This is a genomic window from Rouxiella chamberiensis (assembly GCF_026967475.1).
Lineage (GTDB): Bacteria > Pseudomonadota > Gammaproteobacteria > Enterobacterales > Enterobacteriaceae > Rouxiella > Rouxiella chamberiensis.
The window spans coordinates 1,381,734-1,439,404 of sequence record NZ_CP114058.1 but is presented as its reverse complement, the minus strand read 5'-3'; the positions used below and the strand labels follow the sequence as shown (position 1 = coordinate 1,439,404).

General features: G+C 55.3%; 37 protein-coding genes and 10 pseudogenes (2 of these 47 cut by a window edge). 23 read left to right on the top strand and 24 right to left on the bottom strand.

The genetic code is table 11. The annotated features are described in order from the left end of the window. The 4 genes and pseudogenes from O1V66_RS06785 to O1V66_RS06770 all read right to left on the bottom strand — a co-directional run. A pseudogene (locus tag O1V66_RS06785) lies at positions 1 to 1,215 on the bottom strand (MDR family MFS transporter); it reaches 196 nt to the left of the window's first position. A 139-nt stretch (positions 1,216 to 1,354) separates the two neighbouring features. Next, the gene (gene bioD / locus O1V66_RS06780) at positions 1,355 to 2,032 is read right to left on the bottom strand and encodes a dethiobiotin synthase (protein WP_045047899.1); all 678 of its coding nucleotides are present in this window, start codon (positions 2,030 to 2,032) and stop codon (positions 1,355 to 1,357) included. 171 nt (positions 2,033 to 2,203) lie between these two features. After that, positions 2,204 to 3,421: a sugar metabolism global transcriptional regulator Mlc gene (gene mlc, locus O1V66_RS06775; protein ID WP_045047900.1), complete on the bottom strand. Its 1,218-nt coding sequence runs from the start codon at positions 3,419 to 3,421 to the stop codon at positions 2,204 to 2,206. A gap of 149 nt (positions 3,422 to 3,570) precedes the next feature. Continuing rightward, a pseudogene (locus O1V66_RS06770) lies at positions 3,571 to 4,471 on the bottom strand (LysR family transcriptional regulator). Between the two features lie 142 nt (positions 4,472 to 4,613). On the opposite strand from O1V66_RS06770, the gene O1V66_RS06765 reads away from it, so the two are divergent. Next, positions 4,614 to 5,915 (top strand): MFS transporter, encoded by a 1,302-nt coding sequence (locus O1V66_RS06765; RefSeq protein WP_082051009.1) that lies wholly within the window; start codon positions 4,614 to 4,616, stop codon positions 5,913 to 5,915. A 193-nt stretch (positions 5,916 to 6,108) separates the two neighbouring features. After that, positions 6,109 to 7,045, top strand: a pseudogene (tus, locus tag O1V66_RS06760) (DNA replication terminus site-binding protein). A 57-nt stretch (positions 7,046 to 7,102) separates the two neighbouring features. Here tus and fumC read toward each other — a convergent pair. After that, positions 7,103 to 8,500 carry a class II fumarate hydratase gene (gene fumC / locus O1V66_RS06755; RefSeq protein ID WP_045047903.1) on the bottom strand — a complete coding sequence of 466 codons (1,398 nt, stop codon included), beginning with the start codon at positions 8,498 to 8,500 and terminating at the stop codon, positions 7,103 to 7,105. Positions 8,501 to 8,742: 242 nt separating this feature from the next. Here fumC and manA point away from each other — a divergent pair, with 242 nt between their 5' ends. From manA to add, 4 genes are all read left to right on the top strand, one after another. Then, on the top strand, positions 8,743 to 9,921 hold the full coding sequence (gene manA, locus O1V66_RS06750; RefSeq protein WP_045047904.1) for a mannose-6-phosphate isomerase: 1,179 nt from the start codon (positions 8,743 to 8,745) through the stop codon (positions 9,919 to 9,921). Positions 9,922 to 10,097: 176 nt separating this feature from the next. Beyond that, positions 10,098 to 11,669, top strand: coding sequence for a YdgA family protein (locus O1V66_RS06745; RefSeq protein ID WP_045047905.1), 1,572 nt, complete (start codon positions 10,098 to 10,100; stop codon positions 11,667 to 11,669). A 168-nt stretch (positions 11,670 to 11,837) separates the two neighbouring features. Next, positions 11,838 to 12,116, top strand: a complete 279-nt coding sequence (locus O1V66_RS06740) for a hypothetical protein (protein WP_045047906.1) — start codon at positions 11,838 to 11,840, stop codon at positions 12,114 to 12,116. Positions 12,117 to 12,249: 133 nt separating this feature from the next. Beyond that, entirely contained in the window at positions 12,250 to 13,248 is a 999-nt protein-coding gene (gene add, locus O1V66_RS06735; protein WP_045047907.1) for an adenosine deaminase, read from the top strand. Positions 13,249 to 13,370: 122 nt separating this feature from the next. On the opposite strand, the gene O1V66_RS06730 is transcribed toward add, so the two are convergent. The 5 genes and pseudogenes from O1V66_RS06730 to O1V66_RS06710 all read right to left on the bottom strand — a co-directional run bounded on the left by O1V66_RS06730 (position 13,371) and on the right by O1V66_RS06710 (position 19,303). Then, positions 13,371 to 14,414: an oxidoreductase gene (locus O1V66_RS06730; RefSeq protein ID WP_045047908.1), complete on the bottom strand. Its 1,044-nt coding sequence runs from the start codon at positions 14,412 to 14,414 to the stop codon at positions 13,371 to 13,373. Between the two features lie 109 nt (positions 14,415 to 14,523). After that, positions 14,524 to 15,445: pseudogene (gene araC, locus O1V66_RS06725) on the bottom strand (arabinose operon transcriptional regulator AraC). Positions 15,446 to 15,587: 142 nt separating this feature from the next. After that, the gene (araH, locus tag O1V66_RS06720; RefSeq protein WP_045047910.1) at positions 15,588 to 16,592 is read right to left on the bottom strand and encodes an L-arabinose ABC transporter permease AraH; all 1,005 of its coding nucleotides are present in this window, start codon (positions 16,590 to 16,592) and stop codon (positions 15,588 to 15,590) included. A 93-nt stretch (positions 16,593 to 16,685) separates the two neighbouring features. Next, the gene (araG, locus tag O1V66_RS06715; RefSeq protein WP_045047911.1) at positions 16,686 to 18,251 is read right to left on the bottom strand and encodes an L-arabinose ABC transporter ATP-binding protein AraG; all 1,566 of its coding nucleotides are present in this window, start codon (positions 18,249 to 18,251) and stop codon (positions 16,686 to 16,688) included. A 59-nt stretch (positions 18,252 to 18,310) separates the two neighbouring features. Continuing rightward, entirely contained in the window at positions 18,311 to 19,303 is a 993-nt protein-coding gene (locus O1V66_RS06710) for an arabinose ABC transporter substrate-binding protein (protein WP_045047912.1), read from the bottom strand. 403 nt (positions 19,304 to 19,706) lie between these two features. Here O1V66_RS06710 and O1V66_RS06705 point away from each other — a divergent pair. The 10 genes and pseudogenes from O1V66_RS06705 (at position 19,707) to nth (ending at position 30,311) form a co-directional block, all read left to right on the top strand. Beyond that, positions 19,707 to 21,384: pseudogene (locus O1V66_RS06705) on the top strand (ribulokinase). Between the two features lie 62 nt (positions 21,385 to 21,446). Next, positions 21,447 to 22,953: pseudogene (gene araA, locus O1V66_RS06700) on the top strand (L-arabinose isomerase). A 290-nt stretch (positions 22,954 to 23,243) separates the two neighbouring features. After that, positions 23,244 to 23,684 (top strand): DUF2569 domain-containing protein, encoded by a 441-nt coding sequence (locus O1V66_RS06695; protein WP_045047915.1) that lies wholly within the window; start codon positions 23,244 to 23,246, stop codon positions 23,682 to 23,684. A 59-nt stretch (positions 23,685 to 23,743) separates the two neighbouring features. Next, positions 23,744 to 24,326, top strand: a pseudogene (rsxA, locus tag O1V66_RS06690) (electron transport complex subunit RsxA). Beyond that, a complete protein-coding gene (gene rsxB / locus O1V66_RS06685) occupies positions 24,326 to 24,892 on the top strand; it encodes an electron transport complex subunit RsxB (RefSeq protein ID WP_045047917.1) in 567 nt (188 codons plus the stop codon). Before rsxA ends, rsxB begins: the two are co-directional and overlap by 1 nt. Before the next feature lies 1 nt (position 24,893). Next, on the top strand, positions 24,894 to 27,296 hold the full coding sequence (gene rsxC, locus O1V66_RS06680) for an electron transport complex subunit RsxC (RefSeq protein ID WP_045047918.1): 2,403 nt from the start codon (positions 24,894 to 24,896) through the stop codon (positions 27,294 to 27,296). After that, entirely contained in the window at positions 27,297 to 28,349 is a 1,053-nt protein-coding gene (gene rsxD / locus O1V66_RS06675) for an electron transport complex subunit RsxD (protein WP_045047919.1), read from the top strand. A gap of 9 nt (positions 28,350 to 28,358) precedes the next feature. Beyond that, positions 28,359 to 28,991, top strand: coding sequence for an electron transport complex subunit RsxG (gene rsxG / locus O1V66_RS06670; protein WP_045047920.1), 633 nt, complete (start codon positions 28,359 to 28,361; stop codon positions 28,989 to 28,991). Beyond that, the gene (locus O1V66_RS06665) at positions 28,984 to 29,676 is read left to right on the top strand and encodes an electron transport complex subunit E (protein ID WP_045047921.1); all 693 of its coding nucleotides are present in this window, start codon (positions 28,984 to 28,986) and stop codon (positions 29,674 to 29,676) included. Before rsxG ends, O1V66_RS06665 begins: the two co-directional genes overlap by 8 nt. After that, complete coding sequence (gene nth, locus O1V66_RS06660; RefSeq protein ID WP_045047922.1) at positions 29,676 to 30,311, top strand: endonuclease III; 636 nt, start codon at positions 29,676 to 29,678, stop codon at positions 30,309 to 30,311. Before O1V66_RS06665 ends, nth begins: the two co-directional genes overlap by 1 nt. Before the next feature lie 996 nt (positions 30,312 to 31,307). Here the strand turns inward: nth and O1V66_RS06655 are convergent. Continuing rightward, the gene (locus O1V66_RS06655; protein WP_045047923.1) at positions 31,308 to 31,829 is read right to left on the bottom strand and encodes a YjjA family protein; all 522 of its coding nucleotides are present in this window, start codon (positions 31,827 to 31,829) and stop codon (positions 31,308 to 31,310) included. Positions 31,830 to 31,942: 113 nt separating this feature from the next. Beyond that, positions 31,943 to 32,860, bottom strand: coding sequence for a LysR family transcriptional regulator (locus O1V66_RS06650; protein WP_045047924.1), 918 nt, complete (start codon positions 32,858 to 32,860; stop codon positions 31,943 to 31,945). A 149-nt stretch (positions 32,861 to 33,009) separates the two neighbouring features. On the opposite strand from O1V66_RS06650, the gene O1V66_RS06645 reads away from it, so the two are divergent. After that, a complete protein-coding gene (locus O1V66_RS06645) occupies positions 33,010 to 33,435 on the top strand; it encodes a zinc-binding metallopeptidase family protein (protein WP_072045084.1) in 426 nt (141 codons plus the stop codon). An 82-nt stretch (positions 33,436 to 33,517) separates the two neighbouring features. Here the strand turns inward: O1V66_RS06645 and dacD are convergent, their stop codons facing one another. Further along, complete coding sequence (gene dacD, locus O1V66_RS06640; protein WP_045047925.1) at positions 33,518 to 34,687, bottom strand: serine-type D-Ala-D-Ala carboxypeptidase DacD; 1,170 nt, start codon at positions 34,685 to 34,687, stop codon at positions 33,518 to 33,520. A gap of 342 nt (positions 34,688 to 35,029) precedes the next feature. Here dacD and O1V66_RS06635 point away from each other — a divergent pair. Then, positions 35,030 to 37,335 (top strand): annotated as a pseudogene (locus O1V66_RS06635) (FdhF/YdeP family oxidoreductase). Positions 37,336 to 37,421: 86 nt separating this feature from the next. Here the strand turns inward: O1V66_RS06635 and O1V66_RS06630 are convergent. Together O1V66_RS06630 and O1V66_RS06625 are read right to left on the bottom strand one after the other, a co-directional pair. Further along, positions 37,422 to 38,246: a hypothetical protein gene (locus tag O1V66_RS06630; protein ID WP_269128222.1), complete on the bottom strand. Its 825-nt coding sequence runs from the start codon at positions 38,244 to 38,246 to the stop codon at positions 37,422 to 37,424. Positions 38,247 to 38,308: 62 nt separating this feature from the next. Further along, complete coding sequence (locus tag O1V66_RS06625; protein ID WP_269128221.1) at positions 38,309 to 42,547, bottom strand: hypothetical protein; 4,239 nt, start codon at positions 42,545 to 42,547, stop codon at positions 38,309 to 38,311. 236 nt (positions 42,548 to 42,783) lie between these two features. On the opposite strand from O1V66_RS06625, the gene O1V66_RS06620 reads away from it, so the two are divergent. The 4 genes and pseudogenes from O1V66_RS06620 to fetB all read left to right on the top strand — a co-directional run bounded on the left by O1V66_RS06620 (position 42,784) and on the right by fetB (position 47,615). Then, a complete protein-coding gene (locus tag O1V66_RS06620) occupies positions 42,784 to 44,721 on the top strand; it encodes an exoribonuclease II (RefSeq protein ID WP_045047928.1) in 1,938 nt (645 codons plus the stop codon). 212 nt (positions 44,722 to 44,933) lie between these two features. Further along, a pseudogene (locus tag O1V66_RS06615) lies at positions 44,934 to 46,146 on the top strand (FAD-dependent oxidoreductase). Between the two features lie 53 nt (positions 46,147 to 46,199). Then, entirely contained in the window at positions 46,200 to 46,871 is a 672-nt protein-coding gene (gene fetA, locus O1V66_RS06610) for an iron efflux ABC transporter ATP-binding subunit FetA (RefSeq protein ID WP_045047930.1), read from the top strand. Beyond that, positions 46,858 to 47,615: pseudogene (gene fetB, locus O1V66_RS06605) on the top strand (iron efflux ABC transporter permease subunit FetB). The gene fetA and the pseudogene fetB overlap by 14 nt, the downstream one beginning before the upstream one ends. An 18-nt stretch (positions 47,616 to 47,633) precedes the next feature. Here fetB and O1V66_RS06600 read toward each other — a convergent pair. The 4 genes from O1V66_RS06600 to O1V66_RS06585 are packed head-to-tail and all read right to left on the bottom strand — an operon-like array spanning position 47,634 to position 51,001. Then, complete coding sequence (locus tag O1V66_RS06600) at positions 47,634 to 48,455, bottom strand: ABC transporter permease (RefSeq protein WP_045047932.1); 822 nt, start codon at positions 48,453 to 48,455, stop codon at positions 47,634 to 47,636. Continuing rightward, on the bottom strand, positions 48,445 to 49,227 hold the full coding sequence (locus O1V66_RS06595) for an ABC transporter ATP-binding protein (protein WP_045047933.1): 783 nt from the start codon (positions 49,225 to 49,227) through the stop codon (positions 48,445 to 48,447). The genes O1V66_RS06600 and O1V66_RS06595 overlap by 11 nt, the downstream gene beginning before the upstream one ends. A 53-nt stretch (positions 49,228 to 49,280) precedes the next feature. Further along, positions 49,281 to 49,985, bottom strand: coding sequence for a M24 family metallopeptidase (locus tag O1V66_RS06590; RefSeq protein WP_045047934.1), 705 nt, complete (start codon positions 49,983 to 49,985; stop codon positions 49,281 to 49,283). A gap of 11 nt (positions 49,986 to 49,996) precedes the next feature. Then, on the bottom strand, positions 49,997 to 51,001 hold the full coding sequence (locus tag O1V66_RS06585) for an ABC transporter substrate-binding protein (protein WP_045048216.1): 1,005 nt from the start codon (positions 50,999 to 51,001) through the stop codon (positions 49,997 to 49,999). 188 nt (positions 51,002 to 51,189) lie between these two features. Between O1V66_RS06585 and O1V66_RS06580 the strand changes: the two genes are divergently transcribed. Beyond that, on the top strand, positions 51,190 to 52,038 hold the full coding sequence (locus tag O1V66_RS06580; RefSeq protein ID WP_045047935.1) for a nitrilase family protein: 849 nt from the start codon (positions 51,190 to 51,192) through the stop codon (positions 52,036 to 52,038). Positions 52,039 to 52,122: 84 nt separating this feature from the next. Here O1V66_RS06580 and hutU read toward each other — a convergent pair whose 3' ends face one another. From hutU to O1V66_RS06555, 5 genes are all read right to left on the bottom strand, one after another. After that, the gene (gene hutU, locus O1V66_RS06575) at positions 52,123 to 53,805 is read right to left on the bottom strand and encodes a urocanate hydratase (RefSeq protein ID WP_045047936.1); all 1,683 of its coding nucleotides are present in this window, start codon (positions 53,803 to 53,805) and stop codon (positions 52,123 to 52,125) included. A 23-nt stretch (positions 53,806 to 53,828) separates the two neighbouring features. Beyond that, positions 53,829 to 55,376, bottom strand: coding sequence for a histidine ammonia-lyase (hutH, locus tag O1V66_RS06570; protein WP_045047937.1), 1,548 nt, complete (start codon positions 55,374 to 55,376; stop codon positions 53,829 to 53,831). A gap of 102 nt (positions 55,377 to 55,478) precedes the next feature. Beyond that, entirely contained in the window at positions 55,479 to 56,264 is a 786-nt protein-coding gene (locus O1V66_RS06565; RefSeq protein ID WP_045047938.1) for an ABC transporter ATP-binding protein, read from the bottom strand. Continuing rightward, positions 56,261 to 57,037, bottom strand: a complete 777-nt coding sequence (locus O1V66_RS06560; RefSeq protein WP_241481418.1) for an ABC transporter permease — start codon at positions 57,035 to 57,037, stop codon at positions 56,261 to 56,263. Before O1V66_RS06560 ends, O1V66_RS06565 begins: the two co-directional genes overlap by 4 nt. A gap of 127 nt (positions 57,038 to 57,164) precedes the next feature. Next, on the bottom strand, positions 57,165 to 57,671 hold the 3' portion of the coding sequence (locus O1V66_RS06555; protein WP_045047940.1) for an ABC transporter substrate-binding protein. Its footprint extends 492 nt past the window's final position; the window shows 507 of its 999 coding nt (coding positions 493–999); the start codon falls outside the window, past its right edge — the gene reads right to left on this strand; the stop codon is at positions 57,165 to 57,167.

The window sequence follows — 57,671 nt, the reverse complement described above, 5'->3', positions numbered from 1 at the left end:
TCACTGAGCGCAGGCAATCGGTGCTGCAAGTTCAGATTGAGCGTCGCGCCAAGAATGGCGGTGCCGATAGCCGACCCCAGCATCCGGGTAAACAATGTCGAAGCGGTTGCAATGCCGCGCACAGAGGCATCGACCGCGTTTCTGAACCGACACAATGAACGTGGTATTACAGAGCCCCATGCCGCAGCCAATCGTAAAGGCGGCGACCCTCGCCCAGCCGAGTCCGGAATCGGGTTTAAGCAGCAGCAACACCAGACTGCCCCCCGCCAACGCCAGTGCGCCGGTGAACACGGTAAAACGATAGGATGTGGCATGCATCAGTCTGCCGCTCAGCATGCTGGCGAGCGGCCAGCCTATCGACATCAACGCCAGCGTGCTTCCGGCCTGAAGCGGTGTTCCGCCGAAAACGCCCTGCACATAGGTCGGTAGGAAAGCGCTGATGCCCATCATGGTGGCGCCCAGGATCAAACCGCCGACATTGGCCGCGACGACAATACGGCTTTGCCATAACGACAGCGGAAACAGCGGTTCGGCCGCGCGGCGTTCCTGTCTAATCAACAGCAGCATGGCGGCGATGGCCACCACAATCAGCAGCGCGGCGTAGTAACCCAGTGTTTCGGCCTGTAGCAAGGCCAGCAACAGCGCAGCAACACTCAATGACAGCAGCGCCGTGCCGCCAAGATCCAGCGAATGCGTCTTTTTGACGTCATCGGCCGGCAGATACCGTGCCAGAATCATCATCGCGATAATCCCTATCGGCACATTAATCCAGAACACGATGGACCAGTGAAAATGCTGCACAATGAAGGCACCCAGCAAGGGTCCGACGATGGCCGACACGCCCCATACGCTCCCAAGATACCCCTGCGCCCTGGCACGCTCGTGCGGACCATAGATATTGGCGACGAGCGTGGTCGCCACGGGCGTTATCGCCCCAGCGCCGAGGCCCTGCAAGGCGCGAAAGGCAATCATCCACACCAGTGAAGGCGCAAACCCGCAGAGCACGGAGCCAAGCAGGAACAGTAAGGTGCCGATAAAGAACATACGGCGACAGCCATAGAGATCGGCGAGTCGACCATAAATCGGCACGGTGATGGCCTGCGTCAGCAGGTAAATCGCGAAAACCCATCCCAACAGGGTAAAGCCGCCCAAATCGGCGATGATGGTTGGCATGGCGGTCGCCACAATGGTCACTTCGACGGCGGCCATAAACATCGACAACATACAGGCAATCAGGACGAGCGGCCGATGTCGGCTGTCGACCTTGATATCAGGTAAAGTATTGGTAGCGATAGCCGTTCTCCTCTGCAATCTGCTGTTCAGTATATCAGGGGGTTGCAGGAAGACATTTCGCCTAACGTGTTTCGAGAAGAGAAAGATCCAGATAGTGCGCCAACTCACGGGATTCGGCGCGTGGAAGATACGGGATCTCGCCAAGCAGAGGGGCGGCGATATTTTGTGTTATCACGTCGATGGTTTCCGCGTAATGCGCAAGACAGGGATTGATTCTGTTGGCTACCCAGCCGAGCAGCACGACGCCATCGGCGAGTAGAGAGTACGCGGTCATCAGGGCCTGATTGACACAGCCTTCCTGAATGCCGACCACCAGAATGACCGGCAATCTGTTCTCGATAACCCAGGTGGAATACGCTTGATGCGACGAGATTAGCGTTTTCCAGCCGTCACACCCCTCAACGACCACCATGTCCGCACCCTCTTTCAGAAAATAAAGCCCTTGCGTCATTCGGGTGAATAAATCGGCGGGAAGCGCACAGGTAAAAATATCTTCCTCCGCGAGCGCAAAAGGCGTGATTTTGCCAAGCGGATAGGCAACGGAAGAAGCTCGCTGCAATGTCAGGGCATCCTGATTCTGCACGCCGTCCGCCAGCGCCTGATTTCCGGTGGCAATGGGCTTGTACCCCAGCACGGTTTTACCCTGTGCGGCAAACGCCTGCAACAGTGCGCGCGATACAATGGTTTTGCCCACCCGGGAATCGGTACCCGTCACAAATACCTGCGTTAACCTCTTCATAGTACTCCCGAATAATTCCATATCGCCTCCCTGATAAACCTTATTCAGGAAAGTTTGGAGGCGAAATCGACCAGATATCGTTCGAGTCTAGGGGCTGGGCGGAAATAACAATTTGCGTTAGCGCAATGTTTTATCAGGTGACGATGGGGTTAAGGATTTATTCGCGACTCGTTAACCCTGCAGCAGTTTTACCAGTAGCGAACCGTTGTATAGCGCGTCCTTGATGAGCGCAGCACCGGGCATGGTACCGTGATTGTCAAAATAGGTGGATTCGAGCTCGATATGTTCACTGTAGGCAGGCAAAGCCTGCTGCTGTATGCAGGACATAATGGCCGGATGCAGCGTAGATTTGGCGAGATTCAAGGGAGAGCCAATCAAAATCTTTTCAGGGTTGAACAGATTTACCATGATGGCCAAAATTCTGCCGACGTTTTGCCCGACGCCGACAATAATATCGCGTGCCAGTGCATCACCGCGATTGGCGGCATCACACAGCGTTTCAACGGTAATGGGTTGGTCGTGAAGCAGTGAATGTTCGGCGAGATTGAGCCGCGCTTTCGTCAATTCCAGAATGTTGTCGATGCTGGCCAGCGTTTCCAGACAGCCGTGGTTGCCGCAGTAGCAACGTTTACCGTAGGGATCGACCTGAGTGTGCCCGATTTCCACCACGCTGCTGGTGCGGCCGTGCAAAACCTGACCGCCGGTAATGACGCCAGCACCTACGTTGTCGTCGATAACCACTTGAATAACATTGCGAAATCCTCGGGAGGCGCCATACAGCGATTCGGCTTTCGTCCAGGCGGCGATATCGTGCTGTACAAACACAGGCAGGCCGCTGCGTTTGGCAAGCTCGGGGCCAATCGCCACGTCGTCGGCCTGATAGAAAGGCATTTTCTGAATAATCCCGTGCGAGGAATCAATCATGCCGGGCAGCGTGATAGCCATGGCGGTGAGTCGTTCAAGGCGGGACTGGTGGCGTATAAAAAACTGATCGATGAGCGCGACCAGACGTGTCAGAAACGGCGCTGACCCTTCTGCGGGCAGTGAAAGCTGTTCTTCGACGACCAGTTTGCTGCTTAAATCGCGAAGGCTCAACGTGACTGTACCCAGGCCGATGCGGGCCGAAAGATAGTGCCAGGCTTGAGTGTCCAGCACCAGTCCAATGGCCGGACGCCCACGGCTTCCGGGTTCCTGATATTCGGTTTCCTGAACCAGATGCGCCTGCACCAGTTCACGCACGATTTTGGTAATACTGGCGGGCGCAAGCTGCGCTCTCTTGGACAGCTCGATACGGGAAATTGGACCAAACTGGTCTATAAGCCGGTAAACGGTACCCGCATTGATTTGTTTGATCTGATCGATATGACCCGGCTGCCCTTCCACTATCACTCAACTTGCCTCGTTATTTTTCGCGCTTCGAAATAAATATTAAAGGTTATAGGCAGCTTTTTGTCAGATATCCTCAACTATTTGATTCGATATGTGATTTGGAGCACATATTACGGCGGTTTGGTGGCCTTGTGACGGTCAAACCACGCTCATTCTTCCTCTTCCATCAGCATTTTTGCCAGGGCAAGCGCGGGTGCAGACAGAGGTCGATGTCGATGACTGACCAGCCAGACCTGCGTATTGACCTGTTCATCTTTGAAAGACAGGTATTTAACCCCGTCGACCTGAATTCGCTTGTAGGAGGCAGGCAGAATAGACACGCCCAACCCTGCCGAAATAAGCCCGATGATGGTCAGCGCTTCGCCGACTTCCTGAGTGATAAACGGCGTGATCCCGGCATGGGCCAGTCTTTGCAGAATATCGTCGTAAAGAGAAGTACCGACGTCTTTGGAAAAAATACAAACGGCTGATCGGCGAGATGGCTCAAAGTCAGCTCGCCCGCCGGTAGTTGAGTGAGAGGATGGGTCGCCGGAACCACGGCGACCAGCGGGCCGGTATGCAACACATGATGTTGCAGGACATCCGGCAGCACGCCGTTTCGCATGACCCCCAAGTCAAACTTCCCTTTGATCAACGGCTCTATCTGTTGCTGACTGTTCATCTCTTCTATGCGGATATTGACGTGCGGATGCGCCAGCCGAAAGCGCTGAAAGGTGCGGGAGATTTTTTTGACGAACGGCGCAGACGAGGTTAAGCCAATTGTCAACGTCCCCTCTTCACCTCGATGCACGCGCGCCGCCTGCTCGGAAATGTCCTGCACCCGATCGACAATTTTTTCGCCTCTTTGAGAAACAATTCGCCCGCCTGTGTGAGGCGTACGGTGCGATTATTTCTATAAAGCAGCACCGCGCCAATCTGGGTTTCCAAAGACTGGATTTGCTGACTCAGTGGCGGCTGGGAGATGTTCAGCTTTTCTGCCGCCCGCCCAAAATGCAACTCTTCGGCCACCGCAATAAAATAGCGCAGATGCCTTAACTCGATGTTGTTCACGGAACCCTCATTGATATCTTATATGTATCAAACTCGTGTAATTAATATATTAGAAAACGGAATTAAACCTGAGTAAAATTTTTGACATCAAGACACACGCCTTGAAATTACCCTCTTTCCCTATTTTAATTAAGGACCTCTCGTGAACTCCACGCGTCGGCAGCCCGCAAATTCTGCGGCAGGCCATTCGGTAAACGATGACGAACTGCATACCCTCCCTCAGCAGAACGCACCGCAGGTAAAAGGCATTTTCATCAAAAGAGGCACGCCACAGTTTATCCGTGTCACGTTGGCATTGTTCTCGGCCGGGCTGGCGACCTTTGCCCTGCTGTATTGTGTGCAGCCGATTATGCCCGTGCTGTCGCAAGCCTTTGGTGTTTCACCGGCCGCCAGCAGCCTTTCGCTTTCTGCCGCTACCGGGTTGATGGCCATTGGTCTTCTGTTTACCGGCCCCATCTCCGACGCGGTGGGACGTAAAAATGTCATGGTGGTCGGGCTGATGCTCGCCGCGCTTTGCACGCTCATCTGTTCCGTGATGACCAGCTGGCACTCCATTCTCGTGATGCGGGCTCTGGTCGGGCTGTCGTTAAGTGGCGTGGCCGCCGTTGCCATGACCTATCTCAGCGAAGAGATCCACCCCAGCGTGGTCGCGTTTTCGATGGGGCTTTACATCAGTGGCAACTCGATAGGCGGCATGAGCGGACGACTCCTCACGGGCGTTTTGACCGATTTCGTTTCCTGGCGTGTCGCGATTGCCATCATCGGCGTTTTTGCGCTGATTTCTGCCAGCATGTTCTGGAAAATTCTACCCCCGTCACGGCATTTCCGCGCCAGCTCGTTACGTCCGCGTAAACTCTTTATCAACTTCAAGCTGCACTGGCGCGACAGCGGGCTGCCGCTTCTGTTTGCCGAAGGGTTCCTGCTGATGGGCAGCTTTGTCACCATGTTCAATTACATTGGATATCGACTGCTGGCCTCGCCTTATCATATGAGCCAGGCTATCGTCGGTATTCTGTCCATCGCCTATCTGATGGGCACGTACAGTTCGCCGAAAGCCGGGGCGTTGACGGCGGTTTATGGCCGCGGCCCCGTACTGATTGGCGCGCTGATTCTCATGCTCGCGGGTATTCTACTTAGCGCCCTGTCGCCGGTGTGGGTTATTTTCATCGGTATGGCGATGGTGACCGGCGGCTTCTTTGCGGCGCATTCCGTCGCCAGCGGCTGGATTGGCAAACGCGCACGCCGTGCCAAAGGTCAGGCGTCTTCTCTTTATCTGTTCTGCTATTATGCAGGCTCCAGCGTCGCCGGGACATTGGGCGGCGTCTTCTGGCACAACTTCGGCTGGGCCGGTATCACGGGCTATATCTGCACCATGCTGGTTATCGCGATTGCGATTGGCTACCGTCTTATGCATCTGCCGGAATCAAAAATCCGCCCTGCCTAAACCTTACCTCTATCAAGCAAGGCGAGCCCATGTGCTCGCCTTTTTTGTGCTTTACGCACCAATTTTCGGCCTCTCACAGACGTGATTCAGAAAGTTTTTGCCTGCTAGACGCGTTTTATTGTGAAGGTGATGTGTGCGCGGTTTCATTTTATGAGGTAAAATGTATGTTGTAACTAATAAGTGGGGTGAATGGATGACTGGCTACGACCTTAAATTACGAATGAATGAATGCTTCAGGGATTTGGAACTTTCGACCGCCGACTTGACGCGATTTCTCAACCAATTGGAGTTGGTGCAAGGCCGTGTTTTCTCGTTGCCCGAGATCAAGAAAGGTGCTGAACAGGACCCCGCTTCTCTTATTGAAGTGACGCCGCATCTTGGGGAAGAAGCCCACCAGCTGGCCATGCAGCATTTCCAGAAACTGTTTATCCATCACAATCGTGAAAACATCAGCAGTAAATCGGCGGTGCGGCTGCCGGGCGCGCTGTGTTATGCCGTAGATAAATCGGAATTGCAGGCCGCACAGTTGTTGGTGCAAGAAGTGAATACCCTGAAGGCGGAGCTGGAAAATATTGTGACCGTCGAATCGGGACTGGCTCCCGAGCAGCGTTTCGAGTTTGTGCACAGCCAGTTGCGTGGATTGATAACCTTGAACGCCTACCGTTCTCATCAATACCCTGCTGGAGCCGGACTCGGTAAGATTTGGCTGGGCAAACAAGCACATCATCAAAAATCTCAGTCGCGACGAATTGCTGCAAAAGCTGGAGAAAAGTTTGAATGCCGGTCGCGCCGTGCCGCCATACACACGGGAGCAGTGGCAACAGAATGTGACCCGGGAGATCATGGATGTGAAAAGACTGCCTGAGCACGCCATCCTGAAAATAAAACGTCCCGTGAAGGTTCAGCCCATTGCCCGCGTCTGGTATCAAAACAGTCAGAAACAGGTGCAACATCCCTGCCCTTCGCCGTTTATCGTGCTGTGCCCGCGTGAACCCGCCCTGCAAATTCCGAAAATGGGTGAACTACTGAATTACGATGCCGCCGCGGTCAAACACAAATACAAGCCCGACTCGCAACCCTTGAATTTACTCATTAAACGTTTGCATCTCTACACAGACCAGCCCGTGTAAGCCAATAAAAAAGCTCTGCCCAAAAGGACAGAGCTCGAAGACGTCTTCAGCAACGTTTTACTTTTTCATGCTGCCAACCATGTCTTCCGGACGTACCCACTCATTGAACTGTTCTTCGGTCAGATAGCCGAGTTTCAGCGCAGAAGCTTTCAAAGTCAGCCCCTCTTTATGCGCTTTCTTGGCGATTTCTGCGGCTTTGTCGTAGCCAATGTGCGTGTTCAGTGCGGTGACCAGCATCAAGGATTCGTTCAGCAGCTGCGTGATACGATCGCGGTTCGGCTCGATGCCGATAGCGCAATGCTCGTTGAATCCACGCATGCCGTCGGCCAGCAGGCGAATAGATTGCAGATAGTTATGGATAACCATCGGGCGGAACACGTTCAGCTCGAAGTTACCGGAAGCGCCGCCAATATTCACTGCGACGTCGTTACCCAGCACCTGCGCGCACAGCATGGTCATGGCTTCGCACTGCGTCGGGTTAACCTTGCCAGGCATAATGGAGCTGCCCGGTTCGTTTTCAGGAATGGAAATCTCGCCGATGCCGCTACGTGGGCCGGAAGACAACCAGCGCACATCGTTGGCGATTTTCATCAACGACGCCGCCAGACCTTTCAGAGAACCGTGACCATGTACCAGCGCGTCACAGGTTGCCAGCGCTTCAAACTTGTTGGGGGACGTCACGAAAGGCAAACCGGTCAGGCTTGCAATCTCTTTGGCTACGCGCTCGGCATATTCTGGATGGGTGTTCAAACCGGTTCCGACGGCGGTGCCGCCCAGCGCCAGTTCGGCAATGTGTGGCAGGCTGGCTTCAATATGAACCAGGTTGTGTGCCAGCATCGCGGCCCAGCCGGAGATTTCCTGACCCAGCGTCAGCGGCGTGGCGTCCTGTAAATGTGTACGGCCGATTTTAACGATGTCCTTGAACGCTTCGGCTTTGTCGGACAAGGTCTTGTGCAGGGCTTTCAGTTCCGGGATCAGTTGCTCGCGAACGGAGACAACGGCGGCCACATGCATGGCGGTCGGGAAAACGTCGTTCGAACTCTGGCTCTTGTTAACGTCATCATTTGGGTGAATCAAACGGCTTTCGCCACGTTCACCGCCGAGGATTTCACTGCCGCGGTTGGCCAGAACCTCGTTCATGTTCATGTTGGTCTGGGTACCGGAACCGGTCTGCCAGATAGAGAGCGGGAATTCGGATGTGTGCTTGTCGGCGAGAACTTCGTCGGCGGCGGCGATAATTGCATTACCGCGATCGGCCGGAAGCAGGCCAAGATCCATGTTTACGCTTGCAGCGGCGCGTTTGGTCTGGGCAAGAGCATGAATAAGCGCGGTGGGCATCTTTTCCGAAGAGATACGGAAATGCTCTAGTGAACGCTGTGTCTGTGCTCCCCATAGTTTATCGGCCGGGACTTCGATCGGTCCCATTGAGTCTTTTTCAATGCGATGAGCTGCCATTACTGTCTCCTTACGCGGTTTCATCAATAAAATTATAAATTGCAGGGTACCGACGACGCTCCCAAGGCTTAGCCGACGGATAGGCAATTATATACATAAGGTTAATGACATGCTTTGGGAATTATGTGATTTGCCGATGACCGCACTTTTTATACATTATCAGTTGCTATGGAGCGTTCAGTCATTGTTTACTTATCACCGCTAACTTGTCAGCAATTTCACTGCCACAACGGATAGAATTAATGCAAAAGATGCATAACAGTGTTCAAAATTACGCGTGGGGAAGCATCGATGCGCTTTCCCGCCTTTACGGTATCAGCAATCCGCAGGGAATTCCGGTCGCTGAACTGTGGATGGGCGCCCATCCCAAAAGTAGTTCGACCGTTGAAGACGCCAACGGCCAGACCCGTTCGCTGCGCGAAGTGATTGATCAGGATCTTGTCGCGAATCTGGGTGAAAAGGTGGCTACACGCTTTGGCGAACTGCCGTTTCTGTTCAAGGTGCTCTGCGCCGACCAGCCTTTGTCGATTCAGGTACATCCCAGCAAAAGCAATGCCGTCATCGGTTTCGAGAAAGAGAATCAGGCCAATATTCCCCTGGATGCCGCCGAACGCAACTATAAAGATGCCAACCATAAACCTGAACTGGTGTTCGCACTGACACCTTTTTCGGCCATCAACGGTTTCCGTGAACCGGGTGAAATTGCCTCGTTATTGCAGCCTGTTTCCGGCGCGCATCCCGATATTGCCCGTTTCCTGCTCAACCCGGACATGGCGCATCTGAAAACACTGTTTACCGCGCTTCTGGTCATGAGCGGTGAAGAGAAATCGCTGGCACTCGATATTCTGAAAAATGCACTGCATTCCCGCAGCGGCGAGCCGTGGGACACCATTCGCAGCATTGCCCAATTCTATCCTGAGGATAGCGGCCTCTTCTCTCCACTGTTGCTGAACGTGGTCAAACTGCAGCCCGGCGAAGCCATGTTCCTCTATGCCGAAACGCCGCATGCTTACCTCAAAGGGGTTGCGCTTGAAGTGATGGCGAATTCCGATAACGTGCTGCGCGCTGGACTGACGCCGAAATACATCGATATTCCGGAGCTTGTCGCCAATCTCAAGTTCGAATCCAAGCCTGCCGAGACGCTGCTTACCTCGCCTGAAAAACAGGATAATGCCCTGGTGTTTCCGATTCCCGTGGAAGATTTTGCCTTTGCGCTGCACGACCTTTCCGCCCTGCCGCAAACGCTGACACAAGACAGCGCCGCCATCGTATTTTGCATGGAAGGCCAGACGATTCTGGACAACAACCAGCAGCAAATTGTGCTGCATCCGGGTGAATCCTGCTTTATTCCTGCGTCGGACAAGTCGGTGAAGGCGAGCGGTAACGGGCGTATTGCCCGCGTCTTTAACCAGCTTTCTTAAAACTTACTGCAAAGTTTTTTACGCCAATCGGTTAATATTCCTAATTATTAGCCAATTGGCGGCTTTTTTGCCTCATTGAAAGCAGCACGTCACGAAGTTTGTTACGCTTGATACCACTGTCTTCAGATTGTTTTAATGAAGGTTTTCAGAACGTATTTAAAAGGATGAACAGAACTATGAAAAAATCGTTAGTCGCTGTAAGCGTCATAGTTGTACTTGGCGCAGCCTGGACCGGCGCTTCCTGGTATACAGGAAAAATGCTCGAGCAACATATGGGTGATATCGTTGCCGATGCCAATACGCAGCTGAAAACACATTATCCGCAGTCTGGGGTCACGCTGGTTTATCAGGATTATCATCGCGGTATTTTCAGCAGCCGCGCGCGCTTTGTGGTACAGCCTGACGGCACCACGCCCAACGGTGCGCTGCAATCGGGTGATGAAGTGGCGTTTATCGAAACCATCGATCATGGCCCTTTCCCCGCTGCACAGCTTAAAAAATTCAACCTGATCCCGAGCATGGCGTCGGTTCATTCAGAACTGCAAAACACGGCTACGGTGAAAGGTCTGTTTGATCTGACACAAGGTAAATCTCCGGTCAATGCCGATACGCGCATTGGTTACGGCGGCGATACGGCGTCGGTTATCGACCTGTTGCCGGTCAACTATCAGAAAAACACCAGCAAGCTCGAGTTTGCGGGCGGCACCATCAATCTTGATGTCGCCAAAGATATGCAGAAAGTCGAGATGGATGCCAAGACCGGTAGCCTCGCCTTTACGTCGCCTAACCAGTGGGGCCAGCTTGAAAAAGTGACCCTGAGCGGCGTTTCGCTCGATACCGATACCCACAAAGGCAAATTCGATATTTCGCTGGGCAAAGGTAATCTGAACGTCGACAACATCGGCGTGAACATCGATGGCAAAGATGCAGCGCAGTTGGCCGGTCTCAAGATGAACACCAATTTCGACGAAGACCAGCAGAATCTCAAAGGTCAGATTGATTACTCCCTCGACTCGCTGAAGATTCAGGGAGCTGATTTTGGTTCGGGCAAGTTGAGCATCAAACTCGATAAACTGGACGAGCAGTCGGTCAAGACCTTCTCCGACAGCTACAACCAGCAAGGAATGGCGTTGATGCAGCAGGCGCAGGCCCTGGGACCCGACGTTTATCGCCAGCAGGCGACCGCCCTGCTATTGTCCAAATTGCCTATCCTGCTGAAAGGTAATCCAAGCATCACCATCGATCCGCTTAGCTGGAAAAACAGCAAGGGGGAAAGCACCTTTACCCTCAAACTGGACATGAAAGACCCCGCCGCGGCCGGTTCGGCTGCCCAGAGTCAGGATCAGCTGATTTCACAACTGGTGAACAACGTTGACGCCAAGTTGACCATTCCTCTGGATATGGCGACCCAGATGACCACGCAAATTGCGCAGGTTGAAGGCTACACCGGTGACGATGCCGAGAAACTGGCGAAACAGCAGGTGCAGGGTCTAGCCGCGATGGGTCAGATGTTCAAGATAACCACGCTGAAAGACAACGCAATCACCAGCACTTTCCACTTCTCGGGCAATCAAATTGATTTGAATGGCCAGAAAATGAGTCTGCAGGAGTTTGCCGGTCTGTTCGGTATGCTGGGCGGACCACAAATCCCGGCGCAGAATGAACCTTCTGCCCCTGCGCAGCCTGCAATCCCGGGCGCGCCGGTTGTCCCTGCGGTTCCCGCAGTACCGGCACAGCCAGCACAGTAACGGTAATCTTTACGGGCGCAATGTTTCGGCTTTGCGCCCCTTACTCCCTTCAAACTCCCGCGTACATTTTCTGCAAAAGATTGATTATTGATATTGGTTTTCCCCGCCGTCCTTTACCCTGCGCCAGAGGTTTATCATCAACCCGTCTGAATTTACAGGGAAACGCCTATGCTCACTGTCCCGCCTGCCGTGATTCACCAACCACGCAGCCAGAACCCCTATTGCACGACTGTCGACACTCTCCCGACCGCGACTTATGCCTGGGTTTATGGCCTGTCCGCGCTGTCCCCTGTCGAAAACAGCGCTAACATGCTGAATTCGTCTCTTCATCGGGAAGTTAACGAAACCTTGCTTCCAATCCCGCAGGATGACCTCAATGCGCCGGAACGTTGTCAGTCACTCTTTTCTGCGCTGAAAACGGTGCGAAATTGTTTCGGCAACGGGTAAAAGCGAATGATAAAACTGCGAGTCTGGCCGAATGGTCTATTTAAACAGCGCTTAATTCGGAACGGCGTGTTACCTAACGTTAAAAACGCTATAATACTTTGCACTTTATTGACGATAAAAATGGGTGCTGCCAATGATTGATTCTCGACTTCCGCTTACTGATATTCACCGCCACCTTGATGGTAACATTCGTGCCCAAACCATCCTCGATCTGGGTCGTCAATTCAATCTTGCCTTGCCTGCCAACGATTTGGAAACGCTGCGTCCGCATGTTCAGGTCACCAAGACCGAGCCGGATCTGGTCAGTTTCCTGCAAAAACTGGATTGGGGCGTTGCCGTTCTGGGTTCGCTCGATGCCTGTCATCGCGTCGCGCAGGAAAACGTCGCCGATGCGGCGCGAGCCGGTCTGCATTACGCCGAGCTGCGTTTTTCCCCTTATTATATGGCGATGAACCATAAGCTGCCGATCGACGGCGTGGTCGAGGCCGTCATTGACGGCGTGCGTCGCGGTTGTCGCGATCACGACATCGACGTCAATCTGATTGGCATTCTCAGCCGCACCTTTGGTGAAGATGCCTGCGTTCAGGAACTCGAAGGATTACTGGCGCACAAAGACGGCATCACTGCGCTGGATTTGGCCGGTGATGAACTGGGTTTCCCGGGCAGTCTGTTCCTGGATCACTTTAATCGTGGCCGCGATGCCGGCTGGCAGATAACGGTGCATGCGGGTGAAGCCGCTGGCCCTGAAAGCATCTGGCAGGCCATTCGCGAGCTGGGCGCTGTGCGTATCGGGCACGGCGTCAAGGCCGCAGAAGATCCGGAGCTGATGGATTTCCTCGCCAAGCATCAGATTGGTATCGAGTCTTGCCTGACGTCGAATATTCAAACCAGCACCGTTTCTTCCCTGGAAAAACACCCGCTGGCGACGTTCCTGCGCCACGGCATTCTGGCTTCCATCAATACCGACGACCCTGCCGTGCAAGGTATCGAGATTGGTCATGAATATCAGGTTGCCGCGCCGGCAGCAGGACTCACACCCGCCGAAATTCGTCAGGCGCAGGAGAACGGTCTTAATATGGCCTTCCTCAGCGAAGCCGACAAACAACGTATCCGCGTTAAGGTACAGGGTTAATTGCACCACTGAAAAACAAAAAGGCCGCCTGATAGCGGCCTTTCTTTTAAGGTTCAACGCATTGATTATCTAGCGATTGCTGCACAATAAAGGTGTGCAATTCTGGATGAGGAACAGTGCCGTTAATTGGGCACCGCCAGCGCTTTTTGTTGCTGTGCAGACTCGATGCCCAGCTCAATCAACTCCATCACTTTAATCGCCTGTGACGCTGTCACGGGGTTTTTACCTTGCCCATTAATGGCATCGCGTACGCCCGCATAGTAAGCCGGATAATTCCCCGGAATAGTAAGCAGCGTTTTTTCGGCCATCACATCTTCATGATGCAGCGTAACCACGCCGTCGCGCATATCATAACCCCAATCGGGCTGCGGCAGACGTTCTCCTGCTTTCAGCCTGTCTTCCTGAGGATCCAGACCAAACTTCACAAAGCTGCCTTTTTCACCTTGAACAGTGAATCGCGGCGTTTCACCCGCGGCATAAACGGTGGAATGCAGCACCACGCGACGTCGTGGGTAGGTCAGCACGGTATGGAAATAATCCACTGCCTGCGCACCGGGGCGCAATTTTGCCTGATCGGAGTAAATGCTGTCCGGCACGCCAAAGAGTTCCAGCGCCTGATCCAGCAGGTGCGAACCCAGGTCGTACCAGATTCCACTGCCGAGATCGGCCGTTTCACGCCAGCGCGTTTTGACTTCTGGACGAAAACGGTCGTAATGAGATTCGAAATAGAGAATCTCGCCGAGCGTTCCCTCTTTGATAAGCGCTTTTAGCGTCAGGAAATCTGCATCCCAGCGGCGATTATGGAATACCGACAGCAGCTTTCCCTGCTCTTCGGCCAATATGTCAAGAGATCGGGCCTCGCCCAGCGTGACGGTAAAAGGCTTGTCGACAATGACATGCTTACCCGCTTCAAGCGCCTGTTGCGCCAGCGAAAAGTGTGTGGTGTTGGGGGTAGGAATCACCACCAAATCAATCGAGGGATCGTTGAACACTTCCTCGGGAGAGGCGACGACGTTGACCGATGGCCAATCGACGTTCACTTTCGAGGCATCGCTGCTCGAAACAACGGCCAATTCGAGTCCCGGCGTTCCCGCAATCAGGGGTGAATGAAACGTTTTACTCGCAAAACCGTAGCCAATCAGTCCAACACGAAGCGCAGCTGTCATCTTTTTATCCCTAAATTCGTGGTAAGCGTGCTGCCTAGTGTAGCGTAAATGGCCCGGTCGAGATCAATCAGACTTTGGCGCAAGTTATTCTTATGCGTAATTACGGGCATTAAAAGCTGTAAGTGGCAGCGTTTTCATTTTCGCGATAAGGCTTGGCCGGATAGTTGATTTCGATACTGCGGCGGCGAAAATCGCTCGGGCTGACGCCAACGCGTTTGCGGAACACCCGCGAGAAATACAATTGATCGTCATAACCGACTACGCGGCCAATGGTTGCTATCGATTCCTGAGTGGTTTGCAGCAGCAGTTTGGCGCGTATAACCCGTTGATCTTCCCGCCAACGCAGAATATTGATACCCACCTGTTCACGGAAAAGGTGGGCAAGACGCGACGGAGAAAGACAGACATGGCGCGCCACTTCGTCAATGCGCAACTCGCCCGCCAGATTACCGGTAATGAACTGACAGGCCTCGATGACGCGCGGATCCATGATTTTTTGCGGGCTTTGCGGGTCTTCTTCCATCGCTCTCAACAGCAGGCGCTCCAGCAGATTCATCCCTAACTCTTCACCAAATCGCCGCCCCGATTTTTGTGTCTGCTCGATGTTGGCGAACAGGCGATCAAACTCCAGCAGCAGCGTGTTGGTTCGGTAACGAGAGTCGGCCCACTTCCCGCGTTTTGCTGTGCCACTCCAGCCAGTCGGCCCAGTAGGCGCGAGGGCGGAAATAGACCCAGCGATGATACCAGCAATCGCTGTTGGCCGAACGGCTGTAAAGATGGCGCGCCTTGGGCGGAAACAGCAGAAGATCGCCCGGATTGCAGTAGAAAGTGTCTTCGCCATCAAACACTTTGCCCTGCCCCTTGACGGTCAGATTCAGGATGTAGCCTTTCATTCCGCCAGGGCGGTCGATTGAAAAATCAAGCGGACCGTCGGCCAGAATCGGCGTCATACCGGCTACCAGATAGGCATTGAAACTGTAGCCCGGAAGCAGCGGGTTGGACTGTTGGTCCTGAATCATGCGGTGATACATCGAGCCTCCTAAAATCATCACGTCGGGTCCTACCATTCTATCGGGCAATAAAATTACTGCCCGTTTGTGTTAAAAAATGTGAAGGAAAGTCACTTTTATGGACTTTTTTCCTTCCCGTGAGTCATTCAGACGCTGAAATCGTTTACACCGCGCGTTTGGCCTTCTGTTTGTAGCGGTCGAAAATCACCGCCGCCAGCAGGATCAACCCACGCACCACGTACTGCGAGAACGGCGAAATGTTTAGCAGGTTCATCGCATTCTCGACCGTTCCCAGAATCAGCACCCCTGCCACTACATAGGAGATTTTGCCGATGCCGCCCTTGAGCGATACGCCACCAAGCACGCAGGCCGAAATCACGATCAACTCATAGCCCAGCGAGGTCATCGGCTGGCCGCTGGTCATACGCGAAGCGAGAATGATCCCCGCTGCCGCAGATACAAGCCCCGAGAGCACGAAGATGATGATTTTGGTGCGCACCACCGGCACACCGGCGAGTCGCGCGGCCTCTTCATTGCCACCAATCGCCAGCGTATTGCGGCCAAAGGTGGTTTTGTTGAGCAGCAGACCAAAGGCGATGAGGCAGCCTACGGTAATCCAGATGGGCGCAGGCAGGCCGAACCAGTTGGCGTAACCCAGCGCGAAGAAGCGCTCGTCTTCAATGCCGACCGCCTTGCCGTCGGAAATGATGTAGGCGAGGCCGCGCACAATCTGCATGGTCGCAAGCGTGGTTATCAGCGCATTGATTTTCAGTTTCGCGATGACGAAACCGTTGACCAGCCCTGAAAGCATGCCAAGCAGCAGACCGGCACCTACGCCAATCCACAGGCTCTCGGTCATATTGATGACCACCGCGGCGGTCACCCCCGCACAGGCAATCACCGAGGCGACGGAGAGGTCAAAATCGCCCGAGGCCAGACAGAACAACATGCCGCAGGCGACCATGCCGGACATTGAGATAGCCAGCCCCAGCCCTTTCATATTGATGAACGAGCTGAAGTTGGGCACAAACAGCGTACAGGCAAGGAACAGCGCCGCGAATACCACCAGCATGCCGTAGCTGTCCCAGATACGCATCAGGCTCTGGCCCCCGCGCGCGGCCGCATTCGGCTGCTCGGGTTTGGTTGAATTGGTTGTCATACTGGACATCATTTAACTCCTGCTCGGAGGCGCCGGGGCAGCCTCCGCAATGGTGTGGGATTAGTTAACAGGTCAACATGCAATAAAAGCTGGCGTTGGCAATCAAGTCAGTTCCGGGGTTCGCAGCATCGCCATCCCCAAGGCTTTTTCTTCTGTGGCGTCGTCATGCGTCAGTTCGCCGGTTATCTCGCCTTCGCGCATGACCAGGATCCGGTCGGCGAGTCCCAGCACTTCAGGCAGATCGCTTGAGGCAAACAGCACCGCAATCCCCTGTTTTGCCAGCGCATAAATGACGTTGTAAATCTCGTGCTTCGCGCCGACGTCGATACCCCGCGTCGGTTCATCGAGCAAAATGACCTTCATCTCTTCCGACAGCCAGCGGCCGAGAATCGCCTTCTGCTGGTTGCCGCCCGACAGATTCATAATTAACTGTTCAGGACCGGGCGTTTTGATGTTGAGCGCCGTAATTTGTTTGCTGGCATTGATTGCCTCCCAGTGATTGTTGATAAGGCAACCGGCCTTGAGGCTTTTGCGGCGCGCGCTGATGTTGATATTGTCGCGTACCGAGTGCACGGGAATGATGCCGTCAGCCTTGCGGTCTTCAGGGCAAAGCATGATGCCCTGGCGAATCGCGTCGATGGGCGTGGTGATGTTCAGCGTTTTACCGTCCAGCAGAACGCGCCCCGAGGTGATTTTAGTGCCGCCAAACAGCCCTTTCATCAGTTCGCTGCGCCCGGCGCCGACCAGTCCGAACAACCCGACGATTTCACCCTGCCGCACCGTCAGGCTGATAGGCGTTTTCACCCCCGGTGCCTTGACCGCATCAAGTTCGAGGCGTACCTCTCCGTGTGGACGCGGCTGATAGCCGTACACATCGCCGAGATTGCGCCCGACCATCGCCTGCACCAGAATGTCGTGGTTAACCTGCTGCATGTCTTTGAATGTCCTGACATAGCGACCATCCTTGAACACGGTAATGGCATCGCTCAGCGCAAAAATCTCTTCCATGCGGTGTGAAACATACAAGATGACGCGCCCCTCGGAGCGCAGTTCGCGAATCACTCGAAACAGCTGCTCGATTTCACGGGCCGAGAGTGAGCTTGTAGGTTCGTCAAAGGCAATCACCTTGGCATTGCGCGCCAGCGCCTTGGCAATCTCCACCATCTGCCATTGCCCAATCGAGAGATACTTGAGCGGCGTGTCGGGGTCGATATCCAGCCCCAGATGCTCAAGCTGCAACTTGGCCTCATAGCGCAGCAGTTTGCGATTAACCCAACCGCGACGGCTCGGCAACTGCCCCAGATAGATGTTTTCCGCCACCGTCATTTCCGGCACCAGATGCAGTTCCTGATAGATAATGGCGACGCCTGCATCCAGCGCATCGGTGGTATGGACAAAATTCACCGGCTGACCCTTGATGAGAATCTGCCCCTGGGTCGGACTGTAGAAACCGCTCAGGATTTTCAGCAACGTGGATTTCCCCGCGCCGTTTTCCCCCATCAGGGCGTGGATCTGTCCGGCGTAGCAGTCAAAGCTGATGCCATCCAGCGCCTTGACGCCGGGAAAGGTCTTGCCTATCCCGTCAAACGTCAGGTAGGGCTGGCGGGTATCGAACGTGTCCAGCGACGGATTGAGCGCGGCTGACGATGTTAAAGAGAGCGAAGACATAGCGGTAACCCTTTATCTAATGACAGGGGATACGCCAGTGAATGCGCGTATCCATCAGACTATTTGCCGCCCAGCCCTTTTTTATCGAGCTCGGTCTTGAAGTTGTCGCGCGTGATAAGCACCACATCGGTGACTTCCGTGAATTTCGGCGGCTCGACGCCTTTGTTCACCCAGTCATTCAGCATCTGAATACTTTTATAGCCATGTACGTCCGGGCTTGGCAGCAGCGAGCCATAGAAACCGGTCTGTTCGTTTTTCGACAGTTCGTTGACCGCATCGACGCCGTTGATGCCGATACCAATCACATTGGCCGCCTTGAAGCCCTGACCTTCGGTGGCACGCACGCCGCCGAGCACGGTGTTGTCATTCATGCCCAGAATCAGCCAGTTTTTCACTTTGGGATGCTGCACCAGCAGTGAGTTGCCTGCGTCGAGTGCACCCGGAATGTCATTGGATTTGGTCGGCACCTTGAAGATTTGCGCGGCCGGGAAACCGGCGGCTTTCAGCGCGTCCATCGAGCCTGTCGTGCGGCGGCGCGCGGTGTCCAGCTCATCGGCGGTAATCGCCATCACGCCCGTGTCGGCCACATTCCAGCCGCGTTTCTGCATCTCTTTGTACAGCTCCTGTCCCTGGCGTTCGCCGATTTTGCTGGCCGCCATCATGACCAGCGGCACGTCTTCCATCGGTTTACCCTTGGCATTCACAAACTGGTCATCCACGGCGATAACTTTCAGGTCGTAACTGCGCGCCTTGGCCATGATGGCCGGCCCCAGTCGCGGGTCGGGCGTACAGATAACAAAGCCTTTCGCGCCGTTGGCCGCCAGACTGTCGATAGCGTTCAGCGTTTTTTCACCGTCGGGCACGGCAATCTTGATGACCTGGAAGTTGAGATCTTTCCCGGCTTTATCGGCAAACTTCCATTCTGTCTGGAACCACGGCTCCTCCGGCTGCTTGACCAGAAATCCCAGCTTCATGGAATCTGCTGCCATAGCCGAATGTGACATAACGGCCGCCAGTCCAACCGCTGCCAGCGCCTTAGTGAATTTATGCATGATGCTCTCCGACTTTTTATTGTTGTTACCCGCAGTTATTCCTACAGGCATGAAAACGTTATCAGTAAGGATCGTGTCGAAAAAAACCGCTAATAAACCACGCTGTAGGGGAATTCATTAACGGATTGAGATAAGACGAGATAAGTTTTAACCGGAATTTTTTACGAATATGGAGAGCGTTATCACAATTTAAAATTGCAGCCAATCTGTGCATATATTTAGCAAATTCAACCAAGCAGCCAGTTTATGACCGGCTTCACATATCTTTCATACGGAGCAGGAAAGTACATACTTCCAGCAGGTGCCTCCTCACTCTCGCCGTCATGCCTCTCTTAAGGTTATCAACAGCAAAAGTCAGCCGCCTGCAGGCTGATGCGGTCCTATAACTTCGGGGGAATTAACCATGGCGCAAGGCGCGATTGCTCTTGGTCTGGATTTTGGTAGCGACTCGGTGCGGGTTCTGGCCGTGGATTGTCACAGCGGTAAAGAGATAGATACGGATGTGGTGTATTACCCTCGCTGGCAGGAAGGCTTGTATTGTCATGCCGCAAAAAACCAGTTTCGCCATCACCCCCTCGACTATATCGAGGCGATGGAAAGCGCCATCGTCAATCTGGTGGCGCGACTGGGGCCGGAACTCAGCGCAAAGATTGTGGGTATCGGCGTAGATTCCACCGGTTCGACGCCCGCGCCGGTGGATGCGCAGGGTCGAGTGCTGGCGCTGCTGCCTGAATTTGCCGGCAATCCAAACGCCATGTTCGTGTTATGGAAAGATCACACCGCAATAGCCGAGGCCGAAGAGATAAACCACCTGTGCCGCAGCGGTCATTTTGCGGATTACACCCGCTATATCGGCGGCGTTTACTCCTCGGAGTGGTTCTGGGCCAAGATTCTGCATGTATCGCGTCAAGACAGCGCGGTGCGCGAGGCCGCCGCCTCCTGGGTGGAACTCTGTGACTGGGTGCCCGCCCTGCTTTCCGACACCCTCGCCCCTTCGCAGATGGCGCGCGGGCGGTGCAGCACGGGTCACAAGATGCTGTGGCATCCTTCCTGGGGGGTTCCCGCCACGCGAATTTTTTGCCGCACTGGACCCGTATCTGGTCGAAGATCTGCCTTATCCTCTGTTTATCGACACCCAAACCGCCGAGAAGCCCGTGGGGACGCTCAGCGCAGAATGGGCGCAGCGTCTTGGTTTACCGCAAAGCGTGGTAATTTCGGGCGGCGCATTTGACTGCCATATGGGCGCGGTCGGCGCGGGTGCGCAGCCTTATACGCTGGTCAAGGTGATTGGCACCTCAACCTGCGACATCCTGATAGCCGACAAGGCGCGCGTAGGCGAACGCGCGATAGCCGGGATTTGCGGACAGGTCGACGGCAGTGTGGTGCCCGACATGGTCGGCATGGAAGCGGGACAATCCGCGTTCGGCGATATGTACGCCTGGTTCAGCCAACTGCTCGGCTGGCCGCTTGGGCAACTCGCCAAGGCGCATCCCGAGCTGAAACCCCAGATTACAGTGATGAAAAAGACGCTGCTGGCCGATTTGACCACCGCATGGGCCGCCAATCCGACCCTCGACAGCCTGCCGCTGGTTCTGGACTGGTTCAACGGTCGCCGGACGCCGTTTGCCAATCAGCGACTGAAAGGCGTTATCACCGACATCAATCTGGGCACGCAGGCGCCTGAACTGTTTGGCGGTTTTATTGCAGCCACCGCCTTTGGCGCACGCGCCATCATGGAATGCTTCGAGCAACAGGATATTCCGGTCGAAAACGTGCTGACGCTTGGCGGTATTGCACGGAAATCGCCGGTCATCATGCAGGTGTGCGCCGATGTGATGAACCGTCCGCTGCAAATTGTCGCGTCGGATCAGTGCTGTGCGCTGGGTGCCGCCATCTTTGCCGCCTGCGCCGCCGGAGAGTTCGCCACCATTCCCGAAGCCCAGCAGTCGATGGCCTGCCAGATTGAACAGACCCTGCTGCCGGATCCCGAACGCGCTGCGCAGTTCCAGCGGTTGTATGAACGCTATCAGCAGTGGTGCGCGGCCTCCGAGCCGTTGTTTGCGGCCTCTGTTCCCGCTTGATTCCCGCGCCGGGGCGACCCGGCGACACCTCACCTTTTTCATGCACTTTCAGGAGTTATAAAATGGACGCATTCAAACAACTCGAAGTCTGGTTTGTTATCGGCAGTCAAAATCTTTACGGCGCAGAGACGCTGCGTCAGGTAAAAGAGAATGCCGAAAACGTGGTACAGGGCCTGAACCATTCAGCAGGGCTGCCCGTTAAGCTGGTGTTGAAACCGCTGGCCACCAGTCCCGACGAAATCACGGCCCTGTGTCGCGATGCCAACTACAACAAAGACTGTATCGGGTTGATAACCTGGCTGCACACCTTCTCTCCGGCGAAAATGTGGATCGCCGGACTCAGCATTCTGCACAAGCCGCTGATGCAGTTTCATACCCAGTTCAATGCCACCATTCCGTGGGACACCATGGACATGGACTTCATGAATCTTAACCAGACCGCGCACGGCGGCCGCGAATTCGGCTTTATCGGCGCGCGGATGCGCCAGCAGCACGCCGTGGTGACAGGGCATTGGGAAGATAAAGAGAGTCATCGCCGTATCGCCCAGTGGATGCGCGTTGCCGCCGCGAAAAATGAAGGCCAGCAGCTGAAACTGGCCCGTTTCGGCGACAATATGCGAGAAGTCGCCGTCACCGAAGGGGACAAAGTCGCGGCACAGATGAAGTTTGGCTACACCGTGAGTGCCTATGGCGTTGGCGATTTGGCGGCGGTCATCGACGAAGTGAGCCGTGGCGATGTCGATACCTTGATTGAAGAGTATGAAGCCACCTACCAGTTGACCGACGCAGTTAAACTGCACGGCGACAAGCGCGAAAACCTGATCGACGCCGCCCGTATCGAACTTGGCATGACCCGCTTCCTCGAACCAGGGCGGATTCAAAGCCTTCACCACCAACTTCGAGAACCTCTATGGCATCAAGCAGCTGCCGGGTCTTGCAGTACAGCGACTGATGCAGAAAGGCTATGGTTTCGGCGGTGAAGGTGACTGGAAAACGGCGGCCCTGCTGCGCATCCTGAAAGTAATGGCGAGCGGATTGCAGGGCGGCACTTCCTTTATGGAGGATTACACCTATAACTTCGAGGCAGGCAACGATTTGGTGGTCGGCTCGCATATGCTTGAAGTCTGCCCGAGTATCGCTACTTCGCAAAAACCGGTACTCGATGCGCAGTTCCTTGGCATAGGCGGCAAGGCGGATCCCGCGCGCCTTATCTTCTCCGTACCGGCAGGTCCGGCGGTGAATGCCTCTGTCATTGATATGGGGGACCGTTTCCGCCTGCTGGTGAATCTGGTTGATACCATCGAGCAGCCGAAACCGTTGCCGAAGCTGCCGGTCGCCCGCGCAATCTGGAAGGCGCAGCCGTCGTTGGCAACCGCGGCCGAAGCCTGGATTCTGGGCGGCGGTGCGCACCATACGGTGTTCTCGCAGGCGCTGGATATCGACTATCTACGTCTCTATGCCGAGTTGCATAACATCGAAATGCTGGTGATTGACAATGACACGACCCTGCCCGCGTTCAAGGATGCGCTGCGCTGGAACGAAGTCTATTACAAGCTGTGCGCCAACTGATTAAACTCGTATTAACTTTGTCTTGAAACCCGGCGCGGCGCCGTTTTCTGCCCCGGGTTTCATCCTTCCTCTCCACGAATTGATTATTCCTGCGCCATCCTCGCCCTGCCAACAGGCAAAAAGTGATAATTTTTACGCTGTTGCACCCCAATCACATGATCACGATAGCGACGAATCCTTTCACGCGTTAAGCTATCGCGCCTTGAATGTCCAAATCCGCCAGGTTGTGCAGGGTTTCTCGTTTTTAGACTGCGCCGGATTGTCATCAACTTGATTGAATAAGGTTTTTTATGTCGCAAACGTATGGCGCTCAGCGTATCGGTGGCTGGTTACTGGCTCCGATGGCTTACCTGATTGTCAACTTGCTCAGTGTGGTCCTGATGTTATTCCTCTATTCGATGGCGATTTTCAAGCCCGAATCGCGGGAATATCTGGTCACCAATTCGCAGGCATTTACCTTGCAGTGGTATTTTTCGGTCGTGACGACACTCGCGATGGGCTTCTTTACCCTCGTCGTACTGTGGCAATTTTGTCGCAAAGACAAGGCGTTACCCAAGCTCTACATCATCTGGCTGCTGGTGACCGTGTTGCTTGCCGTGAAGGCCTTTGCCTTCTCGCCCGTAACCGACGATCTGGCCGTGCGCAATCTGTTATGGCCGCTATTGGCGACGGCACTTTTAGTGCCCTATTTTAAACGTTCGCGCCGAGTCAAAGAGACGTTCATTCTTTAGTTCCGGCAGGAAATAAGTATTCAGGTTACTGGTTTTCAATATTTTTTAGGCACTCTCTCATGACATCATACTTATTACTGTTTATCGGTACCGTGCTGGTAAACAACTTTGTTTTGGTCAAGTTTCTTGGGCTTTGTCCGTTTATGGGCGTGTCCAAAAAGCTGGAATCGGCGATTGGCATGGGGTTGGCGACAACCTTCGTAATAACCTTGTCCAATATCTGCTCCTGGATTGTCAACACCTTCATATTGATGCCGCTGGGTCTGGTTTATCTGCGTACCATGGCCTTTATTCTGGTTATCGCCGTGGTGGTGCAGTTCACCGAGATGGTGGTACGCAAGACCAGCCCGTCTCTTTATCGCCTGCTGGGAATCTTCCTGCCGCTTATCACCACCAACTGTGCGGTACTCGGCGTGGCGCTGCTCAACATCAACCAGCAGTTCAACTTCATGCAGTCGGCGCTGTACGGCTTTGCCGCGTCGCTCGGCTTTTCGCTGGTCATGGTGCTGTTTGCCGCCATCCGTGAACGTCTGGTGGTTGCCGATGTGCCTGCGCTGGTTCCGGGGTTCTTCCATTGCCTTGGTCACCGCCGGTCTGATGTCTCTGGCCTTTATGGGCTTTACCGGGCTGGTGAAATTCTAATGTTCGAATTATGGGTTGCTATTGGAGCACTCAGCGCACTGGCGCTGGTGTTCGGCTTACTGCTGGGTTACGCCTCGCGCCGTTTTGCGGTCGAGGGTAATCCGGTTGTCGACCAGATTGACGATATTCTCCCGCAGAGCCAATGTGCCCAGTGCGGTTATCCTGGCTGCAAGCCTTATGCCGAAGCCGTCGCCAATGGCGATAAAATCAATAAATGTGTGCCGGGCGGCGAACCGGTCATGCTCAAGCTTGCCACGCTGCTGAACGTTGAACCGCAGCCGATGGACGGCGACGCCATTGAAGCCGTGCCCGTGCGCCGTATCGCGTATATCGATGAAAGCAACTGCATCGGCTGTACCAAATGTATTCAGGCCTGTCCGGTCGATGCCATCGTAGGCGCGACGCGCGCGGTGCATACCGTAGTTTCCGACCTTTGTACCGGCTGCGACCTGTGTGTCGCCCCCTGCCCGACCGACTGCATCGAGATGCTGCCGATCAAGACCACCACCGCGAACTGGAAATGGGACATGAACACCATTCCAGTGCAAATGATTCCTGCGGAGTAACATGTTTAATCTGTTTGCTGCGCTCAAAAAAGAGAAAATCTGGGACTTCGACGGCGGGATCCATCCGCCCGAAATGAAGACCCAGTCGAGCCTGGTGCCGCTGCGCCGGCTGCCTCTTCCCGAGCGTTTTATCCTCCCTTTGCAACAGCATCTGGGACCTGAAGGCGAGCTTTGCGTCAAAGCGGGCGATCGCGTCCTGAAGGGTCAGCCGCTGACTGTGGGCCGTGGCCGAACCGTTCCGGTGCATGCGCCAACCTCTGGCGTGATTGCGGCCATTGAACCGCATATCACCGCGCACCCCTCCGGTCTGAAAGAGCTGTGCGTAATTATCGATGCCGACGGTGAAGACCGCTGGGTGGAACGCGCCGTGGTTGAGGATTACACCCAACTCGACGCGGCAGCGCTCAATCAGTTGATTCATCAGGCCGGGATTGCCGGTCTGGGCGGCGCAGGTTTTCCGACGGCCAGCAAGATTCAGGGCAGTCTCGACCATACACGCACGCTCATTCTCAATGCCGCCGAATGCGAGCCGTACATTACCGCCGACGATCGCCTGATGCAGGAGCACGCCGACGAAATTTTGCAGGGCACGCGCATTCTCTGCCATATGCTGCATCCCGAGCAGGTATTGATTGGCATCGAAGACAACAAACCCGAGGCGATTGCCGCATTCAGGAAAGCGATTAAAAAAGAGCAGCATGCGGGAGTCAAAATCGAACTGCGCGTGGTGCCGACCAAATATCCTTCGGGCGGAGCCAAACAGCTCACGCGCATTCTGACCGGCAGAGAGGTGCCCAAAGGCAAACACTCCTCCGCCATCGGCGTGCTGATGCAAAACGTCGGAACGGTGTTTGCCATTAAACGCGCCATTCTCGACGCCGAACCGCTTATTGAACGCGTGGTTACGCTGACCGGCGAAGCCGTGAAAAAGCCCGGCAACGTCTGGGCGCGTCTTGGTACACCCGTCGCCCACCTGCTGCGCGAAGCCGAGTTTACTCCGCCAAACCATCAGAAAATGGTGATCATGGGCGGCCCGTTGATGGGCTTTACCCTGCCATCGCTTGACGTGCCAATCGTAAAAATCAGTAACTGCCTGCTTGCCCCATCCGAAAGTGAAATGGGACAGCCCGAGCCGGAAGAAGCCTGTATTCGCTGTAGTCTGTGTGCAGAATCCTGTCCCGCAGGGCTGCTGCCGCAACAGCTTTACTGGTTCAGCCGCGGGCAGGAGCACGAAAAAGCGCGCAATCACAACCTTTTCGACTGTATCGAATGCGGGGCCTGCGCCTACGTCTGTCCGAGCAACATTCCGCTGGTGCAGTATTATCGTCAGGAAAAAGCGGAGATTCGTGCACTGGATCTCGAAGCCTCTCGCGCCGCCGAAGCCAAGGCGCGTTTCGAAGCCAAGCAACAGCGTATGGAACGTGAAAAGCTGGCGCGTGAAGAGAAGCACAAGAAATCTGCGGTCAAACTCAGCGATGAAGACACCGCTGCGCTGAATCCGCGCGTCAGTGCCGCCGCCAAAATCCAGAAAACCGATGAAACGCCGGTTGCGGATCCGCGTCAGGCTGCATTGGCTGCCGCTATCGCCCGTGCCAAAGCGAAAAAGGCCGAGGTCATCAAAGACGGTGAGGACGTGCCGGTCTCCAACGAGCCTATTGAAACTCCGTCAGATATGCCGGTTGAAGGCGACAGCAGAAAAGCAGCCGTTGCCGCGGCCATCGCCCGCGCCAAAGCCAAGAAAGCGGCGGCGGCGGGTAATGCAGCCGACCCTGTTAGCAACAGCGATTCAGCAGCGCCAGCGCCGCAGGTAGCCGACGCCGCGTCAACGCAAGATTTAGAGGCCGAATCGCCGGAAGATAAACGCAAGGCGGCCGTTGCGGCGGCAATTGCACGTGCCAAGGCCAAGAAAGCGGCGGCGGAAACGCCTTCGCAGGACGTTGTTTCCTCGCCAGCGCCGCAGGTAGCAGATGCCGCGTCACCGCAAGATTTAGAGGCCGAATCGCCGGAAGATAAACGCAAGGCGGCCGTTGCGGCAGCAATTGCACGCGCCAAAGCCAAGAAAGCGGCGGCGGAAACGCCTTCGCAGGACGCTGTTTCCTCGCCAGCGCCGCAGGTAGCAGATGCCGCGTCACCGCAAGGTTTAGAGGCAGAATCGCCGGAAGACAAACGCAAGGCAGCCGTTGCGGCGGCGATTGCACGCGCCAAAGCCAAGAAAGCGGCGGCCAGCGCAACTTCCGATGAAGCCCCTCCTGTGACAACGTCACCTGAAAATGAAGTGCAGGCAGTACCACAAATAGAAAGCGATCCACGTAAAGCCGCCGTCGCTGCTGCGATCGCCCGCGTAAAGGCCCGTAAAGCCGCTCAAGCTCAGACGTTGTCGAGCGAAATGTCGAACGAGGAATAAATGGCCTTTAGAATTGCGAGTTCTCCTTTTACCCATAATCGGCAGAGCACCAGCTCAATCATGCTGATGGTTGTTTTGGCCTGTATTCCCGGCATTGTCGCGCAGGTCTGGTTCTTTGGTTATGGCACGCTGATTCAGATTGCGCTGTCCATTCTGATTGCCGTGCTGGCAGAAGGTGCCATATTACAGCTGCGCAAAATGCCCGTCGCCAAGCGTCTGGGTGACAATACCGCCCTGCTGACCGCCGTACTGCTCGGCGTCAGCCTGCCGCCGCTTGCGCCCTGGTGGATGATAGTTATTGGCACCGTGTTCGCCATTATCATCGCCAAACAGCTTTACGGCGGCCTTGGACAGAACCCGTTTAATCCGGCGATGGTCGGCTATGTCGTTCTGCTTATCTCTTTCCCGGTGCAGATGACAACCTGGTTGCCGCCCGATGCTTTACAGGCGCATCCCGTGGGCTTCGTGGACTCGCTGATGACGATTTTCAGCGGCCATGATTCGCAGAACATGACCGCCTACCAGCTCCAGATGAATGTCGACGGCATCACTCAGGCTACGCCGCTGGACGGTTTTAAAACCGGACTGCGTTCGGGTCATACGGCCGCGCAGGTGCTGGAACAGCCGCTGTTTAGCGGAGTGCTGGCAGGGCTCGGCTGGCAATGGATAAACCTGGGTTTCCTGCTGGGCGGTCTCTATCTGATGTGGCGTCGTATCATTAGCTGGCACATTCCCGTCAGCATACTGGCGATGCTGACCTTTTGCGGCACGCTTGCCTGGCTGCTGGCACCGGAGGCCTATTCGCCGCCCATGATTGGTCTGTTCTCGGGTGCCACGATGCTGGGCGCGTTCTTTATCGCCACCGATCCGGTTACCGCTTCGACCACGCCGAAAGGTCGCCTGATTTTTGGTGCCTTGATTGGCCTGCTGGTATGGCTGATTCGTGCCTACGGCGGTTATCCTGATGGGGTCGCCTTTGCCGTACTGCTTGCGAACATTACCGTGCCGCTGATTGATCATTACACGCAGCCTCGTGTTTACGGCCATCGTTAAGGAAAGACTATGTTAGATACAATGCGCCGCTACGGCCTGACGCTGGCCTTTTTCGGCATCCTGATGACCGGAATGACTGCACTGGTCAACCTGCTGACCAAGCCGACCATTGCTCATCAGGCACTGTTGCAGCAAAAATCGCTGTTTGATCAGGTGATTCCCGCAAGCGTGTATGACAATAACATGCAGCAGGAGTGTTACAACGTCACTAATGAGTCACTGGGTACTGCCACTGCGCACCATATGTATGTCGCGCGTAAAGGCGGTGAGCCGGTTGCGGCCGTGGTCGAAACCACCGCCCCCGACGGCTATTCCGGTGCCATCCAGCTCTTGGTAGCGGCAGATTTTCATGGCAAGGTATATGGGACGCGTGTCCTTGAACAACATGAAACGCCGGGCCTCGGCGACAAAATCGAAGTCAGAATCTCGGACTGGATCAAAAGTTTTGCCAATCAGACAGTTAACGGTGCCAATGACGGGCGCTGGGCCGTGAAGAAAGACGGCGGCATGTTTGATCAGTTTACGGGTGCTACTATTACGCCTCGGGCCGTGGTCCGCTCGGTAAAACGTACCGCCCTGTTTATCGAAACTGTGCCTGCGCAGCTTTCCCACCTCACCCCTTGTGGAGCACATGATGAGTGAAGCAAAAACACTAATCGTTAACGGGTTGTGGAAAAACAACTCCGCCCTCGTTCAGTTATTGGGCCTGTGTCCACTGCTGGCGGTCACCTCTACGGCGACCAACGCCCTTGGACTTGGCCTTGCCACCACTCTGGTGCTGACCTGTACCAATGCCATGATCTCCGCTTTCCGCCGCTGGGTACCAAGCGAAATCCGTATTCCCATTTACGTGTTAATCATCGCCTCTGTGGTCAGCACCGTTGAAATGCTGATCAACGCCTACGCCTTTGCGTTGTATCAGGCGCTCGGCATCTTTATTCCGCTTATCGTGACCAACTGTATCGTGGTCGGACGCGCAGAGGCCGTGGCCGCCAACAGCCCCGTACATCTTGCGGCGCTCGACGGCATGATGACCGGTCTTGGCGCGACCTCGGCAATGTTTGTGCTGGGATCACTGCGCGAGATTATCGGTTCGGGCGTTTTGTTCAACGGTGCCGACCTGCTGCTTGGCCCGTGGGCGAAAGTGCTTCGCATCGAAGTTATCCATCTCGATAACCCGTTCCTGCTGGCAATGCTGCCGCCGGGCGCATTTATCGGCCTGGGTATGCTGCTTGCCGGTAAATATCTCATAGACCAGCGGATGAAAGCCCGCGCAGCTGCACGCGCCGCGCATACGTTGCCCCATGGAAGCCATGAGAAAGCGTAATGAACAAGGAAAAACGCGTCAGTATTCTCGAGCGCCTGCGCGCCAACGATCCGCATCCCACGACTGAGCTGGTTTACACCACGCCCTTCGAGTTATTGATTGCTGTGCTGCTTTCCGCACAGGCGACCGATGTGAGCGTCAACAAGGCCACCGCCAAGCTTTATCCGGTAGCAAATACCCCGCAGGCAATCTGGGATCTCGGCGTTGACGGCGTCAAGGACTACATCAAGACCATCGGGCTGTTCAACGCCAAAGCCGAAAACGTCATCAAGACCTGTCGTATTTTGCTGGACCAGCATCAGGGACAGGTGCCCGAAGACCGCGCGGCGCTTGAAGCCCTGCCGGGAGTGGGTCGCAAGACGGCCAATGTGGTGCTTAACACGGCCTTCGGCTGGCCGACCATCGCCGTCGACACTCACATCTTCCGCGTGTGCAATCGTACCCGCTTTGCGCCCGGTGAAACGGTCGAAAAAGTCGAAGATCGCCTGCTGAAAGTGGTGCCCGCCGAGTTCAAGCTGGATTGCCACCACTGGTTTATCCTGCACGGCCGTTACACCTGCGTGGCCCGCAAACCGCGCTGCGGTTCGTGTTTGATTGAAGATTTATGCGAGTACAAGGAAAAGGTCGAGGTATAAAAAGGGTTTTCTCGTTTTAGATTTGGGAAATCTAAAGGCAAAGTTTGATTTTTAAGATTGGGAATCTAAGGCAACTTTTAAATATAAGTTCAAGGTCAACGGCATGCGCTGCGCTTACTGGGCGGCGTCTCGGAGGCGCGGCTTAAATGCCAATTTGCAGGGCAACGGGCTCCGAGGAATTTTTCCGGTTTCAAAACTTCAATGGGCATTTGACCCACAGCGCCGGAACCGGGCAAGAGGTGGAAGGCGCCACCTCTTGCATCTCTGCGCCTTTTGTCCTCGCCAAGCCGTGCCATTCTCAAGTTTGTAGATCTTTCCAGACGCGCCCGCGCGTGGCGTAGGTCGCGCCGCGCCGCGGTCCCTTCACTTCGTTCGCAAGCCAAAAACGTCTTGCTCAACTTCACTCAGCGCCGCCCCGAATCCGCCAGTATCAGCTTCTACCCAAAATCGTGTTCATCCTTCCGCGTCGCCTGCCCACAAACGGCTTATTTCTGGAAGCGAAAATATGAAAGACCTTACTTACCCCCATTTCCAGAATAATTAAAACTCAAAAGGGTTAGGCCATCTCTGTTCAAAGAAAATAGGTTTCGCCTTTGGAGGGAACGGGTCTTGACCGCGGGCGGGTTGCCGGTTTTGGGGTAGAGGCTGTGATTGGCGGTATCAGGGCGGCTCGGAACGGCGTGAGCGAGACGTGTTTGGCTCGCGAGCGGAGTGACGGGAGCGCGGAGCGCCGCGACCCACGCCACACGGCGGGGGTAACTGAAACGATGTCGTTATTTTGCACTTATCGCGTCGCGAGGGCAAAGGGCGCGGGATTCCAAAGGGTGTGGGCCCAGGCACACCCTTTGGGCGGTCTGGGCCGCCGCCCAGTAAGCGCAGCGCATGCTGTTTAACTTGAACTTATATTTAAAAAGTTGCCTTAGATTCCCAATCTAAAAATCCAGTTTGCTTTAAGATTTTCAAATCTTAAGAACCCGAAATTTTCCAATTTCAGTGCTACAGGAAGGATTTAGCCTGCTTCAACACGACGTTACAGGCTTTGGTCTTCACCTTTTCCTTGATCTGGTTGAAACCGCCGGTGCCGAGGGTGGAGAGATCGATGTTTTGACCGTTGCCGGTGTGCAGCAGACCGTTCAGACCATCCTGATAGTCGGTTTTCTGGGCAGCAGTCGTGGAGTCCTGAAGACCCAGCTTGCTCATTAGCTTATCTTTAACGGAAGTAGTGCTGGTGGATGAAAGCACATTGTTTTTCACGCAATATTCAAGCACACCTGCGGCATTGGTGCTGCTGTTGGCGGCCAGATTGTTGTTGCTGCCGTTTAGCAAGGTCGTAAGCTGGCTGAGCGAGTTGGTATTGGTGGTATTGGCTGCGCCCGTGTTGGCCGCTGTACCGCCGCCGAGTTGCTGATTGGCCGCATCCGTCAAGGAACCCAACAGATTGTTGGCCGCCTGCGCGCCGCTTGCCAGAAGGAATCCACTTGCCGCTATAGCCAACACGGTGCTTTTGAATGCTTTCATTATTGCTCCCTTTATTCTGCGTTAAATGTTCTGTCTTAACAGAACGCTGACTCTTTCTTTACGCAAGCTTGGCGTGTCAACGCGGCATTCGCAATAGGAATTGGTCGGATAAATCAGCCTTGAGGGAGATTTCCACGGTCGGCAAGCCACTGACTCGCCGCGCCGAAGAAGTGCTGCGCCAACGGCGTTGCCCTCCCCGCTTCGGCCACCACCAGCGCGGCATGGCGGCTCATTGGCGTGATGTCCAGCGGGCACCGTTTCAGCGCAGGTGTCATGTCGTCAATCAGATGGCCACGCGGCACCAGTGCGCATCCCAGCCCGACAAAAACGCCCTGCATCAACTGGAAAATGGAACTGCTTTCGAGAATCGGGTGGAGTTCGAGTCCGTTAATGCGAAAATAGTTGTCGAGATAGCGTCGAAAATAACGGCTGGCTTCGGACAGGCATAAGGGCAATGCCGCAACCTGGGCAGCTTCCAGGCGCTCAACGCCCTCAAGCTGCGGGAAATGGGCAGGATGATAAACCAGGTCCACTCCGCCATCCTGTAGCGGAAACAGTTGAAAACGCAGTTCGTTGAGCGTGGAGAACTCGAAGAAGCCAATGCCGATATCGACAGAATGACTGCTCAGCGATTCAATAAGCTGGTCGGCGCTGACTTCTGAAACGCGGTAATCCAGCCCCGCATGATTCTCGCCTATTCCTTTGAGCAACGCAGACAGTGACAGGCTGCACTGCGGCATCACGCCAATGCGCAACGTGCCGCTTAACCCCTGTTTCAGAGAGGCAACCTCAAGTTTCAAACCCTCATACACAGAGACAATCTCGCGCGCCCAGCTTAAGACTCGCAGCCCTTCCGGCGTAAACCCTTCAAAGTTATTTCCGCGATTGATGAGACTGAGATCCAGCTCTTTTTCCAGATTCTTAAGACGCATTGATAAGGTAGGTTGGCTCACAAAACTGGCTTCTGCCGCACGGCCAAAATGTTTTTCGCGTTCGAGATTACATAAATACTGAAGTTGCTTGATATCCATGAATATAGTGCTGGCCTGCAGGGAGTGAGTGTCGAAAGTATAACAAATATGCAAAAACGAAGTTGATTTACACTGGCATTAAACATGAAACTTTACTTAACTGAACGTTAGGGTAAAGTTTAATTCTTCCTTCTAGAGAAGTATTTAATATGACCTCTGAAATTAGGCGTTTTATTAGTGGAACTGCTGTGTTACTGCTTGGGTCGTTACAGATTGCCCAGGCCAGTGATGCACTGGATAGAACCATTGTTGAACCACAGGGTGAACAAGTCGCAACCTCTACTCCATCCATTGGCGATATTTATCGACAATGTCTCAATGGAGCAGACTATGTCGGCACCAAGGCATCGGAAGCACAGAGGCAACTTTGTATCGGCTTTATGGCTGCGGCCGCGCAGTCTGCGTCTCATGATGCTGCGGGCTCTTGTCCACCGGTCTCTTACCGACAAATTTTGGCAAAAGTGAACAGTAGAATCAGCAATGCCGATCAATGGAAACAACCTGCACTTCCTTTTTTAGTGTCTTCGTTACAAGAGCTAGGCTGTACAGATAAACCCGTCCCACAGAAACAATAAACAAAATGGCCTGCATGTCGAGTGCAGGCCATTCAACTCCAAGGTTTTATTCCTCTGCCTTTTCAGCAAGAGAAACTCTTCCCTAGATTTTCAGTTTGATGTAGTCGATGGCGCGGCTGACAATGCCGCCTTTCGGCGTATCTTCCAGCGCGACCAGCGGTACGGTTTTGATGATTTTACCGTTATCGACGATATTAATGGTGCCGACACTTTGGCCTTTCGCCAGCGGCGCTTCGATTTGCTGATTGTTCAACACATACTGCGCTTTCACCTTTTCGCTGTCTGCCTGAGGAATATTCAGGTAAACATCATCCAGACTGCCGACTTTGACCTGCGATTTGTCGCCGTACCACACTTTTTCGTTGGCAACGGTCTGGCCTGCCTTGAACACCTGCATACTGGTGAATTCACGGAAGCCCCAGGTCAGCAGTTTACGCGCCTGCTCTTCACGCCCTTTCGAGCTTTTACCGCCCATGACCACAGCAATCAGACGGCGGTTGCCTTCTGTTGCGGACGCGATGATATTGAAACCGGCAGATTCGGTATGACCGGTTTTCAGGCCGTCGACCTGCAGGTTTTTGTCCCACAGCAGGCCGTTGCGGTTTTGCTGGGTGATGTTGTCATACGTCAGCGATTTTTCTTTATACATCGCATACTCTTCCGGTTCGCCGCCGATAATGGCGCGAGAGAGTTTGGCGAGGTCGTAGGAGGTGGTGAACTGACCCGGTGCATCAAGCCCGTGAACGGTTTCGAAATGCGAATTCAGCAGGCCCAGTTTCTGTACATACTGGTTCATGATGCCAACAAAGGCGTCCTGACTGCCGGCAACGTAATTTGCCATCGCGACACAGGCATCGTTGCCCGAGTCGATAATAATGCCGCGTACCAAATCGCGTACCGATACGCGATCGCCGGGCTTCAGGAACATCAATGAAGAACCGGCCAGACTCTTGTTGCCTGCAACCCAGGCTTCCTGCGGCACGGTGACCATATCGTTCATGGTAATCTTGTGCTGATCGAGTGCGCGGTCAATGACATAGCCGGTCATCAACTTGGTCAGGCTGGCAGGATTGCGGCGTTCGTCAGGATTTCCGGAAGCCAGTACGTCGCCGGAAGCGTAATCCATGAGAACAAAAGAAGCAGCATCAATGCTGGGTGGCACTACCTGAAAATCAATCGGTGCAACAGCCCAGGCATTGCTGGTGGAAACACAGATGACGCCGGACAAAATACTCAAAACTAAACGCTTCACTTAATCTTCCTCAAACGCTTCTTTTAAATCAGCCAAACCCGAAGTGTGGGGCAGCCAGGCAAGGGTGAATTGTACCATTGGCGGCATAGGGTGCATCAAATAACGTGCAAGCTAAACAAGAAGACTTTTGCAAAGAGTTTCACAATGAAACCATTTACTTACAATTTCCCTGAAGTGCGCCCTCTATTCCGTCATCAATGCGCTCTATCTCACGATTGCAACATTCGATTAGACGACATCTCAAAACCCTCATAAAATTGTGACATTATATTAACAATCCCGATAACCTGTTGATAATAAATCACGGAAGAGATTGTTTTACTCACCTGCGAAGACACCCACATGAAATTTAAATCTGAAATAAAACCTTATACCGGCGCGGCTGGGGGTTGGGGTTCACTGGAAGCGACCACCCGCTACGTTTTCGACAGTAAAAAAGTGTTGTCCAACCTGCGTAACCTGATGCGCGTCAATAAAGGCCGTGGCTTCGACTGTCCGGGATGCGCCTGGGGCGATGACAACCACAGCACCTTCAGTTTCTGTGAAAATGGGGCAAAAGCCGTGAGTTGGGAGGCGACGCGCAAGGCCGTCGAACCCGAGTTTTTGCACAGCACAGCGTCAGTAAACTGCGTGAGCAGAGTGATTATTTCCTTGAATATCAAGGGCGTCTGACTCACCCGATGCGCTATAACCGCACCACCGACCACTATGAGCCGGTGACATGGGACGCCGCCTTCTCTCTCATCGCCAGCCATCTCAAGGGGCTTGAAAGCCCGAATCAGGCCGATTTCTACACGTCGGGCCGTGCCAGCAACGAAGCCTCCTATCTCTATCAGGTCTTTGGCCGCATGTTTGGCACCAATAATTTCCCGGACTGTTCCAATATGTGCCATGAAGCCAGCGGCGTGGGCCTCAAGCAGAGCATTGGCGTCGGTAAAGGTACCATTCGTCTGGAAGATTTCGACAAGGCCGATGCCATTTTCGTTTTTGGTCAGAACCCCGGCACCAACCATCCGCGTATGCTGCACAGCCTGCGTCATGCGGCCGATCGCGGGGCCAAAGTGGTGAGCTTCAATACCCTGCGCGAGCGCGGGCTGGAGCGTTTTGCCGATCCGCAAAAACCGCTGGAAGTCGTGACCACCAAGGCCGGTCGTATCAGTTCCGCCTATTATCAGCCGAATCTGGGCGGCGATATGGCGGCGATTCGTGGCATGGTCAAAGTGCTGTTGCAGACTCATCGCCAGCGTATTGCTTCGGGCGAACCTTCCCTTTTCGATCAAGCCTTTATCGATGAACATTGTCACGGCGTCGAAGCCTATCTGGATATCGTCGATAAGACGAGCTGGGAGCAGATTACCCGCCAGTCAGGTCTGACCGAGTCCGAAATTCGCGAAGCCGCCACGATTTACATGAACGCCGAGCGCGTCATTTGCACCTGGGCCATGGGCGTTACGCAGCACAAGCACTCTGTGCCGACGGTGCGTGAAATCACCAACCTGCAATTGCTGTTCGGGCAGTTGGGCAAACCGGGCGCGGGCCTGTGTCCGGTGCGCGGCCACAGTAACGTGCAGGGCAACCGCACGATGGGCATTGACGAGAAAGCGCCAAAACCGCTGCTCGACAATCTCGAGCGTCACTTCAAATTTACGCCACCTCGCGAGCCGGGCCACAACACCGTGGAAGCGCTGGAAGCCATGCTGCGCGGTGAAGCCAAGGTCCTGATAGCGCTGGGCGGCAATCTGGCTGCGGCGGCACCGGATACACCGCGTACCGAACAGGCGCTGGGCAATTGTGATTTGACCGTGCAGATAAGCACCAAGCTGAACCGCAGCCACCTGACGCCGGGCCGTGAAGCACTGATTTTGCCAACGCTCGGCCGCACTGAACTGGACATGCAGGCGACCGGTTCCCAGTTTATTACCGTCGAAGACTCGTTCAGCATGGTTCACGCCTCCGAAGGCGTCGGAATTCCCTTGTCACCCGAACAGCGTTCCGAAACCGCGATCGTTTGCGGTATTGCCGATGCCGTGCTGGGCAAGCGCTACCTGGACTGGATGGCGCTCGCCGATGACTACAATCTTATCCGCGACCATATTGAAGCCACCATTCCGGGCTTCAAGGATTTCAATGCGCGCTGCGACATCAAGGGCGGATTCTATCTCGGCAACGCCGCGGCCGAACTGACCTTCAACACGCCCACCGGCAAGGCTAATTTCAGCGCTGCTGCCCTGCCCGAACGCGTCATCCCGATGGAAAACGACGATGCCCCGTTTACGCTGCAAACCCTGCGTTCGCATGACCAGTACAACACCACGATTTACGGCCTTGATGACCGTTATCGCGGCGTCTACGGGCAGCGTGATGTGCTGTTTATCCATCCGCAGGATCTGGCGGATTTGGGGATGCGTGACGGCGAGCTGGTCGAAATCGAAACCTTGTGGAGCGACGGTATCGAGCGCAAGGTCAGTGGATTCAAGCTGGTGAGCTACGATATCCCTCGCGGCAATCTGGCGGCCTATTATCCGGAAACCAACCCGCTGGTGCCGCTGTCAAGCTTTGGCGACCAGACTCATACGCCGACGTCGAAATCGATTCCGGTCGCGATTCGTCGCTGCGAACCGGCTGTAGACACACGCCGTATCGCCTGATGATGTTCAAGGGTGCGCTTCGGCGCACCCTTTCTTCACGTTGCCCCGTTCCTTGCCGCCTGCCTAACCTTGCCGCCCTGATGCACTCAACAATCTGCAATGATTTGCCCAAAGCGGGTCTGCCGATAGCAGTCCAACTCGTTACAGGCCTCCTGCGGCCACGTTTCAGGAAAAGCCGGGAGCGTGTTGTCCGTTTTATCTTCGAGCAAGGCGACCAGAGTCATGTCCTTAATCTGGTAGCAATCAATAACGCGTATCAATGATTCAGGCGTTATTTCATTTTGAGCTGAATATTTCACCGCAATTCTCACAATAAACTCCGTTGCATTCAGAGAATACTCAGGTTTTTCTGCCCGATAGAGCCGATAAAAAAGCGCAATGTCGGTATTCTCCCGCTGTCGTTGTGTCTCGCTTGCCTCGAGATAATCAGTTAACTCTGCGGTTAGCATCCGATTGCCGCGCAGCAAAAGCGAGTGCTGCAAATCGACTCTTCGTCTTTCCACCAGCACCTCAAGCAACGTTATCTTGCGATGTGGCCCTTCTCTTGACTGGATAAATGCGAGGGTCGGCAAGGTGTCTGCGGCAAACCCATAGCGCACTGTGCGGCTTTGAATAAACAGCCGGGGCGGCAGGTTGAAATAAGGCGTAACGCTGGATTTCACCCTGCCCAATCCCAGTCCGGCATGCCGATTGAGATGGCGCACCGTGGCGTTTTCGGTAAGCCGCTGCTCCGGCGAGGCGTTGAGATACTGGTGCAACAGAATGGCCACGTCGGCGGGTGTTTGCTGCGCAAAGACAAACTGTGGCCGATGTGAAAAGCTCGAATTCTGCTGCAGGCTGCGCGCTACAGCCTGCGCGAAATTCGCCGTTGTCACAGACATTGGATCGCGCTCGACAATAGTTATGGGCATTGTCGCCAATACAATGCCTTTATTTGTAAGCAGATAGTGTTCGAGCTGGGTTGGGCTGAAATTTAAGTAGTTTTCACGAAATAGCCGTAAATATTGCAGCCGATGCAGACGATTGGTTTCAAGCACATAATCCGCAGCACCCGCCCGCCGATAGCTTTCCAGTGCGATTTGCACCGGTTGGGCCAGGAAGTCTGGATAAATAATTCGGCTTTGCCCGTTTTTTCCGCGCCCAACACCTCGATGAGCCGAACGATCCGCGCGGTGTACAGGCTGCCCGTCGACGGTAACTGCCAGTCGATGACCTCAACCTCGGCCAGCGGATAATCCAGCCGCTGCAAATAGGCGAGCAGCGCAATAAAATTGCTGGCGTCGAGATCCAGCGTGCGCAAATAAAAGAGCCGGGCACTGACAACCGCGTTCTTCGCCTCGGTGCGCGTCGCCCGCTCGTGCAAAACCAGCGGCGCGGCGGGAAACGGCAGTCCCGCAAGCAGACTCTGCATCACGGCGCGGTTAAATGAAAAGGCATCCCGCTTTTCCGGCGCAATATAATCAGACCGGATTTCCGGTATGGCGGAGGATTCAACCAACCCGCGAGCAGCGAGTTGGGCCGCAACTGTCTCGTTTATCGGGATGACGTGTTGCAGGCGGAATCGTCCCTTTGAATCTTCAAGCTGGAGCGTCAGCTTGTCCCTTCCCCTGAATTTTAATTTAAAATCATTGACATGCGTATCCTGATAACCGCCATGCTTCTCTTCGTTATAAAGTGCCAGCAGCGTCGCCTTGAAGGTTTCGAGCGACGCGATAAGCAAGATTGAATACAGCACGGTTTTCAGCTCGGCCTTTTTCATCAACAGACTCGGAATATTGGCCAGCAACTCGTCGAGGGTTTCGGCAAGGATCTGAACCCCGTGCTGCAATGATTGCCGCTGTCGCTCTCTGACTCGCCCCTCCATCAAGCCAATAAACCGCCTGACCTCCTCTTCAATCGTCAACCCATTTTGGATGCTTTGCGTGTGCGGCAAATGTGTCACTGAAATACTGCCGCGCAGCGTGGTCAGCGAGCTGTAAACATCGCCGAGGCTGGCCGAGGAGTGCAAAACGCGATTCACGGGAGGGTCAACCGACAGATTTTCCCCCATTTCGAAAGCGCTCGCCCCCAGATAACAGCGCGAGGATTCAGGCGAACCCAGCGTGGAAAAAGATTCAATACTGGCACCGTGAATACGCGTGATAGTCGTGGCGGCAGCGAGGCTTTGCCCGTTGTGAATCACGGCCAGCGGCGCATCGGTGGCAAGCGTCATGCCGGTTGGCGGCGACATCAACAGGGTGCGAAGGGAAGACGGCGAGCGGGTGAATTCGGAGAACAGATCCTGCGGTGCCAGATATAACGCGGTATTGAGCGTTTTCACCAGTTTGCTGCCCTGCTGCGCCAGCAGAGAAACCGTAGGCGCTTCCGTTGCGCAGACGATAAGCTTTTCAATCTTGTCCTGTCGGGCATCCTGCAGGCTGTCGTAACATCCCCACAGCGGAATAAAGGTCGCAATCGAGATACCGCTATACCAGACCTGCATACGGGTCGAAAAGGTGCTGCCGAGCAGCTTGTTTTTACGGGGCGTGCTGAAGGTGATGGAATCGACAAACTGCGCCGCGACTTTTTCAAACAGTACCGTCATCGAAAGGTGATTGAGCGCCTCGAACTTCGCGGTGGCTTCAAAGGTCAGTTGCAGGCGACCCACGATGTCATTCAGCCGATGTCCGGATTGCGCAAGAAACACCTGAGGCAGGTTGCCATTGCGGTAAAACTTGCTGTTTGACAGCAATTCGGCCTTGGCCGCCTGTTCATTTGCGCCGAGATACGCACACTCACCTGACTCGTCGATAAAAAAGAAGTAGCGGGCCGCATCAAACGCAAAGGTCAGTACCCCGCCATGAAACAGAGAGAGACTGGAAAATGGCCGACCGGTGGTTTTGAGCCAGCACATGGCGATGATGCGCTGTGTGGTGACCGTTAAGGTATTACTTGAAGATTGGTAGAACCAGTTATCAACAATAAATTTCAACGTGGCGGCCGTGGCGGTGATGAGTGAACTGCGAATAATATTGATGCTTTCTTCCTGTTCGCTCTGTGTCGGGATTTGCTCCAGCGCATAAAGCCGTTCCACCACGGCTTTACTGACGATAGCCAAAATACCATAGCGAAATCGCTCTTCGTGGCGAAAGGTCGACAGCAGGCCAATGACCTTTTGTCGGTTATCGACTATCAGATGTTCGTGCAGCACATCCAGTGTCATCAACTCGATAATGAACGACAGCGGCGGCTGTTCCAGCAGATTGAGTATCCGTTGCCGGGTTGCCTGACTTTGCTCATTACTTTCGAGAAGATGGATAAACTCATCGGCCGTTTCCATCGCTTGACGAGGCGTCGTTGAAGGAAGAAAGTGCGCGATGCCCAGACCCAGCATGACTTTCCAGCCACGCATTTCATGGCTGGTAAACTGCCCGCCCTGCGCGGATGAAAAAGGCAAAGCCAGCCGCACGATGATTCTACGCAGTGCGTCATTAACCCTGTCGCTGCCACTCTCGGGTTTGATAAAGCGACTTAATGCCGCCGAAAGTGAGCTATCCAGCGGAGAAAACGTGCCGAGGAGACGATAGATTTCACCGGCGTCATCCTGATGCAGCATCTTGTCGATATGCAATAGATGCAGAATATATTTAAGAAATCCGCTGATAAGCCAGGATTGCGGCACAGCGGTGTCTATACCCGCGCATTGATAAAAAAGCTTCACGCCAGAGGGAATAGCCTGCGGTGTGTCGCCGAGCAGGAATCGCTGGGTGCTGTCATCGAGCATGTTTTCCACCCACTGAAGCACAGTGCGTGCAGGGCCGCCCTTTTCCATCAACGGCTTAAAACGTGCAGTCACCGCCAGATAGCCGTATTCATCCGGGAAAAATTGCGCCAGCGCGCCGAGCGGTTGCTCATCGGTTTTACGCGGTGTGCGCCGAACTCCGGCGGGAGAAAACAACGGCAGATTCCATGAAAAGTGTGGGCTGTGAAAATACGCATAACCTTGGGTCCTGGCCTCCACCTCCGGCAGCAGCGTTAATGTGCGAGTTAACGCTTCAAGAGAAAACCAGCCCTTTGCAGGCGGCGCGGCGCGCGGAACGGACAACGCAAGGGAGGCGTGAGCAAGGGGTGGGCCTCGCAAAACCGTAGCGGCGGCATCGCCAAGGGGGTCGAACAGGCGAGTTGAGAGAGGAAACGCCTCGAGCGCGGCCAACGGTTTCTCCATTGTCGGCAGCAGAATAGGTTGGTGTGACAGGCTCAGCCACAGCGCCGAATCATTATTCACCACCGCATAGACAACCTGATGGGTCGGCAGATGTGTCTGAGCAAATATCGTTGCGCCAAAGCACGAAATGCCCGCCTCGCAATAACCTGTCTCCGCATAGGCCTTGGGGGTTGCAGCACAGCAGGGATGAAAATGGCCGTGAAAAGGCGTGGTAGTGAAAGCGGCCAGTCGATAGCGAGCGTCAGCGGTGCGCGGCCCGAAGCACGGAGCGAACGCCCTGAGCAAAACCGCATCGTGCTGCACAGGGGCGTTAATGACATCTCGCGCGGGTGAGGTATACGGGAAGGCAATCAACAACGGATTGCAACTTGCCAGATTGTACAGCGCAGTGCCCAGCAAAGGAAAAGCGTAGTCGAGGTGAGTGATTAAAGGCAAAAGTGCGCGGCCTATCATCGGTCCGCTGACCCAGGTCGCAGGAAAATGCGCGCGAAAGCATGCCAGCCATTGCGCGTCACTGAACGCATGGACGCCCTCCATTCGCCCCTCTCTAAGCATTAGGCTGATAAGTTGCTGGAATATCGGGACATTAAGCGGTGCCGGTATTCCCGCTGCACTGAGCCCCGACAACGATAAAAACGCGGCAAACTCGCAGGCCAGCCGCGTTGACGGATGGTCTGGCGACGGCCGGTAAAGCGCAGCAAGCAAGGCTCGATTTCTTGGCCGCTTCAGCAGCGCCGTGATTTTGGCATACTCAAAGGAGGGAATACGCTCGGGAGAACTCACCGTATTGGCCGCGAGCCTGTTGTCCACGGCGTTACACGCGGCGTTGATGGCGTGGAGCGGCACAAGGCGCTGGCAGGCTTGCGATAACAGCGTCAACGGCACATTACCGAGCGTGACGATAAAACGAACAATTCGATTATAATGCGACAGCGCCGTCGCGAGACTGAAAGCACGGTTTACGGCTACGGCCTCGTCAGTCCGCTCGCCTTGAGGCAGGGTCATCATCCCGACATGGACCTTGGTAAGGAGCCAAAAAGTGACTGCTGTTTTATCGTCTGGGCAACCTGCGCGCAATCACGTAGCGCTCAAGGTGTAATCGCTCGGGGAAGAAAGCCACGTTATGCGCTATCCAACGGGATTATTCGCGCCAAAATAGGCAGATGGCGCTTGCCCACGGTGGCCGATTCGCGTAAAACTGTCTGCCGCTAATCGAACCACTCTAACCTCACTCTCTGGACGCTATGTTTCAAGATAACCCGCTGCTCGCACAGCTAAAACAGCAACTTCACTCTCAGACTCCGCGTGTCGAAGGCATTGTTAAAGGTACTGAGAAAGGCTTTGGCTTTCTTGAAGTAGACGGTCAAAAGAGCTATTTCATCCCGCCTCCGCACATGAAAAAAGTCATGCACGGCGACCGGGTTATTGCTTCTGTGCAAACAGAAAAAGAACGCGAAATCGTGCAGCCCGAAACGCTGGTCGAGCCGTTCCTGAGCCGTTTCGTCGGTCGCGTGATTAAAAAAGACGATCGTCTTTCCATCATGCCGGACCACCCGCTGCTGCGTGACGCCATTCAGTGCCGCACCGGCCGTAACTTCAATCATGAAGTTAACGAAGGCGACTGGTGTGTGGCCGAAATGCGCCGCCATCCGCTGAAGGAAGGCGATCGTGGATTCCAGGCCGAACTGACCGAGTGGATAACCACCGGCAGCGACGATCTTGCCCCTTGGTGGGTTACACTGGCGCGTCACAACCTCGAGCGCAACGCGCCTGAGTTCAACGTGACTGAATTGCTGGAACAGGGTCTGACCCGCGAAGACCTGACCGCTCTGCCGTTCGTTACTATCGACAGCGCCAGCACGCAGGATATGGATGACGCCCTGTTCGTTAAAGACAACGGCGACGGCACCCTGAACCTGACCATCGCGATTGCCGATCCAACGGCCTACGTGACCGAAGGCAGCGACGCCGACAACATCGCGCGTGAACGTGCCTTCACCAACTATCTGCCGGGCTTCAACATTCCAATGTTGCCGCGCGAACTGTCAGACAACATCTGTTCTCTACTGCCCAACGAGCGCCGCCCTGTGCTGGCCTGCTCGGTAACGCTGGCCGCCGATGGCGCGCTGGGCGACGATATTCGCTTCTTTGCGGCATGGATCGAGTCAAACGCCAAGCTGGTTTATGAAGAAGTCTCCGACTGGCTGGAAGACAAAGGCGAATGGCAGCCACAGAACGACACCATCGCCGATCAGATTCGTTTGCTGAAACGCGTGTGTGATGTTCGCAGCGCCTGGCGTTCCGCGAATGCGCTGGTCTTTAAAGACCGTCCTGACTTCCGCTTCGTGCTGGGCGAGAAAGGCAACGTGCTGGAAATCATTGCCGAGCACCGCCGTATTGCCAACCGCATCGTCGAAGAGTGCATGATTGCCGCCAACGTCTGTGCCGCCATCGCCCTGCGCGATAACCTCGGGTTCGGCGTTTACAACGTGCATACCGGTTTCGACCCGCTGCTGGTGGATCAGGCCGTTGCCGTGCTGGAAGCCAACGAGGTCGAAGCCGACGGCCCGACGCTTCTCACTTTGCCTGGCTTCTGCGCGCTGCGCCGTAAACTTGACGCGATGCCGACCCAGTTCCTGGACAGCCGCATTCGTCGTTTCCAGACCTTTGCCGAAATCAATACCGTGCCGGGTCCGCACTTTGGGCTGGGTCTCGAAGCTTACGCGACCTGGACCTCGCCAATCCGTAAATACGGCGATATGGTCAACCACCGTCTGCTGAAAGCGATGATTACCCAGCAGAGCGCCGAGAAGCCGCAGGACGAAATGACCGTTCAGCTGGCGGAACGTCGCCGTCTGGGCCGTATGGCCGAGCGCGATGTCGGTGACTGGCTGTATGCCCGTTACCTCGAAGATAAAGTCGGGACTGACGTCAAGTTCAGCGCCGAAATCATCGACGTGACGCGCGGTGGTCTACGCGTTCGCCTGCAGGACATCGGCGCCGTTGCCTTTATCCCGGCACCTTTCCTGCACGCCGTTCGCGACGAACTGGTATGCAGCGTTGACACCGGTACCGTTTTGATTAAAGGTGAAGTCGCCTACCGTCAGAGCGACATTATCGACGTCAACATTGCCGAAGTCCGCATGGAAAACCGCAACGTCATCGCCAAGCCTGCCGCCTAATCCGCGTTGGTGCGACATGCAAACCTGCTGGTGCTGCCAGCAGGTTTTTTTGCCTAAAATCGTGTTGCGACTAAGCTCATGATGCGCTGCGGCTGGCAAGCTACTCCGCACAGGAGTAAAGTGGACGCCAGCGAATGAGATAAATAATTATCATTATCAACACACTCTCTGTGGCATTTAGCTCGACAGAGCATTGAGGAATCCCGGCGATTATGACTACCCCAGCTGCAACCCCCCTTCCTGCCTCCACAACCTGTTGCATCGTGGGCGGCGGCCCCGCTGGCATGATGCTCGGCTATCTTCTGGCCTTGAAAGGGATTAACGTGGTGGTGCTGGAAAAACACGCCGACTTCCTGCGCGATTTTCGCGGCGACACCATTCACCCCTCCACGCTTGAAATCATCTGGCAGCTCGGCTTCCTCGAGGAATTTCTGGCGCTTCCGCATCAGCGTGCCGAAAAGCTGTATGGCGAAATCGCGGGTAAGGAAGCCACCCTTGCCGACTTCTCGCGTTTGCCGACGCAGTGCAAATTCATTGCCTTTATGCCGCAGTGGGACTTTCTGAACTTTATCGTCGCCAAGGCTCGCCAGTTACCGAATTTCTCTTTGCATCAGCAGGTTATGGTGACCGATTTACTCAAACAGGACGACCAGGTGACCGGCGTTCGCGTGAAACAAGCCGATGCCGTGCAGGAAATACGCGCCGATCTGGTGGTGGGGTGTGACGGCAGACATTCCGTAGTGCGAGAAAAAGCAGGTCTTGAAGTGATGAATTTCGGCGCGCCGCGCGATGTGTTATGGCTAAAGATAACCAAATCGCCTGATGACCCCGAATGGTCGACCGGGCATCGCGGCCCGAAAAAGGCTTTATCATGATCGATCGCGGCGACTACTGGCAATGCGGTTACTCGATTGACAAAGGTTCGCTCGACGCGCTGAAGCAGCGCGGACTGGAGGCCTTTATAGCCGACGTTGCCGAGATTTCCCCTTTGACGCTGCAAGGTTGCGCAACGATATCACCGATTGGGAAGCCGTGAAGTTACTGCAAATCCGTATCGATCGCCTTAAATCGTGGTCCTTGCCGGGGCTGTTGTGCATCGGCGATGCGGCGCATGCCATGTCGCCCATCGGCGGCGTGGGCGTTAATCTGGCAATACAGGACGCCGTCGCAACCGCCAACCTGGTTGCCCCCGCGCTGATTAAAGGTAATTTAACGCTGCGTCATTTACAGCGCGTTCAGCGCCGCAGAACGTTCCCGACGTGGGCGACGCAATCGTTACAGGTGATGATCAGCAAGGCGAGTCAGAAAAAGCGCACCAAACCGCCTTCCGGCATGGAACTGTGGATGCGCCAGCGGGCGTTTATTCCTTTCCTGTTTGGGCGTTTGATCGGCATCGGCTTCTTTAAAGAGAATTATAAAAGGTAAACTTAAGCTTCGGCTGGTAAAATCGGGCGCAAATTATTGATAATGAGCCCGATATGTCACTCTCTTCAGCCTTGCTGCGCGTGCAGGATGTCAGTTTCAGTCTTGATGGAAACCTCTTGTTGCAGCCCACCTCCTTCGACCTTGCGCGCGGAGAATTTTTGCTCCTGACCGGTCCGTCGGGCTGCGGCAAAAGCACGCTGCTAAAAATTCTCTCTTCCCTGCAAGACCCGACCAACGGGCAGATTTTCCTCGAAGACAAAAACATTCGCGATATTAAACCCGAATTGTATCGTCAGCAGGTTTCCTACTGTTTTCAGACCCCCGTGCTGTTTGGGCAAACGGTCGAAGATAATCTTGCGTTGCCCTATCAAATACGCGGTAAACGCCCCGACCGTAAACGTCTGGCCGAATGGCTGACGCGCGTCAATCTTTCTGCCGATATGCTCGACAAAGAGGTGAACTCCCTTTCCGGCGGCGAAAAACAGCGGGTCGCCCTGCTGCGTAACCTGCAATTTCTGCCCAAAGTCTTGCTGCTCGACGAGGTGACCAGCGCGCTTGACGAGGAAAATCGTCAGACCGTCAATGCGCTTGTCGCCGAATGGGTTAAACAGGAAGGTCTGGCGGTTATCTGGGTGACCCACGACAGCAACGAAATTCGCCATGCCCAGCGCGTGATAACCCTGACCCGCAATGATACCGGAGAACGTCCTGATGAATCAGCATAATATTACCAATCAGTCACTGGGGCTTGCGCTGGTTCTTTTGGTAGTGGCGCTGATTATCAGCAGGAAAGAGAAGCTCGGGCTGGAAAAGGACATGATCTGGAGCGTGGCGCGCGCCGTCGTGCAGTTGATTGTGGTCGGTTATGTGCTGAAATACATTTTCGAGCTGAATAATGCCGCGTTGACCGTGCTGATGGTGCTGTTTATCTGCATCAACGCCGCGCTGAATGCCAAAAGCGCAGCCGTAATATCGACAACGGATTTATCATCTCTTTTATCGCGATTACGGTTGGCACGACGCTCACGCTGACGGTGCTTATTCTCACCGGATCCATCGAATTTTTGCCGATGCAGGTGATTCCGATTTCTGGAATGATAGCGGGCAATGCCATGGTCGCGGTTGGGCTGTGCTACAGCAATCTAAATCAACGTTTTACCGATAACCGGCAGAAAATTCTCGAGATGCTGAGTTTAGGGGCGAGCACTAAAGTCGCGTCGGGCACCCTTCTGCGCGACAGCATCCGCTCGGCGTTGATCCCGACCGTCGATGCGGCAAAAACGGTCGGACTGGTGAGCCTGCCGGGTATGATGTCGGGGTTGATTTTCGCCGGTATCGACCCCGTTAAAGCCATCAAATATCAAATTATGGTGACCTTTATGCTGCTTGCGACCGCCAGCCTGTCGACCATTATTGCCTGCTACTTCGCCTATCGACGATTCTTCAATGCGCGAAAGCAATTGCGCTAGGCACGCGGTTCGAGCGCGCTAGTCCTTGTAGGGGAACAGGCCCCACCTGCGCGCCTTTGACGAACTGCGCCACGGCGTCATGATGTATTCCAGCAAAATCACCAGCAGGAAACTCACGACGCCGAGCAGCGCCAGAAACGCGATGGCCGAAAAGGTTCCGGCAGTGTTGAGGCGTGAGTTGGCCTGCAACAGATACGCGCCGAGACCGCCGCTGGTTGACGCGGTCCATTCACCGATGACCGCACCGGTCACGCTGAAAGTCGCCGAGAGTTTGAGTGCGGAAAACAGCGGCGTGTAGGTTGCAGGAAGTTTTACATAGCGGAAGATGCTCCAGCGGGATCCGCCCATCGACTTCACCAGATTCAGCATGTCTTTATCCACCGAGTTAAGCCCGTCGAGCACGTTGACGACCACCGGGAAAAACACCACCAGCGCAACAATCACCAGTTTCGGCGCAAGGCCGAAGCCCAGCCAGATGGTCAATGCCGCCGCGATGGCAATCACCGGCACCGCCTGACTGGCTATCAGTATCGGATACAGCACGGCACGGATCCAGGGCGTGGCATCCATCAGCACCGCGAAGATAAATCCGGCTCCGGCACCCAGCACAAAGCCCATCAGGAAGGTCACGAAGGTAATGCGAAAACCCTGCATCAGCACCGGCAGGTCGGCAATCATGTGATCCCACGTCTGCTCCGGCGACGGCAGAACATACGCCGGTATCTGGTAGACGCGCACCGCGACATCCCACACCAGCAACACCAAAAGCAACGCGGCAAGCGGACCGCCGAGAGGAAACAACAGCTTGCGTACAAGGTTGGGACGATGTTCAAGCGCCATGGGCAACAACTTCCTGTGTCTCGTTATCGTTGTAGATTAAATCGAGGATCTGCCGCTTGAGTGCCGTGAATTCAGGGCTGGTCAGGCTGGAAAGCGGCCGTGGACGCGGAATATCGACCTTGAGGATTTCACGAATGCGCCCGGGTCTTGGCGACATGACAACGACGCGATCGGCCAGATACACGGCTTCATCGATATCATGGGTTACGAAAATCACCGTGCGCTTCTGCTCCGACCATACGGTCAGCAACCACTGCTGCATCGACAGGCGCGTTTGCGAATCCAGTGCGCCAAAGGGTTCATCCAGCAGCATGATTTCGTGCTGCATGGCCAGTGTGCGCATCAGCGCAACGCGCTGGCGCATGCCGCCCGACAGCGCCGCCGGATAATGATGGATAAATTCGCCCAACCCATAGCGTTCGGCAAGCGCTTTTCCTGCCTCGCGTTGCGTCTTGCTCGCGCCGCCCTTGAGGATAGCGCCGAGCACAATGTTGTCGATAACTGTCATCCACGGCAGCAGCAAATCCTTTTGCAGCATATAGCCGACGTGACCGCTGCTGCCGGTGACGTCCTGATTATCAATCAGAATCTTGCCGGTATCGGGTTTCAGCACCCCCGAAATCAGATTGAACAAGGTACTTTTACCGCAGCCGGAAGGCCCGACGACACAGACAAATTCACCGGCCTCGACCTCCAGATTGGTGGCGGCAAGCGCCGTCATGCTGCCAAAACGTCGTGTCACCTGTTGCAGTGACAGCTTGGGATAACTCATCACGCGCTTTCTCCTTGCAGCCTGTCGCCTTGCGGCACAGGCGCATCTAGACTCTAGAGTATTTCGCAGCCATCGCGACCAAACCACACGACATCTTCGACTTTCACCGCCACCTCGCCACGCTGGGCAAAAGGCTCGATAGCCCAGGCACCCCACATCGGCGTGGCGTTTCCGGCGTCGATAAAGCCATGGGTATAAGCCGCGCCCGCCGTCAATGAATGGCCGATATTGCCGAGCGCATCGAGCAGGATAAAACCTTCCCGTGTGAGACGTTCATGGGAAAGGCCAAAGAGTTCGTTTGCCGGCATGCCGGGCCGACACAGCGCCAGCGTCTCATAATGGATTCTCTCGAGGTCGCCGAGTGCCTGCGCCGCTTCGGGATAGTCACCGATGACGGCGCAGCGCGTGCAGTCGCCCCAAGACCCGTCGGCGGTAATGGGATGCACATCGACCATCAGGACATCCTGCTCGGCCGCCCTCTTGTCGCTGGGTCCCTGCGTTGGAAAACAGACGCGGGTATTTTCGCCAAGCCCGACGTTGGTAATGGTCCAGATGCCTGTCGCGCCGTGCTGTCGAAAGTAACTGTGAACCTGTTCTTCGACCTCATTCTCGGCAATTCCGGCACGGGCAGCGGCGACCGCAGACAGCGCAGCCGCTTTGGCCAGACGCTGCGCCGCCCGCAGACCTTGCGGTGCCTCGAAGGCGACATCCGGTCCGGGACGATAACCCCAGGCCGGTTTCATTGAGGAAGCGGGCATGCGCGGCCTCCTTATGGCAGATACTGGTTGGTGAAGTACTGATCCGCAGGCAGTGGCGCCTTGACAATGCCTTCGGCTTTGATGGCGGTCAGCAGGGTTTGCCAGGTGGCGGCTTCCTGCGCCAGCGAGGCGCTGTCGGCCGGTGCCAGCAACGGCATGGTGTCGGCCCATTGCTGTTTGATGTAGACCGGATCATAGGCTTTGCTATAGGCGTTGGCGAAAGCCTGCACGCCCTCATCAGGATGCGCGACGGCATAGGCAATACTTTTTACTGTGGCGCGCATAAAGGCTTTGGCGACGTCGGGATGTTCCTTCAGCCACGTCTGGTTTCCGGCCAGCATAAAGATAGGCGTATTCGGCACGCCGTGGGCGATGGCAGGCAGGAATTCGGGCTTCTGCTTGCCGGTCGTGGTCATTTCTGTGCCTTCGGCGTTGGTAATACCGGTGATGACGTCGACGCGTTTTTGCAGCAGCAGCGGCACGGTATCATCGGCCGCCGTTACCATCTGCACATCGTTCAGGGTCAGACCGGCACTTTTTAGCATCAGCGCCAGCTGGGCCTTGGTCCAGGCATCGTTGTAAATGCCCACGCTCTTACCTTTTAATTCCGCCACGGTGAAAGGTTTGCCCTGCGCACTGATAATGCCCCAGTTGTTCTCTTTGCCATAACGGCCAATGGCCTGAACCGGCGCGCCCTGTTCTTTGGCAAAGATGATGTCCATGACCGTGGTAAAGGCGACATTCGCGCGCCCCGTGCCGAGGAATTTCATGGTATCCGCGACCGTCGGCGGCGCGACAATGTCGAGATCAATCCCTTCCTGCGTGTAGAACCCTTTTTCCTTGCCTAAAATCCACGGGATCCAGAAGCCATCCGCCACCGGCCATTCCTGAATAAAGGTCACCTTGGTGAGAGTCGCCGCCGAGGCCATGCCAAGCCCGCTGACTGCCGGAAAAAAGGTGCCGAAAAGCGTTGCACCCGCCAAAACGGTCCCAGCTAAAAATGTACGTCTTTTCATGTTCATTTCTCCGGCAGGTTTAGGGGAATTATTGGTCAAATCCTTCTGCATATTGAGGCGCGACAATATTTTATGTCAATCAATTTGTTGAGTATTATTCTGCTTGAATAATAACCTGATAAGTGCGATCACTATTTTATGAAACGGCGACGTAACGCGCGCCGTCATCCATCAATCTGGAGAAGATAATGACAGCAACGCATCATGAAGCGCCCGTCACGGTAGCCTGTCTGCAAACGGAACCGGTTTTTGGTGAGACCGCAGGCAACGTCGCCGCAACGATTACCCTGATTGAACAGGCCGCGGCAAAAGGCGCCAACCTGCTGGTGCTGCCTGAACTGTGCAACACGGGCTATGTCTTTGCCTCGCGCGCCGAGGCCTTTGCGTTGGCGGAAAACATTCCCGAAGGCCCGTCGTGTCGTGCGTGGATGGCCTGCGCAGCCCGTCTGAACCTCTATCTGGTCGCAGGAATCACCGAACGCGATGGCGAAAGTCTCTATAATTCGGCCGTGATTATCGGGCCGGAAGGCTATATTGGCCGTTATCGGAAAGTGCATCTCTGGGGGGATGAAGCCCTGTATTTCGAACCGGGCAATCTTGGTTTTCCGGTATTTAAAACGCGGATAGGCACGCTCGGCTGCCAAATTTGCTATGACTGCTGGTTTCCCGAAAGCTTTAGAATGGCTGCCTTGCAGGGCGCGGAAATCGTCTGTGTGCCGACCAACTGGGTGCCGATTCCGGGACAGGACCCTCAACGTGAAGCGATGGCCAATATTCTGGTGATGGCCGCCTCGCACAGCAATTCGCTCTTTATTGCCGCCGCCGATCGCGTGGGCGTAGAACGAGAGCAGCCGTTTATTGGTCAAAGCCTGATAACCAGTTACACAGGCTGGCCGGTTGCCGGTCCTGCCAACGATACGTCACCCGAAATCATTATGGCTATGGTGAATCTTGCCGACGCCAAACGCCATCGCAACTGGAACGATTTCAATCAGGTTCTGAGAGATCGTCGGCCGGACGTCTATACCCTCGATTAACACTCTGCTCAACGCGTTTTCCGCCTCTTCGCCTTTCAGATGGAGAAGAGGCAGAATGACGTCACTTCGTGACAACGTCACGCATTACAGCATCGGCAGATTCAAGTGATGCGTTTTGGCGCAGTCAATGGCCTGTTCGTAGCCTGCATCCGCATGGCGCATGACGCCGCTGGCCGGATCGTTAAACAGTACGCGCGCCAGTCGCGCATCGGCCGCCTCTGATCCGTCACAGACAATGACCATTCCCGCATGCTGCGAGAAGCCCATGCCAACGCCGCCGCCGTGGTGCAGGCTCACCCACGTCGCGCCGCCCGCCGTATTCAGCAAGGCGTTGAGGAGTGGCCAGTCGGACACGGCATCCGAGCCGTCTTTCATCGCCTCGGTTTCGCGGTTGGGTGATGCCACGGACCCCGTGTCGAGATGGTCGCGGCCAATCACTACCGGTGCTTTCAGCTCGCCCTTGCGCACCATTTCATTGAACGCCAGACCGGCAATATGCCGCTCGCCGAGGCCAAGCCAGCAGATACGCGCGGGCAGACCCTGAAACGCAATGCGCTCGCGTGCCATATCCAGCCAGTTGATGAGATTGGCATTGTCCGGGAACAACTCCTTGAGCTTGGCATCGGTTTTGTAGATGTCTTCGGGATCGCCGGAGAGCGCCACCCAGCGGAACGGCCCTTTGCCCTCACAGAACAGCGGACGAATATAGGCAGGCACAAAACCCGGAAAATCAAAGGCATTGCTGACGCCTTCATCTTTTGCAACCTGACGAATGTTGTTGCCGTAATCCACAGTGGGAATGCCCATCGCGTGGAAGTCCAGCATCGCCTGCACGTGCACCGCCATCGAGGCCCGCGCGGCCTTGACGACCGATTGCGGATCGGCGGTGCGCGCCGCCTGCCACTGTTCCAGACTCCAGCCCTGCGGCAGGTAGCCATTCAGCGGGTCGTGGGCAGAGGTTTGATCGGTAACGATATCCGGACGTAATCCGCCCTGCTGTGCGCGTTTGACCAGTTCCGGCATAATCTCGGCCGCATTGCCGAGCAGTCCGACAGAAATCGCCTGCTTCTCGGCGCAGGCCTTTTCAATCAGGGTCAGCGCTTCATCGATGGTGTAGGCCTTGTGGTCGAGATAGCGGGTGCGAATACGAAAATCAATGCGCGATTCCTGACATTCAATTGCCAGCACACAGGCCCCGGCCAATACGCCGGCGAGCGGTTGCGCGCCTCCCATGCCGCCGAGTCCGGCAGTCAGAATCCATTTGCCGCGCAGGTCGCTGTCATAATGCTGGCGACCAGCTTCGGCAAAGGTTTCATAGGTGCCCTGCACAATGCCCTGCGCACCGATGTAAATCCACGAACCCGCCGTCATCTGGCCGTACATCATCAATCCGGCCTTGTCGAGCTCGTGGAAGTGGTCCCAGTTGGCCCAATGCGGCACGAGATTGGAGTTGGCTATCAGCACGCGCGGAGCATCGGCGTGGGTGTGAAACACGCCGACCGGCTTACCGGACTGCACCAGCAGGGTTTCATCTTCTTTCAAGGTACGCAGACTTTGCAGGATCCCCTCAAACGCGGGCCAGTTACGCGCGGCCTTGCCTATCCCGCCGTACACGACTAAATCTTCGGGACGTTCGGCGACATCCGGGTCGAGATTGTTTTGAATCATGCGGTACGCGGCTTCAATCAACCAGTTCCGACAGCTTAGCTCGGTGCCGTGCGGGGCGCGAACCACGCGGGCTACGGCGGTTTTCTGTGGTGAATTCATCTCTCACTCCTTCCTGATTAAAATTAATTGAAGCTAGGCAGCAGAGCCTGGATGGGCGCAGGCCAGGCATCACGACTGGCCCACTGCCGCATATTTTCGACGTCGGGTGCCATCAGGCGGTCTTTCTCGAGAAAAGCCACTTTCTCGCGCACGGCGGCGATTTCACCCTCTATCATGGCCGAGCTTTGCAGCGGACGGTTAAAATCGATGCCCTGCACGGCGGCCATCGCCTCTATCCCCACGACCACGGCCGTGTTGAAGCACATGTCTCCAAGACGGCGTGCGGCATAGGTTGCCATTGAAACGTGATCTTCCTGATTGGCCGAAGTCGGCAGGCTGTCGACGCTGCCCGGATGCGCGAGCGATTTATTTTCCGACGCCAGTGCCGCCGCCGTGACCTGCGCAATCATGAATCCGGAATTCACGCCGCCGTCATTGACCAGAAACGCCGGTAATCCCGACAGGCCGGTATCGAGCAGCAGCGCCAGACGGCGTTCTGAAATCGCCCCGATTTCCGCAATCGACAGCGCGATGATGTCTGCGGCAAAGGCCACCGGTTCGGCATGAAAATTCCCGCCGGAAATGACATCCCCGTTGTCGAACACCAGCGGATTATCGGAGGCGGCATTGGCTTCTATTTGCAGGATCCGTGCCGCATGTTTGAGGTTGTCGAGACAGGCCCCCATCACCTGCGGGACGCAGCGAATGGAATACGGGTCTTGCACGCGACCACAGTTAAGATGCGAGGTGACAATGTCACTTCCGTCCAGCAAGGCAAGGACGGCGGCCGCGACGGCTATCTGTCCCTCCTGCCCGCGCGCCTGATGGATGCGGGCATCCAGCGGTTTTACTGAGCCTTTGATAGCTTCAAGCGAGAGCGCGCCTGCCACCAAACCCGCCGCGAAAACCCGTTCACCTTCAAACAGACCGCGCAGCGCCAGCGAAGTCGACACCTGCGTGCCATTGAGTAATGCCAGCCCCTCTTTTGGCCCGAGCACAAACGGCGTTAACCCTGCTTTCGCCAGACCTTCCACGGCAGACATTCTCTGCCCCTGAATCGTGACGTCCCCTTCACCTATCAGCATGAGCGAAAGATGGGCCAGCGGCGCGAGATCGCCCGACGCGCCAACAGAGCCTTTTTCGGGAATACACGGCATTACCCCCGCGTTGAACAGCGTAATCAGCGCTTCAATGACTTCCATACGAATGCCGGAATGGCCACGCGACAGGCTCAGCACCTTGGTCGCCATCACCAGCCTGACGACATCGTCCGGCAAGTCCTTGCCGATGCCGACGCTGTGCGACAGCACCAGATTACGTTGCAGTTCGGCCAGTCTGTCGGCGGGGATCATGGTCTGCGCCAGCTTGCCGAAACCGGTGTTGATGCCATACACCACGCGGCCCTGCTCGACGATGCCCTGCACCGTTTCCTGCGAGGCGAGAATATCCGCACGGGCGCTGTCCGCCAGTGTAATCAGAACATTGCCCTGATAAATCCTGCGCAGCGTTGCCAGGTCAACCTGTCCGGGTTGCAAAAGGCAATGTGTCGTTTCAGACGTTGAAGATGCCATAATCTATTCCTGTCTATACAAGTTAAGGTAAACGTATTCCCGGAGACGTTTCAGCCGAGTGAAAAGCCGCCGGGAAGGTGCGTCAAGCGGCGTTGGCCGCCGTTAATGTTCTTGCGTCTGCAACGTCTCGACGCGGATTTCTTCCGTCACTCGGGCCTTCAGGGCCATAAATTCGGGTGACGTCTTGATGCGGTAATCGCGCGGATGCGCAAAATCGACAGCGACTTCGCGCTTGATGCGCCCCGGACGCGCGGAGAATATCGCCACTTTATTGGCCATAAATATCGCCTCGTCAATGTCGTGCGTGACAAACAACACCGTTTTGCGGGATGACTCCCAAATCGACAGCAACAACTCCTGCATCATCACGCGCGTCTGGTTGTCCAACGCACCAAAGGGTTCATCCATCAGCAGCACTTTCGGGTCGTTTGCCAACGCGCGTGCAATGGCGGTTCGCTGCTGCATGCCGCCGGAAAGCTGGCGTGGAAAATGGTGCTCGAACCCGCGCAGCCCGACTTTGTGAATAAAATAGTCGCTACGCTCTTTCTGAGCCGCCTTGCCGACGCCGCGCTCCTCAAGCCCGAAGCAGATGTTCTGCTGCACGCTCAACCACGGAAACAGCGTATAACTCTGAAACACCATGCCTCGATCCGCACCGGGGCCTTCGACCCGTTCGCCGTCGAGCCAGACCTCACCGCGCGTAGGCTGGTCGAGTCCGGCGACAATGCGCAGCAGCGTCGATTTTCCACAGCCCGACGGGCCGAGAATGGTAATGAAATCGTTCTCGTCAACCTGATAATCGACCGGCAACAGCGCCTGGGTTTTTTCGCCCTTCGGACCGGTAAAGGTGCGTTCGACCTGCCGAATACTTAGCGTGGGCTTGCTCATTTGAAGGCACTCCAAGCAAACAGGCGGCGATTGACCGCCTTGAAGAGAAAGTCCGACAGCAGGCCGATGCAGCCTATGACGATAATGCCGAAAATCATCTGTCCGGTATTGAGCATGGCCTGACTGTCGACAATCATGTGCCCGATGCCGCTTGACGAGCCGATGAGCTCGGCGACGATGACATAAGTCCACGCCCAGCCCAGTACCAGCCGCAACAGCTCGGCAATCTCGGGTGCCGCGCCCGGAATTATCACGCGGCGCACCACGCTGCGATTGGTCGCGCCCAGCGTATAGGCCGCCTCGACCCAATCACGTCGGGCCGCGCCGACCGTTACCGCGACCATCAAGGTAATCTGAAAGAACGAGCCGATGAAGATAACCAAAATCTTCTGCATCTCGCCAATACCCGCCCAAAGGATCAGCAATGGCACAAAGGCGGACGCAGGCAGATAGCGGCAGAAAGAGACAAAAGGCTCGAAAAACGCCTCAATCAGCTTGTAGGAGCCCATCAAAATCCCGAGCGGAACGGCAATAATGGACGCGAGCACAAAGCCGCCGAGCACGCGCATGACCGTCATGCCGATGTCACCTGCAAAGTTGAACTCGGTAAACAGCAGCCAACCTTCCTCAAGCATGCTGGCCGGACTTGCCAGAAAGGTCGGCGATACCACACCGGTAAAGGTCACCGCGGCCCATGCGCCGAAAAACAGTACAAAAAAGCAGAAGCCAAGAAAGCCGCGTTGCCGCGCCGCAACAGGCCTGAGCGGCACCATCATCGGATTATGCGACACCTTTTTACTGCTCGGCAAAGGTGCCGGTTCACGCTGCGTCGTCTCGGGCAGACGCGTAACTTGCGAACTGGAATCTTGCATCACGGCTTTCATCCTCGGTCTGGTTGATTTAAGGGGTGACCGTCGCATTGGCGACAAACTGGGGATCAAACACCGCAGCGTAATCCGGAGTTTTACGCAGGATCTTCATTTGGGTCAGCAAGGTTGCAGCCTCTTTGCTGAAACTTGTGATTTCGCCGCCAAAGAATTTCCTGTTTTGATCCAGGTCCTGCCAGCGCAGGTAACTGGCCTCTTCCGCAAACTGCTTGCCGGTCTCTTTTACCGCCGCGCCCATGATGTCGTTGGCTTTGTCGGGTTCGCGCTTAATCATCGCCAGCGCTTCAAAGTAGCTGTTGACCAGCGCCTGCGCGGCTTTCGGGTTTTTGGCGAGGAAATCAGGCGTGCAGCCCAGCGTGTCCATGACCATCGGGTAATCCAGCGTGGTGGCTAGAATCTTGCCCTTGTCGGGACTTTGACGAATGGAAGAGAGATAGGGTTCATAAGAGACGGCCGCATCGTTTTGCCCGGCGATAAAAGCGTGCGCCGCCGCATCGGGCCCCATTGTCGCGACCTTGAC

Excerpts from the sequence above, each read along its gene's own strand:
- O1V66_RS06595 (WP_045047933.1), bottom strand. The coding sequence starts at position 49,227 with ATGAGTTATCCCAAGCTGTCACTGCAACAGGTGACACGACGTTTTGGC.
- araG (WP_045047911.1), bottom strand. The coding sequence starts at position 18,251 with ATGTCTTCGCTCTCTTTAACATCGTCAGCCGCGCTCAATCCGTCGCTG.
- O1V66_RS06695 (WP_045047915.1), top strand. The coding sequence starts at position 23,244 with ATGTCGCAAACGTATGGCGCTCAGCGTATCGGTGGCTGGTTACTGGCT.
- fumC (WP_045047903.1), bottom strand. The coding sequence starts at position 8,500 with ATGGCAGCTCATCGCATTGAAAAAGACTCAATGGGACCGATCGAAGTC.
- rsxC (WP_045047918.1), top strand. The coding sequence starts at position 24,894 with ATGTTTAATCTGTTTGCTGCGCTCAAAAAAGAGAAAATCTGGGACTTC.
- O1V66_RS06745 (WP_045047905.1), top strand. The coding sequence starts at position 10,098 with ATGAAAAAATCGTTAGTCGCTGTAAGCGTCATAGTTGTACTTGGCGCA.
- fetA (WP_045047930.1), top strand. The coding sequence starts at position 46,200 with ATGTCACTCTCTTCAGCCTTGCTGCGCGTGCAGGATGTCAGTTTCAGT.
- manA (WP_045047904.1), top strand. The coding sequence starts at position 8,743 with ATGCAAAAGATGCATAACAGTGTTCAAAATTACGCGTGGGGAAGCATC.
- O1V66_RS06625 (WP_269128221.1), bottom strand. The coding sequence starts at position 42,547 with ATGATGACCCTGCCTCAAGGCGAGCGGACTGACGAGGCCGTAGCCGTA.
- O1V66_RS06665 (WP_045047921.1), top strand. The coding sequence starts at position 28,984 with ATGAGTGAAGCAAAAACACTAATCGTTAACGGGTTGTGGAAAAACAAC.
- add (WP_045047907.1), top strand. The coding sequence starts at position 12,250 with ATGATTGATTCTCGACTTCCGCTTACTGATATTCACCGCCACCTTGAT.
- O1V66_RS06600 (WP_045047932.1), bottom strand. The coding sequence starts at position 48,455 with ATGGCGCTTGAACATCGTCCCAACCTTGTACGCAAGCTGTTGTTTCCT.
- O1V66_RS06645 (WP_072045084.1), top strand. The coding sequence starts at position 33,010 with ATGACCTCTGAAATTAGGCGTTTTATTAGTGGAACTGCTGTGTTACTG.
- rsxB (WP_045047917.1), top strand. The coding sequence starts at position 24,326 with ATGTTCGAATTATGGGTTGCTATTGGAGCACTCAGCGCACTGGCGCTG.
- O1V66_RS06655 (WP_045047923.1), bottom strand. The coding sequence starts at position 31,829 with ATGAAAGCATTCAAAAGCACCGTGTTGGCTATAGCGGCAAGTGGATTC.
- O1V66_RS06730 (WP_045047908.1), bottom strand. The coding sequence starts at position 14,414 with ATGACAGCTGCGCTTCGTGTTGGACTGATTGGCTACGGTTTTGCGAGT.
- O1V66_RS06630 (WP_269128222.1), bottom strand. The coding sequence starts at position 38,246 with ATGCCCATAACTATTGTCGAGCGCGATCCAATGTCTGTGACAACGGCG.
- hutH (WP_045047937.1), bottom strand. The coding sequence starts at position 55,376 with ATGGCATCTTCAACGTCTGAAACGACACATTGCCTTTTGCAACCCGGA.
- O1V66_RS06565 (WP_045047938.1), bottom strand. The coding sequence starts at position 56,264 with ATGAGCAAGCCCACGCTAAGTATTCGGCAGGTCGAACGCACCTTTACC.
- rsxG (WP_045047920.1), top strand. The coding sequence starts at position 28,359 with ATGTTAGATACAATGCGCCGCTACGGCCTGACGCTGGCCTTTTTCGGC.
- rsxD (WP_045047919.1), top strand. The coding sequence starts at position 27,297 with ATGGCCTTTAGAATTGCGAGTTCTCCTTTTACCCATAATCGGCAGAGC.
- O1V66_RS06590 (WP_045047934.1), bottom strand. The coding sequence starts at position 49,985 with ATGCCCGCTTCCTCAATGAAACCGGCCTGGGGTTATCGTCCCGGACCG.
- O1V66_RS06740 (WP_045047906.1), top strand. The coding sequence starts at position 11,838 with ATGCTCACTGTCCCGCCTGCCGTGATTCACCAACCACGCAGCCAGAAC.
- O1V66_RS06580 (WP_045047935.1), top strand. The coding sequence starts at position 51,190 with ATGACAGCAACGCATCATGAAGCGCCCGTCACGGTAGCCTGTCTGCAA.
- hutU (WP_045047936.1), bottom strand. The coding sequence starts at position 53,805 with ATGAATTCACCACAGAAAACCGCCGTAGCCCGCGTGGTTCGCGCCCCG.
- bioD (WP_045047899.1), bottom strand. The coding sequence starts at position 2,032 with ATGAAGAGGTTAACGCAGGTATTTGTGACGGGTACCGATTCCCGGGTG.
- O1V66_RS06560 (WP_241481418.1), bottom strand. The coding sequence starts at position 57,037 with ATGGTGCCGCTCAGGCCTGTTGCGGCGCGGCAACGCGGCTTTCTTGGC.
- O1V66_RS06620 (WP_045047928.1), top strand. The coding sequence starts at position 42,784 with ATGTTTCAAGATAACCCGCTGCTCGCACAGCTAAAACAGCAACTTCAC.
- nth (WP_045047922.1), top strand. The coding sequence starts at position 29,676 with ATGAACAAGGAAAAACGCGTCAGTATTCTCGAGCGCCTGCGCGCCAAC.
- O1V66_RS06650 (WP_045047924.1), bottom strand. The coding sequence starts at position 32,860 with ATGGATATCAAGCAACTTCAGTATTTATGTAATCTCGAACGCGAAAAA.
- O1V66_RS06710 (WP_045047912.1), bottom strand. The coding sequence starts at position 19,303 with ATGCATAAATTCACTAAGGCGCTGGCAGCGGTTGGACTGGCGGCCGTT.
- araH (WP_045047910.1), bottom strand. The coding sequence starts at position 16,592 with ATGTCCAGTATGACAACCAATTCAACCAAACCCGAGCAGCCGAATGCG.
- O1V66_RS06585 (WP_045048216.1), bottom strand. The coding sequence starts at position 51,001 with ATGAAAAGACGTACATTTTTAGCTGGGACCGTTTTGGCGGGTGCAACG.